The sequence below is a fragment of the Anabaena sphaerica FACHB-251 genome, from assembly GCF_014696825.1.
Lineage (GTDB): Bacteria > Cyanobacteriota > Cyanobacteriia > Cyanobacteriales > Nostocaceae > RDYJ01.
This window is the reverse complement of the sequence record NZ_JACJQU010000002.1, coordinates 749,730-807,400: the sequence shown is the minus strand read 5'-3', so window position 1 is coordinate 807,400 and position 57,671 is coordinate 749,730. Positions and strand designations below refer to the sequence as shown.

The window sequence follows — 57,671 nt, the reverse complement described above, 5'->3', positions numbered from 1 at the left end:
TTTTCACTCCTCCATTTGTTCAGTTGTCAGTTGTTAGTTGTCAATGATCACAAAACTATGACTAGTGACTCAACCAATTTTTTTCTATTAATAATTCAGCAATTTGCACTGCATTTAAGGCTGCACCTTTGCGGATTTGATCACCACAAAGCCATAATTCTAAGCCACAAGGATGAGAAATATCTTGCCGAATTCTCCCGACTAAAACTTCATCCCGACCACTAGCTTCTATGGGCATGGGAAAATAATTTGCTTGCCAATCTTCCACCAATTTAACACCAGGAGAATGACTTAAAATTGCTCTCGCCTCATCTGGATCAAAAGGTGTTTCAAACTCCAGGTTAATGGCTTCTGAATGGGCGCGAAGTACGGGAACCCGTACACAAGTGGCAGTAATTCTAATTTCTTGACTACCAAATATTTTTCTGGTTTCGTTGACCATTTTTAGTTCTTCCTCACAATATCCCACATCGGTCATTGGGGAATTATGGGGAAATAAGTTAAATGCCAACGGATAAGGTAGTACCTCAGCTACAGGTGACTGTCCCTGTAATATAGCACTGGTTTGGGTTTTGACTTCCTCCATTGCTTTAGCACCAGCGCCACTAGCGGATTGGTAAGTTGCAGCTACAATTCGTTTTACTGCTTTTACTTGATGCAGCGGCCATACCGCCAAAGTCATTAAAATTGTTGTGCAGTTGGGATTGGCAATAATGCCTTTATGACTAGCTGCGGCTTGGGGATTCACTTCTGGTACTACCAAGGGAACTTCTTGGTTCATTCTGAAGGCACTGGAGTTATCAATTACAACTGCGCCTTTTTCGACAGCTACACCAGCCCACCTTTTGGATGTCCCACCACCAGCACTAGCCAACACGATATCAACATTTTCAAAGGAGCGATCGCTGACTGCCTCAATTAAGAGATTTTCTCCTTTAAATTTGAGCGTCTTTCCCGCACTCCGTTGTGATGCTAACAATTTTAAATCAGCAATGGGAAAATTCCGGCTTTCTAGTAATTCCAGCAACTCCGTACCTACAGCACCAGTCGCACCCAAAATAGCTACACGATAAGATTTAGACAAACTCTACTCCTCCTTTAAGAGGTTACTAAGGTTATTAACATTTTTTTGTACAACTCAAAATATCTATAACGGTAATATTTAGCAAACAAAGCATTTTGAATACTGAATGAGCTTTTCTATAAATTTAGTAGATATCTATAATATCTAAAACATCTATATTTTAATTATATTTTTATTTCACTTGACAATAATTACTGTTTAACCTGTATTACCTTGAATTATACACTACTATACAACAAACTTTGAACCAAGGGAAAAATGAATAGATTTGCCATAATTCAGTATTTTTACTTTCTAGATCCACTAACTGTTACGTTAGTTTGCTGATCAAAAGAATATACTATGATTTAGATAGTTCCAAATCATAATGACAACGTGAGCTATGTGGACAGGAAAGATTAATTAGCCTGTTCAACAAGGTTACAGACTTAATTGTACAACCTTGGCAATAGAGCTACCATCTAGAGCTACTATGTTGAAAGGATATCATAGTGTAAGCAATCTGAGTAGTATTTTGCATCCAACTGCCTCATTCTGAGCAACAAACCCCAACAGCAGAGAATTAAGCAGGTTTTGGAGGATTAAATGTATAATACTCAATCCTGATAAATCGCCTCTAGAGATGCTATCAGTAAAGATATTGCAGTAAAGTTGATAGATGCTATCCAATGACTCCTCCGTCGTCACGCTACGCTATCACCAGAAACCCGTTCAGTATGTGGTCATGTTCAAGATAAGCCATTTTCAGCATGGCAGTTCCTCGAATTGGGGAAACCCTAAGACCGGACTGCCTCTAGAATCTATAATTGTGGCGATTGTAGGATCAATAACGTCATTGTAATGCTGCTATTAATTTAAAAAAAGCACCTGTAGACAGAGTACGCATGGCAAGTGCGGAATTTACGCCTGTGGACAATAACCCGCCGTCGGACTTGGCAGAAACAGGAAGGAAGCAAACAACAAAATGCTCCGCGTTCCCAGTCTCTGACCGGGAATGTGATATAGCGATTTGTAATAACCCAATCCCAAACGTGAGACATCAAGTTAATAAGGCGAGAGATCCGCTGCTTGTGTGTACTCTCAAGATGAAACCACCAAAAAACAGAGACAAAGCATGAAAGTTACCCAGGAAAAACTTCAAAAAAGCCAAATTGGACTAGAAATAGAGATAACAGCAGAAATTACCAAACAAAAATACGAACAGGTCATTAAAAAGTTAAGTGGTACTGTAAATATTCCTGGGTTTCGCAAAGGCAAAGTACCCCGGCAGATATTATTACAGCGCCTTGGAGCCGGTCGGATCAAAGCAGCAGCCCTGGAAGAACTAATTCCCGATGGTATTGAGGAAGCCGTCAAGCAAGAAGCCATTACCGCCATTGGTCAACCGCGATTACTCTCTTCTTTTGATGATTTAATTAATAATTATGAACCAGGGCAACCCTTGAAGATTGCTGCTGCTGTCGATGTGGAACCAGAAATCAATCTCAAGCAGTATACGGGTTTTCAAGTCAAAGCCGAGGAAATCAAATACGATCCCACAAAGGTGGATACGGTGTTAGACAAGGAACGGCAACAAATGGCCACCTTGATTCCCGTAGAAGGACGAGCAGCCCAAATTGGAGATATTGCCGTAGTTGATTTTAAAGGTGTGCTGACCAAAGCTGAAGGTGAAGACGAATCTACCGAACCTACACCAATTCCCGGTGGAGAAGCAACTGATTTTCAAGTCGAGTTACAGGAAGATAAGTTTATCCCTGGTTTTGTCTCCGGTATGGTAGGGATGAACCCTGGAGAAACCAGAGAAATTTCGGCTCAATTTCCAGATCCTTATGCCAGCCCAGAATTAGCAGGTAAACCGGCACTGTTCACGGTGACACTCAAAGAAATCAAGGAAAAAGAACTACCGGAATTGAATGACGACTTTGCCCAAGAAGTAAGTGAATTTGAGACTTTGGAAGAATTACGGGCTTCTCTAGAAGAACGTTATCAAAAAGAAGCTCAAGAGCAAACCAAAGCTAATCAGCAAGAAGCTTTGTTAGCGGAACTGCTCAAACACGTAGAAATTGACTTGCCAGCAACTTTGATTGACAAAGAAGTTGATGCCATGCTGACACAAACAGCAATGAAACTGTCAGAGCAAGGACTAGACGTGAAAAAGCTGTTTACCCAAGATATTATTCCCCAATTGCGCGAGCGATCGCAGCCAGAGGCAATTGAACGCCTCAAACGTTCTCTAGCTATAGAAGAAATCGGTAAACGGGAATCTATCCAAGCTACAACTGAAGAAGTAGCAGCCAAAGTCAAAGAACTGTTAGAACAGTACGCTGATGAGGATATAGATCCAGTTCGACTGCAATCGGTGGTGGAAGCACAACTGGTAAATGAAAAAATCATAGATTGGCTTTTAGCCAACTCATCTGTGGAACTCTTACCCGCAGGTTCTTTAAGCACCCCAGAGGAAACCGATTCAGAAGCTCAAAGCACTGAAGATACTGCGGAAGCAGCAACTACCAGTCCTGAGTAAAGGTAATTGACAGGTGACAGGTGACAGGTGACAGGTGACAGGGAACAGGGAACTCTTAACAGTGAAAATTAGAAAACTTCTGCCTCTTGCCTTTTGCCTCTTGCCTCTTGCCTTCTGCGGGAACAACTTAATATAAGGCATAATGGTTAAAACATAGCTCAAATACAAATTCAACTCTTGCAAAAAGCCGTCATCACGGCTGTAAACTCTGTCCCACTTATTGTTAAATATTCTTGTATGCTTGTATCGCAGTCGGGAAATTACCCAATCAGTAGCTTAAGTCCCATCGGCATTAGCTGTAACTACGGCAGCCCTAATAACATCGTCCCGATGGTGGTAGAACAATCCGGTATGGGAGAAAGGGCTTTTGACATCTACTCCCGCCTACTGCGAGAGCGGATTATTTTTTTGGGAACGCCAATAGATGATGTTGTAGCCAATTCAATTGTGGCTCAATTGCTATTTCTAGACGCTGAAGACTCAGAAAAGGATATTCAACTTTACATAAATTCTCCTGGCGGCTCTGTTTACGCAGGAATGGCAATCTATGATACAATCCAACAAATACGTCCCGATGTTGTTACCATCTGTTTTGGTCTAGCTGCCAGCATGGGTGCATTTTTGTTAACAGCGGGAACTGCGGGAAAACGTATGTCTCTACCTGACTCCCGGATTATGATTCACCAACCCCTTGGTGGCGCTCAAGGACAAGCGATTGATATTGAAATTCAAGCGCGAGAAATTCTTTACATCAAGGGTAACTTGAATCAGTTAATGGCCAAGCATACTGGTCAACCTTTAGAAAAGATCGAAGCCGATACGGAACGCGATTTTTTCATGTCAGCAGAAGAGGCGAAAAACTACGGTTTGATCGATCAGGTTATTTCTAGACAAAACCTCCCCACAGCAGGGGAAAACGTCACCATTCTGAAATAAGAGGCTTGGTATGTCTAAGTACGACTCCCATTTAAAATGTTCGTTTTGTGGCAAGTCTCAGGAGCAGGTGCGTAAATTAATCGCAGGTCCGGGAGTCTACATCTGCGATGAATGCGTTGACTTGTGCAATGAAATCCTAGATGAAGAGTTACTTGATACAAATACTGCTGCATCCCCACCAGCACCACGGTCAGAACAACCTCAAAAACGCCGTACCAATTCTGCCAATCTCTCATTTAACCAAATACCCAAACCTAGAGAGATTAAAAAATATTTAGACGAACACGTAATTGGTCAAGATGAAGCAAAGAAAGTCTTGTCAGTTGCTGTTTACAATCACTACAAGCGGTTGTCCATTGCTCAGTCTAAAGGTAATGGCAAAGGTGGGGCAGATGATGCCGTAGAACTACAAAAGTCCAATATTTTATTAATGGGGCCAACAGGTTGCGGTAAAACCCTATTAGCGCAAACTCTGGCAAAAATCCTGGATGTACCCTTTGCTGTCGCTGATGCCACAACTCTGACAGAAGCTGGGTATGTAGGGGAAGATGTAGAAAATATCTTGCTGCGACTTTTGCAAGTGGCAGATTTGGATGTGGAAGAAGCACAGCGGGGAATTATCTACATCGATGAAATTGACAAAATTGCCCGCAAGAGTGAAAACACCTCGATAACGAGAGATGTTTCCGGGGAAGGGGTACAGCAAGCCCTGCTGAAAATGTTAGAAGGAACAATTGCTAATGTACCACCTCAAGGCGGACGCAAGCACCCTTATCAAGACTGTATCCAGATTGACACCAGTAACATCCTATTTATCTGTGGTGGCGCTTTTGTCGGTTTGGAAAAAGTCGTAGATCAGCGAGTGGGTAAAAAGTCAATTGGTTTTGTGCAATCGGGAGAAGGGCAATCTAAAGAAAAACGGGCTGCTGATACACTCCGTCATCTCCAACCGGATGATTTGGTGAAATTTGGCATGATTCCCGAATTTATAGGGCGGATGCCAATGGTAGCCGTGGTAGATCCCCTGGATGAAGAAGCACTGATGGCAATTCTCACCCAACCACGTAGCGCCTTGGTGAAGCAGTATCAAAAACTGCTGAAGATGGATAATGTCCAGTTAGATTTTAAACCAGAAGCCTTAAAAGCGATCGCTCAAGAAGCCTACCGCCGCAAAACTGGGGCGCGGGCTTTACGGGGTATTGTGGAAGAATTGATGCTGGATGTAATGTATGAGTTGCCATCCCGTAAAGATGTAACTCGCTGCACAGTGACGCGGGAAATGGTAGAGAAACGTTCTACTGCGGAACTGTTGGTACATCCCTCTTCGCTACCCAAACCAGAATCAGCATAATTTAGGAGGCAGGAGGCGGGAGGCAGAAGGCAGGAGGCAGAAGGCAGAATATATTTTTCTGGATATCACACCTATTCCCTGTTCCCTGTTCCCTGTTCCCTGTTATGAATTTTTAGTTGTGAAAAATGCCTTATATCAGGGTTCGCGGAGTTGAGCATTATTACGAGTGGATGAAACAACCATCAGATGTGGTTAAGCCGGTGATGGTTTTCATTCATGGTTGGGCTGGTTCGTCTAGATATTGGCGCAGTACAGCCGAGGCTTTATTACCAGAATTTGACTGTTTGCTCTATGATATGCGCGGTTTTGGGCGTTCCCGTGGTAAACCCACTATTACCCAAGCTGCGGAGTCTGTAGTTGAGTCGCAGTCAACCGAGGAAAAAACTGAGGCTATTGCTGAGTTAAGTTATGAATTAGAAGAATACGCTGAAGATTTGGCAGCTTTGTTAGATGGGTTGCAGCTTCAACGTGTCTATATTAATGCTCATTCAATGGGCGCTTCCGTTGCTACTTTATTTTTTAACCGCTACCCCGAACGAGTGGAAAAGGGGATTTTAACTTGTAGCGGTATTTTTGAATATGACGAAAAAGCCTTTGCTGCTTTTTATAAATTTGGTGGACTAGTAGTTAAATTCCGTCCCAAGTGGTTAGGGAAAATACCCTTAGCTGACAGAATGTTTATGGCGAGATTTTTGCATAGTCCCATCCCCAAATCTGAGAGACAAGCGTTTTTACAAGATTTTATTGATGCTGATTATGATGCAGCAATAGGAACAATTTTTACTTCTGTGAGTAAGGCACAAGCGGAATTGATGCCCCATGAGTTTGCTAAGTTGACTGTACCCACGCTGTTGGTAGCGGGAGAATATGACATCATTATTCCGGCAGAAATGGGACGGCACGCAGCATCATTAAATGACAAAGTTGAGTTTGCTTTGATTCCTAATACTGCCCATTTTCCCATGTTGGAAGACCCAGAAACTTATTTAGCAAGAGTAAAAGAGTTTTTGAATAATTGATAATTGATAGTGTGTTATTTTATATGTACAAGAAAAAACAGGATTTACTGTTAAATTTCCTGCACAATGTCCTTACAGTTTTGAGCAAGTTTTAGATATTAATTATTTACCTGATTAATTATTCCGTAAGATGGGCATTGCCCACCCTACCTGAGTCAAATTAAACCGAGTTCGCGTTTGAGTAAATTAATTGATAGAGAACCAATGTAGTTTTCACAGCGAATCAGTTTAGGTGGACGAATCAGGTCGTCTACAACTATTTGCATTGTTGCTTGTGCTGTTGAATAACTGACCAGATCTGTACAAAATATAATTTCTGAACGCTTAACTATGGCGTTTAGTTTATAAGCATCCTTGGGTTGAGAAGTCATGACCAATAGTTCATCCCCTCGTAAACCGTGAAGGATAACTTCTGTGGCTCGGAGAATACCAGGGCTAAGACTGACTATGCCGATACAACTAGATTTAGGAAGGCTTTTAACCACATTGAGTTCCTTGCCATAGTCATGAATATCAAGGGGAATAACGCGCACGGCTTTGGGTGCAGCGATCGCTTCCACTTCTCCGATAAAATAGCGACTAGTGACTAATGTGGCCGAGGTAGTTTGGTCTAGTACCGCTACTAATTCTTCCATTGCTACTAGTTGGACGGGAATTTCCAGGGATTCTTCCAATTCATCAACCATTAATTCCCCAGCCCCCATATCTTGAGATGGTACTACTACCAGCACCCTGGCACTACAACGCAAGCGCCAGTCAACTTCTGCTAGAAATAGCTCCCGCGCTTGATTGAGAGAACAACCTTGACCTAGCAAATCATCCAGGGTTTTTTGAACTACCTTGTATGCTTCGGGATATTGTTTGAGAATTGGCGACTGTAACCTACTACCACCTTCATGACCTTGAGGGCGGACGTAAATTCCTGAACCTGCCAGACTTTCGACAAATCCTTCTTCTTCCAACTGACGGTAAACTTTGCTAACAGTATTGCGATGTAAACCAGTTTGCATTGCTAAAGCCCGTGTGCTGGGCAATTTGTATCCGGGTGTATACTGCCCGGAAGCGATCGCAAAGCGAATTTGATTAAATAGTTGGCTGGATGCGGGAATTTCGCTATCTGGCTGAATACGGAATTGAATCATTACCAATTCTCCTGATTATTGGTAGCTGCACTTAACTGTTTGTGTCTGCTGCCTGTTAAATATATTATTTATTTCTTTTATTTCTTGAATTGCTCTGGGGGGAAATTGTCAATGAACTCGCTTTTGTTAATCGTTAATTTGGTTGAAAATAGTCTGAAGACACTGGCATAGTTATATCAAACAATCAGATAATTTGGGTGAAAATTATTATGACAGAGCGAGAAATAGACACTACAAAAGTTAATATTTCCCAAGATGATTGTCAAATAGATGCTTATCTGGCAAAACCAACAGCACCCGGTACTTACCCCGGAATTGTCGTTTTACAGGAGATCTTTGGGGTTAACGTCCATATTCGAGATGTGACAGAAAGGATTGCTAAACTGGGGTATGTGGCGATCGCTCCTGCACTTTTTCAACGTCAAGCCCCTGGCTTTGAAACCGGTTACACCCCCGAAGATATTGAAATCGGTAGGAAATACGCCTGGTCACAAACCACAGCCTCAGAATTGTTGAGCGATATTCAAGCAACCATAAACTACCTGAAAACCCTGCCCGAAGTCAAAAAAGATGGCTTTGGCTGTATCGGCTTCTGTTTTGGTGGTCATGTAGCCTACTTAGCCGCTACCCTCTCCGATATTCAAGCCACTGCGTGCTTTTATGGTGCTGGGATTACCACCCGCACTCCCGGAGGTGGAAACCCTACTATTACTGGCACCAGCGAGATTTCAGGTACTATTTACGCCTTCTTTGGGATGGATGATGCCAGCATTCCCCAAGAACAGGTTAACGAGATTGAAGCAGAATTCAAAAAATATCACATTTCCTATCGTGTGTTTCGCTACGATGGATCTGATCACGGATTTTTCTGTGACCGTCGTGCCAGCTATAATCCTAAAGCTGCGGCTGATGCTTGGCAGCAAGTACAACAACTTTTTAGCCAACTGCTCTGACCATCTCACCAGTCCTTAGTCGGTAGTTGGTAGAAAACCACTGACAACTGACAACTAACAAATAACAATTTATCTTCAAAAGTCATGAATTCCGAATCAAAACTTTCTCAAACAGCCAACTCGTCTTTTTCAATGGACGATTTTGCCAAAGCACTGGAAAAACACGACTACCAATTTCAAAAGGGACAAGTCGTACATGGTAAGGTGTTTCAACTTGACCATGATGGCGCTTATGTTGATATTGGTGGCAAGTCGTCTGCTTTTCTTCCCCGCGATGAGGCTTCATTGAGAGCAGTAACTGATTTATCGGCAGTGCTACCGATGAATGAGGAACTAGAGTTTTTGATTATCCGGGATCAGGATGCGGAAGGTCAAGTTACCCTTTCTCGCAAGCAGTTGGAAATTCAGCACAATTGGGAGAGACTGCTAGAAATGCAGGAAAATTCCCAGACTGTACAAGTGCGGGTAATGGGTGTGAACAAAGGTGGTGTCACTGTGGATGTTCTCTCTTTACGGGGATTTATTCCGCGATCGCACCTGACCGAGCGTGATAACCTAGAAGCACTCAAAGGTCAAAATCTCACCGCTGGCTTTTTAGAAGTTAATCGCAACACTAGCAAACTCATCCTTTCCCAACGTTTAGCCTCTCGTTCCAGTAACTTCAGTTTATTAGAAGTCGGTCAGTTGGTAGAAGGAAAAGTCACAGGTATCAAGCCTTTTGGTGTTTTTGTCGATTTAGATGGTGTTAGCGCCCTACTACACATCAAGCAAGTCAGCCAAAAATTTATTGACTCTTTAGAAAAAGTCTTTCAAATTGGTCAGCAAATTAAAGCTGTGATTATTGACCTAGATGAAGGTAAGGGCCGGGTAGCTATTTCTACCAGAGTTTTGGAAAACTACCCCGGTGAGGTGGTGGAAAATATGGCAGAAGTAATGAGTTCAGCCGAAGCGCGTGCTAACCGTGCGGCAAATAAAGCGGCAGAATAGGTGACTGGGGACTGGGGACTGGGGACTGGGGACAGGTGACAGGTGAAATAGGTAATGAGGAAAATAAAATTACTTCTTCATCCTCCTGACTCCTGTACGGGCGTATCCCTAACGGGACTGGAAGCATTAGCATTCGGAAAATAGCCTTGGACAAAAATTTATAATTAATCGCCCGAATGCTTCGCCCCTACTTTTACCTGTTGATAGCTGTGGCGGAGTTGTTGTAATGTTTCTTGGGAAAAGGCAAAATTAATTAATCCAATTAATTGCCACCAACTTTGTAAAACAGACTCTGAGGCAGTTTCAGCAAACTGACAAGTAAAAAATTCTGCCCACCAATGAGGAGCGTGCTTTTTGTGAGCATAATCATGGGACTTTCGCCAGCGTTTACGCCATTTGATACAGTCTTGGGCTGTGGGTGAACCCACCCCGATAATCGGCGTAAAATCCGCATAACTGACAAATTTACTCAAACCTTTGCCGTGGACATAAACTATATAGCGCCAGCATTCTATGGTATAAATATCTTCAAAACTGATGCGAAACATCACACAAACTGCATCTTCACTAACAAATCGTGCCTGTGGGTGGAGAGTTGACGATTTGTGAACAATTTTTGATGAGCGAATGGGTGTTGTTTTTGGCTTGAGAGATGATACCATAAAAATATCTGTAACTAGAGTAGATTTTTGCTTCGTTAGTTAACGCAGGTGAAAGTAAATTCTGGTTAACAAAGTGTTTTAATGCGATCGCTTTATTTGCTTTAATCTATTAAACGATATAATTCAATCATTTGTCAATAGTCAATGGGGCTGATTAAGCTAAGAATTAGAGAATTTGCTGATGAGAAGGGTTGGACGCTGAAAGATGTCTCTGACCGTTCTGGTGTTGCCTATAGTTCTGTGCGAGCCTATGCAAGAGCGCCAGGACTAGCTATGGTAGACTTTACATCTATATTGAAGATGGCTCGCGCTTTGGATGTAATGATTGAAGACTTGGTGGAAGTAGTAGAAGAGTAAATTTCGCGTCAAGTAGAGACGTTATATATAATGTCTCTGTGGGTTTATGCAGAAAAAATAATTTTTCGTCATCATAATAGTTAGTTAAGCGAGTTGAGATTTGGCTAACTATGGATAATTCACCTGAAAATAAATCTAACTCCAACGCAGGGGGTGGTTTACCTGTAATTCAGTATTGGGTAGAAAAAACTCTCTCACCACAGGGGTTAAAATTATGGCAAACTCTCAATCATAAAAGCGCGTGTTTATCCTGTGCTTGGGGTACAGGTGGACAAAAAGGGGGGTTTGTAAATGAAGCGGGGGAATATTTACAACGCTGTGCTAAAAGTGTAGAGGCGATCGCAGCCGAATTGCAACCAGGAATTAAACAAGAGTTTTTCCAACAATATAATATTAGTGAATTACAAAAACTGACATCTCAAGAATGCGACAATTTAGGTAGATTAACATATCCTCTCATTCTCAGATCCGGCTCATCCCATTATCAACGCATTAGCTGGGAAGAAGTTTATCAAATCGCTACATCAGCCTTTAGTTTAGCACCAGAACGCATTGCTAGTTATAGTTCTGGACGTTCATCAAACGAAGCTGCTTATTTATTGCAATTATTAGTGCGATCGCTTGGTAGTAATAATTTAGCAGATTGTTCAGATTTATGTCACGCACCCTCAACCGTCGGCTTAAAAAAAGTTTTCGGTTCAGGCACATCAATGGTAAGTTTAGAGAACCTAAAACACAGTGATTGTGTAGTTTTAATCGGTTCCAACGCACCAGCAAACCATCCGCGATTGATGAACGAATTGATCAAATTGCGGTCAAGAGGCGGTAAAGTAATTATTATTAACCCGCAAATTGAAATAGGCTTAGTTAAATTTGCCTCTCCTGCATTTCCCATCAAATCTTTACTCACAGGTGGTTCAGATATATCGTCTTTATATCTGCAACCAATTCCTGGTAGTGATGTGGCATTATTTGTAGGGTTACAAAAATCCCTAGTTGAACAAAATTTAGTCAAAACAGAGTATCTGCAATCCTACACCAAAGATTGGCAACAAATTATAGATTATGCTAATAATACATCCTGGGATAATATCACTAAAACTTGCGGTTTATCTCCAGAAGAAATCACAGCTACAGCTTATATAATAGGTAAATCAGAGCGTGTAGTTTTTGCTTGGGCTATGGGTATAACCCAACAAGCAAACGGAGTTGACAACATAATTAGTATAGCAAATACCGCCTTAATTACAGGTAACGCTGGTAAAATTGGTGCAGGAACAATGCCCATTCGCGGACATTCAAATGTCCAAGGATTTGGATCAATGGGTGTGACTGTATACTTGCGAGAAGAAATCAAACAAGCACTATCCAAACTATTAGGAAAAACCCTCAGTGAAACACCTGGTTATCATACACGTGATTTAATAGAAGCAGCAGAACAAGGTAAAGTAGATACCCTATTTTGTTTAGGGGGAAATTTGTATGCAGCTAACCCAGATTTACAGCAAGCAAAACAAGCATTATCGCAAATAGAAACTATATTTTATGTATCTACTAAACCGAACTTAGGACATTTTCACGGATTAGGAAAAACGCAAACTTTAATATTACCAGTCTTTAATAGATTTGAAAATCCTCATAAAACCACAACTGAATCAGGTAATAATTTTGTGAGGTTAAATGATGAAGGTAAAAGTCATTTACAACCACAGAATTCTGATTTGATTTCCGAAATAGAATTAATCACAGAAATTGCCCATCGTGTACATGGAGAAAATTCGATAAATTGGCGAAAACTGCAAGATACAGTTTATGTCAGAGAATTAATTGCTAAAACCATTCCTGGTTATGAGAAAATAGGAGAAATTGATAAAACTAAAGAAGAATTTATTATTGAAGGGCGGATTTTAGAAGAACCGAAATTTCCCACATTTGATGGTAAAGCGCAGATGTTTGTTACACCTTTACCGCAATTAGTATTACCTGATAAATCAGATTTTGAGTTTGCAGAAAATCAGCCGGGAATTGTAGTTATATTGGGAACAGGACGCAGTTATGGGCAACATAATACAGTAGTTTATCGCAGTGAAGATAAATATCGAAATATGCCCCATCGTCATTGTATTTTAATGAATAGTTTGGATATTAAAAAAGCAGGATTTAAAGAACATCAACGAGTTACAGTGAAAGGTGACGCGGGAGAATTAGAGAATATTGAAGTTATTTGTGGTGCAATTCGTGAAGGTGTAGCTTTTATGTTTTATCCTGAAGCAAATGTGTTATTTAAAGCAGAGATTGACCCTAAAAGTGGGACACCTGCATATAAAAGAGTTCCGGTTTTTGTTTATCAATAAAATCTCGTTTCCAGTTTTCAGACTTTTTATTTCTCACGCAGAGGCGCAGAGAACGCAGAGAAATGAGGGTTTGGAAATGAGGGTTTAAGATATATGTTTAGATTTTTATTAAATTTCATCTGCTGTTAATTGATTTAAATAATCATCCATAATGGCTGGTAATTCTTTCGCTGAATAGGTATAAGTGAGAGATAGAAATTTAATTGCTGTGTTGATAATTTGCTTTCTATCTACTATGTTTGATAGTTGAGAACGAGTATATTTACCGTTCATTATTTCTACACTAGCATCAGCTATAGCATCTTCTATGACTGACTCTTCTATTAAATTTTCCCATTCATCTTGATTGATATAATAGGATTTTTTGTTTTCTTTGAGATTAATTTCTTGAATTTCTCTAATGGAGTTACGAATAGAAGCTATCCAAGAATTTGTTAGTCTCTTTTCTATGTGATTCTTAATTAAATGAATGAGTAAGATTTTTAAAAATGATTTGATTTGTCTGATGTTAGCTTTTTTACTCATTCCTTCTAATTCATCTACAATGGCTAAAGCTTCTGTGTAATTTCCTTGTAAAATGCTATTTCTGAGGTCTATTAATTCTTGGGTCATTTTTAGTAGCCTCTAATATAATTCACAAATTGATCATAACACATATCTCTCGTTCTCTCGTTCCCAGTCTACAGACTGGGAATGTTATTAGCAGTCTCTGACTCTAGTTGAAAATAAAAGGTAGAACCTTTAAAACTCATTCCCATACAGAAGTATGGGAACAAGGAAAACGAGGAAAAAGAGTTCCGGTTTTTGTGTATGGGAAAAAATTATAGATTCCTGAATTTTTAGAGACTATTATCAATTTCCTGAATATGTTTGAAAATAATACTGTCCAATTCATAATCTTCTTCTCGTCTTAAAGCAAGCATAAAAAATTGCCGCGCTTTCTCATTTTGTTTATAAAATAACAATCCTTTACTAATTGCGTATAAAATATTCTTATTATTTTTAACCATACGATCAACTGTAGGAATTTTTTCAAGATATGGTAGAATATTATCAAGTTTGTCTTGTAAAGCAAAAAGTATTAATACGTAATAGGCATGAATATATGAGTCAATAGAATGAATATTTTGATCATAAATTGCCTTTATTTCTCTGTAGTTTTCTATTGCTTTTTCTCTGTTACTAATTTATTCAAAATGTTGGGAACATTGATATAAAAATTCAATACGGTAACTAGGGTCAGTAGGAATTATTTTTTCAAGTTGATTACAAACAGAGATGAAATTTTCTCTTTCTGAATAAAAGTCCACTAAAGATACATAAAATTTATAATCGGTAAAAGATTCATAAAATTCATAATGGGTAGAAGATGCAGATCCCAGATTTTCCAAAGATTTTTGATATGCTTTTATTACTTCTTCTTCCTTATTTATTGTTTTGAAAATATTTCCAATATTTATATAAAATTCATGCTTACTGTCAGGATAAATTTCTAATAAAGGATTTAACAGCACATTCCCCTAGTTTTCCTATCAAGTTGTTTTTAAAATTTTTTTCAGGATCAGAATCTTGATATTTGGCAATTATATTCCAGCAAAATCTTAGGCTATCTTGTAATTCTTTACCAGATATGGTAATTAATTCGCTATTCAAATCTAGGACTTACGCAAGATTGAACTCAAAACCTGATTCTTGCGTAGGGGTAATTCATGAATTACCCCTACTTCCGTTCTGTTTTGCGTAAGTCCTGAAATCTTCTCTCTTACAATTTAATAAATCTGATTTATTCTGTTTTCTCCGAATAAAATCTTTCTGTTGGTCTTGGAGTATTTCGAGAGCAGTTATATTATCCATAGTTCAACCTCCATATATTAATTAATTTGTCCAAGAAATAAAATAAAAATAGTCGGTTTTAACCGACTTGAGCTATTAGACAGGGAATTTATTCCCTGACTTCTAAAATATTAATCACCATCCCCAATATCCCGCTTAGGTGGCCGCTTATAAGTAAAAGTAAAACTCTCCCCACTAGCAATCACCTTTCGCATCTCATCATACATGGGATAATTACCAACCCCACTTAAATTTGCCCAACCCCGCGCCCTAGTTAAAGCCACAAACAACTGGTTGCGGAAATTGACATCACTTTCATTCCGTGCAACATTATCAAAACCCACCACATACACCATATCAGCTTCGTGTCCCTTAGCGCGAGTGATGCGAGAAACCGTCACACCACCATCACACCAAAATTTATCCGGGTCATTATGTGGGTATTGGGGAACTAAATCATTTAATTTTAAAGCAGTGGGAATAAAAACATCAATGTCGTATTCCATTAAGAAACTTGCAACATAAGTTTCTAACTCCATTGCTTCATAAGGTGAACCTAAAACCAAAACCAAAATATCACGACTGGGGTTAAGTCCATCATGGACAATATTGTGCATAATATTCTCAGACAAAGCCGTCATTTCTGCTTCACGAGAAGAATAAGTTTCAAATTCTAAAACAGGTTTTCCCCACAGTTCAGGAATAGGGTTTGGTGAAAATTCTGGTTTTCGATGAATAGTTATCGGTTTACCAACTCGGCGAAAATCTCCTTTCACCTCATAACCAATTCTATTCCAATCTTCTTTATTAGTAATTCCTGTTAACATCCCTTCTGGACGTAATAAACCCATCCCCATAGCATGAGCAGAAGTAAGAATTTGTCCCGGAGTGCGGTAACAACGACGCATGACTTCAGAACGTTTTATCCCTCCCGGATATTGGGGTTGTTTATTCAAAAGATTACTTAATTTTTCACCGAATACTTCTTTAGCTTTGGGTACTACCAAACTATCTAAACTTTGCGCTTCATCATAAGCCCAGATTAAACGCCTTTCTTCTGGTTTATCTTCATTTACAGGTCGTAAAGATTGATAAGCTAACCAATAAATCGCTTGTTTATCTTCATATTTTAAATCATCTTCAGTTACTAAATCTTGACCTTCATCTATAAGAATAGCATCGAACATCGGCTCAATTGTGATTTCTTCCAACAGCCGTTTACTTAAATCTATTAAACCCCGGTTTGGCTGTCTTTCATTGGTATTCTGCACAGTTCCTGGTCTTTTACCATGATATTCGCAAATTGTCCGGTATAAACCTGGTTGTTCTTTTGCACCCCAAGCATGAAATACTTGTAATTTAAAGTTAGTTTTGGGATCATAGTGCATTTCACCACAACTAAAACGCCGTATCCATTGATCCAATAAACCAATCATTAAATCATATAAAGAACGAGTAAAAAATACTAAAGCAATATCCCAATCTGGATGTTTAAGGTGCATATGTGCGGCTTTTTGGCAAAGCAACACCGTTTTTCCTGAACCTGCAATACCGCGAATACGTTGGGGACCTGGAGGAATTTCTTTACCAATATGTTCTTGTTGTAAATCTATTTCATAGAGTTTTTCTCGTAAACTATCAATGATGCTAGAACGGCTTTTTCCTGTGGTAGCAACTTTATCGCGGGGAGGTTTACGCAGTACAGGAGTACCGCCAATAACTGATAGTAACAATTCCCAATCTTTATCTTCTATATTTTCACCGGGAATGACAAGATTAGCTTGTTGAATACGTTCTAATAAGCCAACTTTTCCTAATTGATCTTGAAATATAATAGGCGGTAACTCTGGTAATTGATCATAACCTTTTTCTTGCCATTCTTCGGAAGTTATTTCCGGTAATGCAACAATCGCTTTACCATTAACTTTTCGCCACAGTGCAGGTTCTCTATCACTATAAGATATTAAAGCTCGCAGTTGATGTTCAGCTTGTTGATAGGGATTGATTTCTGTAGTATCACTATTTTGTAATTGCCATTGTTGACCATTAATATTAGCAATTTGGTCAATTTTAAGGGATTTAACTGCAATGACAATTACACCAAATTCTCTATCAATTATTAAAATATCCGGTTCTTTTCTAATTTCTCCCACTTTCGAGAAAATAGGATAACGCCAATATCCAATGCAGTTTCTATCTGCAAAGCCACTACGGACAGCATCCCAAACTTTCTGCTCTCCGTCTTGATTTTTTATAGCTTCGGTTGTGATAAACTTACTACCCTGTTCTTCGATGCCTACAGCCATTACCTTCGCCTGTATAAAATAGTTGATGCTGTCAAACTATCATTAGCTATGGGCTGTGAGATAGTGAGATTATACTGATATATGATTATGTGATATTTCCGGGTATTTGCGTAAATTTTCCCTAAAAACTAGGTAATTTCCTGGAATTTGCTGGCTTATGTATGATCTATATCTAGCAGAGTCGCGGAGGACTGGAGAGAGAATGAAGGTGAAAGATAATTCACAATTTCATAAAGTACATCTTGCTCGGTATGATATTTAATCTGCAAACAATTACCCATTAGATCACTATGACTTCAAACTACCGCATTACCCTACTTCCTGGCGATGGTATCGGACCTGAAATTATGGCGGTAGCGGTGGACGTGCTAAAAGTCGTCGGTAAACGCTTTGATATTCAATTTGACTTTGAAACCGCCCTTATCGGTGGTGCAGCTATTGACGCAACTGGTGAACCTCTACCATCAGAAACCTTAGATACTTGTCGCAACAGTGATGCTGTGTTACTTGCTGCTATTGGTGGCTATAAATGGGATTCCTTACCATCTGATAAGCGTCCTGAAGCGGGTTTATTAGGATTAAGAGCCGGTTTAGAGCTATTTGCTAATTTACGACCTGCAAAAATTATCCCCCAATTAATAGACGCTTCCACCTTGAAACGGGAAGTGGTGGAAGGAGTGGATATTATGGTAGTGCGCGAACTCACAGGGGGGATTTATTTCGGTAAACCAAAAGGTATTTTCGCTACAGAAACAGGTGAAAAACGTGGTGTAAATACGATGGTTTACAGCGAATCGGAAATTGAGAGGATTGGACGAGTTGCTTTTGAAACAGCGCAAAAACGCGGCGGAAAACTCTGTTCTGTAGATAAAGCCAATGTATTAGATGTATCTCAACTGTGGCGCGAAAAAATCACTAATCTGGCTTCAGAATATCCAAATGTTGAACTATCTCATTTATATGTAGATAATGCAGCCATGCAGTTAGTCCGCGCTCCCAAGCAGTTTGATACTATTGTTACTGGTAACTTATTTGGTGATATTCTCTCGGATGCGGCAGCGATGCTAACTGGTAGTATTGGGATGTTACCTTCTGCCAGTTTGGGTGCTTCTGGGCCTGGTGTTTATGAACCTGTTCATGGTTCCGCCCCAGATATTGCAGGACTTGATAAAGCCAACCCCTTAGCACAGGTTTTGAGTGCAGCGATGATGTTACGCTATGGCTTAAATCAACCAGCAGCAGCGGACTTGATTGAAAATGCAGTGTTACAAGTTTTACAACAAGGCGATCGCACAGGAGATATTATGTCCCCAGGAATGAATCTTTTAGGTTGTCGTGCTATGGGTGACGCTTTAATGCAAATTCTGGAAGCAAAATAGTTTGAATGTACTGGAATGAAAATTTTAGCAATGAAAACTTTAGCGTTTTTTGCTAAAAGTTTCAGATAAACTAGAAGCAAATCTATCAATAACATAAAAACTAATAGTGTACGCTTCACTACAAGGACAGGGAAATTTTACTGCCCCACCAAATCAAACGCCTTTGGTAGATCCCGCCGTGATCAAAGCCGCTGGGCAAATTTACTATACCTACTGTGAGGTACATCCTGAGATTGTGGGGCAACCTTCAGGAGTAGCAATTAGTCGCTTAACTCATCGGGGTAAGGTGATTTTTACTCAGCAACCAATTCTGCTACCACAGGAATGTTTTATACCTTTGAATCAAATTGAATCGTATATGTATTAGGGAATAGGGAACGGGGAACAGGGAATAGGGAACAGGGAACAGGGAGCAGGGAGCAGGGAGCAGGGAGCAGAGGGAGGTTAATAACCCAATGACTAATGACTAATAACTAATGACTAACGACTAACGACTAATGACAATATGGACATTTTTATCTTCGTCCCTGCTAGTATAATTGTCTTCTCTTTGGGTGCAGCTATTGGCAGCTTTATCAATGTAGTAGTTTATCGCCTACCTGCGGGATTATCATTACTTTGGCCGCCTTCTCGTTGCCCTCATTGCTTAAACAGATTAAAAGCTTATGATAATGTGCCGGTTTTCGGGTGGTTGTGGTTAAAAGGACGCTGTCGTTTTTGCCACAGTAAAATTTCTCTTCGTTATCCCGTGGTAGAGGGAATAACGGGGATTATATTTTTAATAGTATTTTGGGTATTTCAATTCTCCATTTTAACAATCGGCTATTGGGCTTTTTGTAGTTGGTTATTAGCCTTATCTCTCATAGACTGGGATACAATGACCTTACCTGGTCCACTCACTAAGTCGGGTTTAGTATTGGGCTTAGTATTTCAAATGAGTTTGGGTTTTTTAACAGAAAGCGGCTGGGTAGGTTTGGTAAAGCACCTCATTTTCGGTATAGCTGGTGCAGTCGCTGGTTTATGGCTATTTGATAGCATCTCAATTTTGGGTTCTCTGGCCTTTGGTAAAGCTGTCATGGGTGCAGGTGACGCGAAATTAGCAGCGATGATGGGCGCTTGGTTAGGTTGGAAATATTTGCTGATAGCCAGTTTTATGGCCTGCTTTTTGGGAGTATTAATAGGTGGAGGCGCAATTGTTCTGTCACGTCATAAAATGGGACAAAAGATGCCTTTTGGTCCTTTCTTAGCGTTGGGAGCCGTAATTGCTGTTTTTAGCGGTGAAGCTATGTTGTCGTACTATCTGCGACTAGTGCTACCAGTATCTTGAAATAATAAAGCGGTTGTCAGTTATCAGCAGGAGTCAGGAGTCAGGAATAAAACAGGCGAATGTGTATAAGTTTCAATTTAGATTCTGTACCGTATGGCTAACGCTCACGGAAGCCTCATTGATCTGCAATCTGCTGTATGAGCAGGAAAAGGGAAAAGGCAATAAATAATACATTTTTCTCATCTATGATCCTACACCCTAAACTCTATTCCCTGTTCCCTATTCTCATCAAATACCAACTTGAAAATCTAATTTCTTGAATATTCAATTTAAATGTCTTTTATTCTCATCCTCACCAACCTACATCATCCATGACTGTAACCACGATTACTTCATTTGAACTTCATATTTTGGTAAGATTAACCTGTGACTTGTATCACCCCCATGCAAAACTTATAGCAGTTGGCACATACAACTAATGCCATAAATGCTAACTGTTTACAACTGAGTAATAAGCATGATGAATTGGGAGAAAAAGTCATTTTCATGGGGGTTTGGTATTTTAAAACCTTTGCCAATACCCAATATATTGATATAATGAAGTCCCCTGACACAGCTGGAAAAAGTTGTATTGGCATCAGCATTTTTATTAAGCTATCAACCAAAAAATACAAGATCAAGTCCGAAATTGGTTATAAGCATAATTTGATGATGTAGTCAACAATCGAAAACATCATTCTCATATCAACAATTCTCAATACCCGCTAAATAAGTGGGTAAGGTCAATCCAAAATTTAACATCCCAAATTGATTGACCTGTTTTGAACCTCATACCTACTTAAATAAGATAAAAATGGCAAACAACGAAGAATCACGCGGTTTAAAGTCTCTATTTGATTGGTTTGCAAATCGTCGTAAATCAGGATCTACCAGTTTAGAACGCCAAGAACGGGAAATTGCGGACGGGTTGTGGCACAAATGCCCTAAATGTGGTGTTTTAACTTATGCCAAAGACCTGAAAGCAAATCAAATGGTTTGTGTGGAATGCGGCCATCATAATCGGGTAGATAGTGATGAGCGTATCCGTCAGTTGATAGATGCAAATACCTGGAAACCCTTAGATGAACATTTGCGACCTACAGATCCTTTAGGATTCCGCGATCGCAAACTCTACAGCGATCGCTTGCGGGAAACCCAGGAAAAAATAGGTTTAATAGACGCAGTAAAAACCGGCTTAGGTCAAATTAACGGTTTACCCATCGCTTTAGGAGTCATGGACTTCCGCTTTATGGGTGGTAGCATGGGTTCTGTGGTTGGCGAAAAACTCACCCGCTTAATAGAACAAGCTACACAACGCCGTTATCCTGTGGTTATCATCTGCACTTCTGGTGGTGCGAGAATGCAAGAAGGAATGCTTTCCTTAATGCAAATGGCAAAAATCTCCGCCGCCTTACAACGCCATCAAGATGCCCGTTTATTGTACATTCCCGTTTTAACAAATCCCACCACAGGAGGCGTTACCGCCAGTTTTGCCATGTTGGGCGACCTGATCATCGCGGAACCAAAAGCCACCATTGGTTTTGCCGGTAGACGAGTTATTGAACAAACCCTGCGGGAAAAACTACCCGAAGATTTTCAAACCGCTGAAGATTTGCTCAAGCATGGTTTTGTGGATGATATCGTCCCCCGTACCCAGCTAAAGAACACCTTAGCACAGCTAATAGCTTTACACCAGCCGATGCCAACTACACCCAATATGGTTTTGTGGGAAACCATGAGTTTAAGTTCTACTGGTGTCGAGTAGGCAGGAGGCAGGGGAGCAGGGGAGCAGGGGAGCAGAGGAGTAATATTTATGTTTCTTTTGCCTTTTTCCATCTGTCACTTCTTCCCTGTTCTTTGACAAAAATCAGCGGGATAAGTGCTGCCAGTCGGCAAATACTAGAAAGGGCAAATAAACCTAATAAACCGCCAAAGTGGGGAGATTGGGCGATAAAACCACCAATGGTTGTCCCTAACGCACCAGTTACACCGGCAATAGCAGCAGCGATCGCAAAATAGATTGATTGATTTCTGACTGGGGTAATGCCAATTTGCATATTGTTGTTACATAAATCCACTGCTGCCCCAGTACCACCGATAAAAATATGTAATAGTGGTAGCCATAGCCAAATATCTAAGCTATTATTACCAATTCCAAACCACAGCAAAGGCGTAACCGCAACAATCATCCCTGCAAATATCAAAATTGGGCGGTTTCCCACCTTATCGGCTAACTTACCCCACAGCACAACCATCAGCAAATTTGCTCCCGCTTGCAGACTGCTGTAAACTGTCACCCAACCCACATCTACATTTAAATTTTCTAGCAGATAGAGATTAACAAAAGGGGCGCAGAGATTAAAAGCCAGCATCCATAAACTGAAATACAGTATAAATATCCAAAAATTAGAGTTTTTCCAGATATTCTCATGCCATTGCTTTTCGGGAATTGATACCGTATCATTTTTGCTGTTTGGAGAATCAACTATATAAGTGTTTTGTAATTGGGGATTAACATCAATTTTGAAATACTGACATCCTAAACTAATCAACCCAAACAAAATACCTACAAACAAAACCACCCCATAACCTTGGAGAATTCCCCCATACCAATGAGAAACAGCTAACCCAGCTAGAGGAACACACAACAAATTAGTCAAACTGGTAGCACTATTGCGTATACCAAAATACCTCCCACGCAACCGACGGGGAACAATGATTGCTAACCAACTCATCCATGATGCACTTCCCAGTCCACCTGAAAGATGACTAAAAAAAACGATTAACAGAGTTAATATCACCAACTGTTGAGAATTGATAACTCCCCAACCAGCGCCAACAATACCTATTACTAAAATCAGCCACAATAGCCGAGAAATCCCATAAACAAGCGCGGAGTACTGAAAACGGCTAGTAGTGCGTTCGGAAATATAAGCACCCAAGGGCTGAATTAAATTTACTAGCATGGGAATCGAGGAGAGCATCCCAAAAACCACCGGACTAGCATCCAATTCTACCAAAAAGTTACTAAGTAAAATCCCCCCAGTAGTAATAGAAAAAATTGTCGCGAAAATAGCATCTAAAGTAGATGCTTGTAAACTGGTACGAATAGCATTTTTGGGAAAATGGGGGCTACATTTAGATTCAGAAGATATGACTGTTGTCAATGAATCAATGTGAGGAATTTCCAGATTTAAAGATGCAACTGTTTCAACTTGAACAGAGTCCATAAGTTATGGTCTACAGATGACGCAACATAGCATAAATTGAGTAAATAACAACTATTTGTTATTTTATCTATTATTTCTCAACAAAAATTTAGATTTCTGAAATATCAGTCCTGAGTTACAGCAGCTATAAGAGAGAAAAGAAAGGATTTTATCTATCTGTGAGCAAACACAAGTGGTTATATTTTTGGGGATTAGTAATAGCAATTATTTTGATTATTTGCTACAGGTCACTACCACCGAATACATCATTAGTCACCATTAAACTCAGTGGTTGGGGCGGTTCTCCTGTAGAACAAAAACTTCTCAAACAGGTATTACAAGACTTTGAAGCAAAACATCCAACTATTAAAGTTAAATATGAGGTAATTTCTGACCAATACATGGATGTCATTAAAACCCGCTTAATTGGAGAAGCAGCCCCCGATGTATTTTATCTAGATGCGTTAGAAGCTCCTTTTTTGATGAGTCAAAATGTGTTAGAACCTCTGGATATTTACATTAAACCACAATTTGATTTAGCCGATTTTGAAGAAAATTTACTTAACAGCTTTAAATACAAAAATCATATTTACGGTTTTCCTAAAGACTATTCCACACTAGCTTTATTTTATAACAAAAAAGCATTCACTAAGGCAGGTATAACTAATCCGCCAACTACTTGGGATGAACTACGCCTTTTTTCTCAAAAGTTAACAGGGAAACTCAACAAATACGGCTTTGGCGAAAGCCCAGAATTGGCGCGTCAGTCTTACAAAATCAAAGCTTTTGATGGAGAATTAATTGATAAAAATGATTATGCTGCTTTTGCAAGTGAAGCAAGTTTACAGGGATTAAATTTGGTAATAGATCAATATCGACAAGACAAAACCTCAGCCCTTAAATCTGATGTCGGTGCTAGTTCTGGTAGTGATATGTTTGGTCAAGGTAAAGTATCAATGGTGATAGAAGGTAACTGGGCTATTCCTTATCTTCAAGAAACTTTCCCGCAGATAGATTTTGCAACAGCAGAAGTTCCAAAAATTAATAATAAAAAAGGCACGATGGTTTATACTGTCGCCTATGTGATGAATAAACAAACAAAACATAAAAAAGCAGCTTGGGAGTTAATTTCTTACCTCACCAGTAAAGAAGGAATGGAAAAATGGACAGGAAAGGGTTTCGCTTTACCAACTCGTAAATCTGTAGCTGAGAAATTAGGTTACGATCAAGATGATTTAAGGTCTGCTTTAGTAGCAGGAGTTGATTATGCTACACCTTGGCAAGTAGGGGAGTATCCAGCCGCAATTGTGAATAATTTTGATAATCAATTTTTAAGTGCTTTGTTGGGGGAACAGCCGTTAAATCAGGCGATGTTAAGGGCGCAGAATAACGCAAATCAGCAGATCAAGATGATGGAGTAATACTCAATGATGGAAAATTTCATAAAACAAGCGTGTTAATAAATACTCATTTAGAAAACTTAATATAATGATTTGGTAGAGGAGGATCGCGTTATAATTTGCAATAAACTCCAATAGTATAGTACACTTATACTAAATTGATAAAAAATTACTATTTTTACTGAGAGGCATTATGAAAGCAGAGCTTCTCAAAAGGTTTTTTAGGGCGATCGCTAGTTCAGACCAAGAAGCGATTGATAAACTCACATACGTAGTTATAGAGGAAGAACGCAGTAGGGGACATACACTCCTAGCTGACCAATTAGAGAATATTACTAAAAAGAGCCAAAAAGAAAGGTCTACCAAGCTTGATAAACCAGTTTCTTCTCTACAAGACGCTACGCGAACAGCACCAGAAAACTTACAAGCTTTAACTGAATTACCAACCAGTAAGCGGTTTAATCTTCCCTTGGTGACAATCATACCAAGGGATAAATTGCGGCATCACATGATATTGCCGGAAAATATTGAGAAACGTTTCTGCCGAATTGAGCGTGAGTATGCAGCAAGAGATAGACTGGCTCATCATGGTCTGCGTTACAGGCAAAAAATTCTTCTGTATGGACCTCCAGGCTGTGGAAAGACGCTAGGAGCAGAGCGTTTAGCTTGGAATACAGGTTTACCACTTTTGAAAGTTCGGTTTGATGCAATGGTTTCGTCTTTTTTAGGCGAAACTGCAAGTAATTTGAGACTTGTATTTGAGGATGCTTCAAAAAGTCCATGTTTGTTGTTTCTTGATGAATGTGACTCGATTGCTAAAACACGAGAAGATTCTCAAGAAGTAGGAGAAATAAAGCGAGTAGTAAATACATTTTTGCAAATTTTGGATGAGTTTCAACCTTCTTCTGGGCTGATGGTAGCGGCTACGAATTTGAATAAATCTTTGGATACTGCCCTTTGGAGAAGATTTGATGACTTGATTGCAGTACCCAAACCCGGAGAACAAGAGCTAGAATTTATACTAAAGGAAACACTATCTGCTATTGAAGTGGGATCTATCAACTGGCCAAGAATTATTGAGCAGATGAAAGATTTTTCTGCGGCTCAAGCTGTGAGAGTTGCACAAGATGCGGCTAAACGAGCAATCCTTGAGCGAGAGGGGTTAGTGATTCAGGAACACTTAGAAGAAGCGATCGCAGAAATTAAGGTTTCCTAGTTTTTTGAGCATTAAATTTTTGGTGTTTGGAGAAAAAAATGGTTGAAGGTTATCAGGGTTTTCCGCACATCAAGCTTAGAGTACCAATAGAAGGACGTGCTGTATCGCCACCCGGAGGAGGAAAAAAGAATCCCTTAACAGTTGCTAATTTAGGCAATAATCGGCAGGGGCATGGAAATAAACTCCAGGCTTCGGTAGAATCTTTAATATTTTCTTGGCAAGAAACTCAAGAAGAACGAGACAAAAAAGGAAAACCACGACTACCTGAGAATGCTAAACCAATCATTTTACAGATTGACCCTATTGCCTTTGATTCAGAAGATTTAAGAAAATATGGTATTGAAGTCATAGCTGAATTAGAAAATGGTTATATTATAGGAGCTTCTGCCAATGACCCAGAATTTAGTGAATTACAAAAAAAGATAGAAAAATTTATTAAGGCAGAAAGAGGTGTTAATAAAGTTTCTGAAATATGGGAAATTTTGGATGGAACAAGAAGACCAGAATATATCCTATCACCAGAACTACTTAATGAATGGGAAAATATTACTGATAATAACCTTTTTATCGTAGATGTGGGAATTGCCTGTATAGGCAGTAGATCTCAATTTTCTGATTATCCAGAACAAAAGCAAAGTGACACAGATGAAAAATATACTAGACGAGTTAGGGAATGGATAAATAAACGTGATTTAACATACCAGGAATGGGATCTTATAAAGTTAAAAAGAGAAGATGATTTTACGGATTTTGTTCAAGAATATCAGGGAGAAATTTTCGATATTATTGATGGACGTATTCCTGATTCTGCTCAACTACCAGATAGCTTTTCTTGCAAAATTCAAATTTCTGGCAAGGGATTAAAAGATTTAGTCTTAAATTTTCCGTATATTTTTGATGTCAGTTTACCTGATGATATAGCTGAATTTTTAGGAACAGAAGCTTCAGCAGATGTTGATAACATTGATTTTCAACTAGAACCACCAGAATTAAATGCTCCTAAAGTATGCGTTATAGATAGTGGTATTCAAGAAAGTCATTCTCTTTTGAAGGCAGCAATTGATTTACAAAGCTCAAGGTCTTGGGTTCCAGAAGAAACCGATATATCTGCTGACTATTATGGCAATGGTGGACATGGAACTAGAGTAGCTGGTGCGATTCTTTACCCCAGGACTATACCTCGTAGTGGCAAAGAAAAATCCGTTTGCTGGATTCAAAATGCAAGAGTGCTGGATGCTAATTGTGAACTACCTAAACAGCTATTTCCCCCTATTTTTTTAGGTAAAATCTTAGAATTCTACCACAAGCAAACAAAAACAAGAATTTTTAATCATTGTATTTCTGGGTCTGTTCCTTGCCAAACCCAGTCTATGAGTTCTTGGGCAGCAACAATTGATAATCTAACATGGACAAAGGATATTCTGTTTATTGTTGCAGCGGGTAATTTACCTTCTGAAGGTAGAAAAATAGGCTCTACAAGATTATCTGTGAAAGAACATCTAGCAGCCAATCGACCATATCCAGATTATCTATTAGAAAACTCATGTAGAATTGCTAACCCTGCACAAAGCTTTCAAGCTTTAACAGTTGGTTCAATTGCACTAAGTTATTACCATCAATTTCCCTATTCTTCTATCTCACAGAAAGATAAACCCTCAGCTTTTTCATGCTCTGGATTGGGAATTTGGAAAACGATTAAACCCGAAGTAGTTGAATATGGTGGGGATTTTGTCATAGACGAAGGTACACCACCTAACATTACATATCCTCACAATGTTTGTCCTGAATTAGTAAGGTCAACATTAAATGGTGGTCCAGCGTTTGCTGCTGACAATGTTGGCACATCATTTGCAGTACCAAAAGTAAGTCATATTGCTGCGCGTCTCGCTGCTGAGTTACCTAATGAGAGTTGCCTTCTTTACCGTGCATTAATAGTGCAATCAGCAAGATGGCCAGAATGGACAAGTGCAGATGATGTGACTAAATTACACGTCCTGCGTCAAATTGGTTATGGTCTTCCCGATGTTGATCGCGCTTTGGGTAATGCTCCTCATCGCATCACTTTGATGACAACGGGAGAACGCCGAATAGTAGCTAAACAAGCTCATGTTTACCAAGTAAAACTGCCAGAAACATTACGTTCTCCAGGAGAGAATTTTAAGATTCTTGTAGAAGTTACTTTATCGTACAAAGCACAACCACGCAGAACCCGCAGAAATCGCAGAAAATATCTTTCAACTTGGCTCGATTGGGAATGCAGTAAAAAAGGAGAAGATCCAGAACGTTTTTTAGGTAGAGTTTTAAAAGAGAGTGAGGCTCCAGAAGATTCTGAAAAAGGAGAGGAACCTTTTAAATGGACGCTGGGTAAACAAAATAATCACGGAATAATTAAAGATGTATCCAGAAGTGCCGGAACTCTTCAGAAAGATTGGGCTATCGTTAATTCATTTGAACTCACAGAAGCATTTTCTATTGCAGTTGTCGGACATGAGGGTTGGAATAATGACCCAGAAGCTAGTGTTCCGTACTCTTTAGTTGTTAGCTTTGAAGCAGTACAAGCTGATATTCCTATTTATACGCCAATGGTTGAGGCTCAAATTGAAACAGAAGTCCAGGCAGAAATAGAAATTCAATCTTTGTAGATAGCTGAAGCGATCGCACTCTCAATGTCTCAACCTCAATACAGCAGGAGGTTAAGCTATGTTTCCACTCAACAGACAACGCAGAAACCAACGCTGGAAAATTACAGAAAACCTAACAGGGTATCTTTTCATGATGCCCACAATTCTCGTTTTAGGCGCTTTTGTAATTTTACCAATTCTCTACGCTGTATTTCTTTCCCTCCACAAAGTCCAACTTTTAGGCGGTATTGAATATAAGTTTATTGGTTTTCGCAATTTCTCCCGTTTACTAGAAGATGAACAGGTTTGGATTGCGTTAAGAAACACAGCAGAATATGTTGCTATTGTTGTACCTAGTCAAACTATTTTGGCTTTAATTTTAGCCGTAACTTTAAATTCTGGTATTCGTGGTAAAAGCTGGTGGCGTATTCTTTATTTTTTACCGACAGTCACATCTTCTGCTGTGCTAACACTCATTTTTATGTGGATTTATAACACCGATGGATTACTAAATGATTTTCTCGCCTTTATCGGATTACCTAAGTATAACTGGTTAGGAGATCCAGCAGTTGCACTCAAAGGCATCATGATTATGAATATTTGGTCAACTGCGCCTTTTTATATGGTGATTTATTTAGCAGCTTTACAAGATATCCCCCAAACACTTTATGAAGCAGCAGAATTAGATGGTGCAAATTGGTGGGAAAGATTTCTTTTCATTACTCTTCCCTGGCTGCAACCTGTAACGTTTTTTGTAGTTACAGTAGGGATAATTGGCACTTTTCAACTCTTTGACCAATCTTACATTTTCTCTGGTGGGACTGGTGGCCCTAACAACGCTACATTGACAGTGGTATTGCTGATTTATCAAGCTGTATTTAGAAATTTACAATTAGGATATGCAGCAGCGATCGCATTTTTACTCGCAGCGGTCATTATTATCCTCACTGTGATTCAACGGAAGGTCTTTGGAGGTGACAGGATTTGACTCATATCTCTCGCTTTCCCTATCTCAAAGTCCTCTTATACCTCTTTTTGACGATTTATGCCATAATTACCCTGATTCCTTTCCTGTGGGCGCTTTCAGCATCATTTAAGCCGCTCTCAGAAATTATCAACGGTGAGCCAAATTTCATCCCCCAAAATTTTACTCTCGATAACTACAAACAAATCTTTTTCCAAGAACCGCTATTTTTCCGTTGGTTATTCAACAGTATCGCGATCGCTCTCACCACCACGCTTTTAAACCTACTTCTCAATTCAATGGCTGGTTATGCCTTAGCTAGACTGCGCTTTGTGGGTAAACGTTTTTGGTTTTTCCTGATTTTAGCTGTACTGGCAGTACCCGCACAAATTACCTTAATTCCCACATTTTTGATTTTAAAAGCCATTGGTTGGCTAAATTCCTATCAAGGGATGATTGTACCCAGCATGGTAAACGCCACCTTTATCTTTATGATGCGGCAGTTTTTCGTCAATTTTCCCAAAGAATTAGAAGAAGCAGCCCAATTAGATGGTTTTAACACCTGGGAGATTTTCCGAGATGTTGTTTTACCCCTAGCTAAACCAGCACTAGCAGCACAGGCAGTTTTTGTATTTATGGGTAGTTGGAATAATTTTATACTACCTTTGGTTATCTTATTTGACCCGGAGATGTTTACCCTACCTCTAGGTTTGAACAGTTTTAAAGGTCAATATATCAGCTATTGGAATTACATCATGGCTGCTTCTATGGTCTTCACTCTCCCAGCTTTGGGAATTTACGCTTTTTTCAACCGCTATTTTATTCAAGGTGTAACTTTTACAGGTGGAAAAGGTTAACTTTTCAATTTGTAAAATATTTATAAAGTTTTGTATCAAAATTTCAAATGTCTCAATTCTCATAGCTAGTGCTGATCCCATTGCCAGTTATGGACAAACTCAGAGTCAGCAGCTGTGAAGAGCAGCTAATGGTAAACTGATTCATGCTGATGTTAATGATAGCGAGAATATTTTACTTACAGTAATCCTGATAGCTTTTAGCCGCAGGATCAGGGGCGTTGTAGTTCTCCCAGTCGGCGTTATACCCGGCAAACTTTTAGCATCAGATAAATATCTATGCTTTTTGGAACTATTGGTGTCTTAGCTGTGTTGAGCATTACAAACTTGAAGGGGAAATATGTTTAGAAGACTGATTGGCGTTGTTGTTGCTACTGTTTTGCTGACGTTTCAGCTATTCATTGGTAGTGCAACAGCGGTGGAACTGAGTGAAACTGTCAGAACCGTACCATTGAATGACAAGGGTGATACTGTTGTCATTAGCCTGTCACAACTGGCAAAAGGTAAAAGATTATTTAATGACACCTGCGCTCAATGTCATGCTGGGGGTGTAACCAAAACTAACCAAAACGTGGGACTGGAACCAGAAGCTTTGGCTTTAGCTACACCCAAACGTGACAACATTGAAGGGTTGGTAGACTACATGAAAAATCCCACAACTTATGACGGTGAAGTGGAGATTTCTGAATTACATCCCAGCATTAAGAGCGCGGATATCTTTACAGAAATGAGAAACCTGACAGATGATGACTTGAGTGCGATCGCAGGTCACATTCTCGTTCAACCAAAAATTGTTGGTATTAGATGGGGTGGTGGTAAGATTCATTACTAAACATCTGCTAATAAGCCTTCTTACTCAGTGAAGTAGGGGCAATCTTGCCCTTACTGTGGAAAAATCTCAGTTCCTAGTCCTGAATCCTTACGTGCATTTGCTTGAATTGTCATCTTTGGTTGCTTATGCTTACTGCTTCTACTTGAATTTGCTCTCTGGAAGCAGGATTGGGAACTTTGTATTTTAGTCCGTACTTTGCTATTGATAACCGCCAATTCTTAAAAAAAAAATTTCATCTATGACAGATTGTCATATTTGGTGTTAATTGTATTTAAAATAAGAACAGGAAAATAAAACTATATCTCAGGAGAGAGCCATGAAATTAATTGCCACCAGTTGGAGACGCTTGACCTTAGCTGTGTTGACTGTTCTTTTAGTTGTTAGCAGCTTTGCTATTTTTACTCCCACAGCATCTGCTGAAACATATCAGGTCAAGTTGGGTAGTGACAAAGGACTTTTGGTATTTGAGCCTAAACAGTTGACTATTAAAGCAGGTGACACAGTTGAATGGCTTAACAACAAAGTTCCTCCCCATAACGTTGTGTTTGATGCTGCTAAAAACCCTGCCAAGGATGCTGCTTTGGCCACATCTTTGTCTCACACTAAATTACTGTTGAATCCTGGACAGAAGGTAACAACAACCTTTCCCGCAGATGCACCTGCTGGTGATTACGTTTTCTACTGTCAACCTCACCGTGGTGCTGGTATGGTTGGTAAAATCACTGTTGCAGGCTAATAATCTTGCTAATTTCACACCAAATGATTTTTCTTGCTCATTAGGTGGCGCAAACTACTGATCAGGTGCGGTAACAAGTTTGATCTCTGGGTAAAAATAGAGGGTTAAACTAGTTACCGCTAATTTTTATCCAGGTTGCTAAAATTCCGTATTATAGCAGGAGTCAGGGGTCAGGAGTAAAACCCTTTTGTAGTGGGAGTTTTATGATCAATTGATGTCCTAACCACCCTGTCCATGGCTATATAATATACAAGAGATCCGATAGCTGGAAATGTTATTAAATATCTCAGATTGCTATCTGCCATCAATATACTTGCGTATATTTACTGCTTACTAGCCAATATTTTTCAGTTGTGGTGTGCTTGTTGCGAGGAAAATCTCTTGAGAATACTTTTATTAAAAATATTGTTGGCGATCGCCCTGTTCCTGTTGTTTAACTTCAAATTCATTGACCAAGCCTTAGCCGCAGAAATATCTACCGGCAGCGTAATTTTTAATGCTAACTGCGCTTCTTGCCATATAGGAGGCGCTAATATCCTCGTTGAACATAAAACTTTACAAAAATCAGCACTATCAAAATATTTAGAAAATTATGATACTGACCCTATCCAAACTATTATCAACCAAGTTCAGAAGGGTAAAAGTGCTATGCCCGCCTTCAAAAATAAATTAAGCGAGCAGGAAATTCTGGAGGTGGCCGCTTATGTTTTCCAGAAATCTGAAACAGGCTGGTAATATCATGGTAACTGAATAAAAATAACTATCCAAATCTACTCATATCTACTCAAACTGAAATGTAAGGTTTTCAAGTTCCCACGCCATAAAATTTTACACTTTTTGAAAGTCAAAATGCCTCAAACCTTTTACCTGTAAAGTTTTGCAATTTATTCAGCAAGCCCTATTTGCAACTCTTAACAGGGAACAGATCAGCAATATAGAGATTTTGATCTGTTCCCAAAATGCTAAATTAATTTTGCTCAGGTACTTATCATAAAATAGGCTGAAAACCCCAAAATCAACTCTTAAAAACCCCAGAAATTTTTAGGGGTTGATGTCTTTTAAGCCGGGGATGAAAGCTAATTGAGGCGTTTACGCAAGTCAACTCGTGGAAAGAGAAAACCTAAAGAGCGATCTTTAGAGTCCCCACCTTTTACGAAGTAAGGTGGGGAGAATGTCAAAATTTGATGATGTTATTTTTCTTGATTTGAGTCTTGTCTTTCTTCTTTGACTTGACGTAACTGTTTTATTAGCTTTTGAGCAGATTCAGTTGAGAAAGTAGGTTTATCCTCACTGACTAGAGGTGTCGCAGAAGAGTTGGGAATAATCACAGCTTGATTATTCGGCTGATTTTTTCTTTCTTGTGGCTCAGATACTTTTTGAGCATTTGGATTTTGTGAAGGTTTTAGCTCTTGAGTTTTTTGGGGAATATTATTATCGCTATTATTTTTAAACCTGAGTTGGAAAGGATAAGAGCTAATTCGTTTCTCAGCTTTAGGTGGATTGGCGTTAAAAAATTCCCTGGTTTTGGATTGCAGTTCAGGAGCTACTGACCTATCTTGGAACTTGATATCCACGACCTTACCGTCAGGATCTACAACTAATCGACCCAAAACAGTACCTTCCATATCTCGTTTATTTGTAGAGATAGTTTCACGAATGACTGCTTGTTCCTTGACGTTGGGGTATTCTTCCCGAATTGTTTTTCTCAGGGTGTTATAAGAGTTCAGGTTGGCCAGTAACTGTTCGCTTTTCTTACCTTGAGAGTCAGCCTGGCTGAAAGTTGGAACTTCCCCTTGTGGCTGTGCTGAAGTTTCTGGTGATGGTAGTACAATCGGTGCTGCTGATAATAATTGACCTTTACCTTGTACAGATAGTTCAGCAGGGAGATCAGATGGAGAATTTGCCGCAATTTGAACTGGGCTATCTCCTAACTGAATTTTTTGTGGTTCAGTAACTCCTTGTGGTGCTGTCGTAGAGCCAATGTCAATAGCATCGGGAGATGGGTTAATTAGCGGTTCAGCAGGTAATTTATTATCTGCTTGAACTTGTGGCAACCTGTTTATATTCAGTGGTTGGGTTTCTCTAATTTTGGCATCTATATCATCAACAAAAGGAGAAGCTGTGGGAGAGAATGTACTTCTGAGACGGTAATTAGAAACTTGGGTTCTAAAATCGTTTTTAGTATATCTTTGGGTAGGCTGCCTTCTAGGCAAGTAAGGAGAATTATAGTTCGCCGATGATGTAGGGATGGGTGGCAATACCTGCTGGCTAGGTAAAGCTGGTTCTAAAGGTGGGATGATTGCTGGTTCGTTGCCAAAGTTCGGTAGAGGAATTTGTGGTTGTAGCGGTAGTAGGGGTTGTTGTAAAGCAACTTGGGATGTATCGGCAGTTTGTGGCAATCTGTTTTGGTCAGCCGAACTCAATTCCATTAATCCTACTGCTTTTGTGGAATCAGTTTGCGGGGATTTACTGGAATCAACAGGCATTAATGGCACAATCAAAGCAATAGCACCGTGGATGCCAAGAGAGGCTATAGCTGCTATCCCAGTTGGTTGGCTTAATATTTCTGGTACATTTTTCAGCAGGGAGACGTAAGACATAGCTGTTATCGTTCACTCGGCTCGGTTGCAGTTAACTAGTCCAATCAGGCAGAAGGCTGTAAAACTCATAGAATCTACTTTTTTATCTATTAGACATCTTGTGAAAATCAAATATGCGTTTTGTAGAAAAGTTACATGGAACCTCTCCACAATATTTGTCGGAGATGTCTATGGCTAGATAAGGCCATTTCTGCCTTACTGTACTAAGGATTTTATATCTTAAATTATATTGCCATTATAGAGAATGGTGTCTCTAACTAACAAATAATAACTTCCTAATATTGGCATTTAAAACAGGAATATTTAAATTATCTTCAGCGTTGATTTTTTGCAAACACTCTTCCCAACTCTTATTCCTCTGTGTCCTCTGCGGTATGCCTCCGGCTCCCGGAAGGCATACGATATTCCGTGACTCTCAGTAAATTGCAGGATTGGGGTAGGGTATAGATCTGGCAATAGGTATTATATACAGCAGTAGTCAGAAGTCAGGAGTCAGGAGTAAAACTGTCTTTGTGTATAGGTTTCAATTTAGATTCTGTACCGTATGGCTACGCCACGCAAGCTATCGGCTGACGCTCACGGCGAAGCCTCCTTGATCTGGCAATAAGTATATATTCTTAAAAAATGTTAAGATTTTAATATAAAGACACAATTGATCAACTAAAGAGGGTTCGTCCATGCAAACTACCCAGTTGGATTGGATTTGGCGACGAGTAGCGACGCTATTAGCCGTCGTAATTTTTACCCTGTACCTCATTTACGCTTCGACGGGGGTTTTACTGTCTTTTTACTACGAACCAACAGCCGGAGGTGCTTATCATTCATTGGAGATGATCAATACTCAAGTAGCTTATGGTTGGTTATTTTACAGAGCGCATGAGATTGCTGGTAATGCCATGATTGCGATCGCACTCATTGATATCGTTGTCATGTTTCTCGGTCGGCAATTTCGTCAGAGTTGGCTGACAGCTTGGATTAGCGGCATTTTATTTACCCTGTGTGCTATTGGTTTAGATTGGACAGCTATGCTCCTGGGCTGGAATCAAGAAGGATACTGGCGATTTCAAATTGAGTTAGGAACCATCGAAGCCATCCCTGTCATTGGTGGACAACTGCGAGATATATTAACGGGTGGTGGAGCTATTAATACATTAACAGTACAACACCTGTATGCTATCAACAGCTACGTGATTGCTTTTACTACCCTGATTTTGGCAATAGTGCATTTATCTGCTTTGCTATGGCAAGAGAAAGAAATGTATCAAGAAAATATTGACTTTCAATTGCCAGATGCTTCAGTAGCAGAAAGTTGAGAAAATTTAGCAGTAGGTACTTCTTCTACTTCTGGTAAAGTTTCTAAAGCCAAGACTGTAGATTGACTAGCACCAGATAAACGTTTTAAAAGATTTGGTCTGGAATCGTACAACAGGTAGATAATGCGATCGCCTACTTCCCAATCTTGATTCACTGACATTACCTGTAGGCGTTCTTCTCTTTCTAGCAAGAGGGGTACTAACACACCAGTCCGAATCTTTTCCTGTATATGCTCCTGCTGAACAGCAAATTCTGCCTCATTTAAAGTCGTTGTCCCCAACTTCACCCGGCCGTCATTTAAATATTCATTCCAGGTTTTAATGGGTAAGTCAGAGACAAAAGCTTGATTAACTCTACTATTGCTACTATTGACTGAGGTAGAAGCTTGAGGATCACGGGGAAATACTGCTAAAACACGGGGTGGGTTAAATTCCTCCGCTGCCCGTTGTGCTAACACAAAATTGACTTCGCCATTATTAGTCATAGCCAAAAAAGTACCCATAGAAGCAATTCCTGCCTCCTCCAAAACCTCTGCATCCAGCGCACTACTAGCAATCACCCGCAGATTTTGAGCTTCAGCTTGAGCAAAATACTGGGAGTCAGTGTCAATCATGACCACGCTTTCCCCCCGTTCTTGAAAAAAGCGGGAAATCAATAAACTCAAGGGATTACAACCCACTATCACCGCTCCAGTGGCATCTTTAGAAGTGATTCGTAACCACTTAACTAGCCAGCCTGCTGTTAACCCTTGACAAAAAACAGTCATGATAATGGTCAGAAACACCAGAGCTTTAATAGCATCGCCACCATTAACGCCCCTTTGTGTTAGGGAAATTGCAAATAAAGAAGCCACAGAGGCAGAAACTATTCCTCTAGGTGCTACCCAACTTAAAAAAAGTTTTTGTCGCCAATTAAGATTACTGTTCCAAGTACACAACAGAATGTTAATCGGGCGAACCACGAACATCAATACCAAAACAGTAAATAAACTACCCCAACCCAAGGCCAACACACTGGCTATGGATAAATCAGCTGCTAGGAGGATAAACAGTACAGAAACACTCAGAATTGTCAGCTGATTCTTAAAGCTTCGCAACAGACGTTCTTCAGGAACTGATGAGTTAGCAAATACTGCACCGGCAACGACTGTAGTCATAATTCCTGACTCGCTGCGAATAGTTTGCGCTAGGGTAAACAAACCCCACAGCACCGCTAAAACCACCAGGTTTTTCAGTTCAAAAGAGAGAAAATTGGCGCGTTTGAAAATCCAACTCATCAGATAACCGCCAACACCCCCAATCATTGATCCCACACCCAAACGCAATATTAAACCCATGATGGCGTTAACCGGGTCAGCATCGCCATTCAAAATCGTATCCAAGACAACATAAGCCAGAATAGCTCCCACTGGGTCGATTAAAACACCTTCGCCTTCCAACAGGGTTGCTACTTGTCTATCTACGTTAATTTGTTTGAGCAGTGGTCCAACCACTGTTGGTCCGGTGACAACGACTATGGAAGCATAGAGAAAAGCTATACTCCAGGGAAATTCTCCCAGCCAGTGAGCCGCCATACTGCCCCCTAGCAGCGTTATTAAGGTTCCCAGGGTGACAAGCAATTGTAAACTGAGTGAAACTCTGCCCATCTCCCGTAGATCCAATTTCAGCCCGCCTTCAAACAAGATAATTGCCGTTGCTAGGGAGACAATTACTTCTAATCCTGTTCCTAGCAGATGGGGATGCAGTAGTCCAATCCCATCAGCACCCAAGATGATGCCTAACAAGAGTAATAAGACGATGCTGGGCAGCTTGAAGTATGCCGCCATCACCTGGGCGCTGATGCCTGCCAGGACTGTGAACACCATCTGTAGGGTAATTTGAAAAGATGCTTCCATGTTGTAGATTTTGAGCGATTGATTTCAAAATCCTCTGTAAAGAATCATAAATACTAACTCTACAGCGTACAACCGCACACCCATCTTTGAAAAAATAAGAGATTTTGTTATGCTTAGTTATCTATAGTACATCTTTTTTAGCTATTTGGCGACCGGAAGAGGGTGTAGGGTTGGGAGTTTTTGAATTTTGAATTGATTTCTCTTCATCTGTGATCACCTTGTAATCTGCTGAATTTAGAAGATTTGGATGCCGTGAAAAATTTTTTAGAAAAAGGTGTTGACATCTTCTGAAAAATCAGGTAGATTATTAAAAGTCTGAAGTCCGATGCCCCCATCGTCTAGAGGCCTAGGACACCTCCCTTTCACGGAGGTAACGGGGATTCGAATTCCCCTGGGGGTATTAAAAAAACTAGAAAGGTAGAAGAGAATGGAAAACAACTTCTTTTCTACCTATTCAATTTAGCTATGCTGATTTGATAACCAGCAGCTTACACGATGCTTAACTCATTTGCCCGTTGGCGAATTGCCAGAAGGTTTAGTTGCAGGTCTTTGCTGAGGCGGTTCTCAATGATTGCTATTGGCATTGTGAGCTTAGGCCAAACTTGGATTGTGTAGCAGAGAATTGTTCCTTGGTTTGCACCAAGAGAATAAGGCTCTAAGCACCAACTACCAGCAAATCCTTTAAAATCTCCTTCTACCATTTGAAAGTTGATGAGTTTGGGGAAGATTTCTTCGAGATCCAGAACTACACGCGCACAAAATTTGAAATTTAACAATCGCTGAGAGCCTATCTGTTCAAGACGTATGCCTCCATTGGGATGGTCTAACAGACAGCTTTTGGCTAGATTAGGAATGAATTGAGGCAAGGCTTCATAGTCTGTGAGAATCTTCCAGACTTTTTCGATGGGGTGGGGAATTTGGACTTTGGCGGTAATTTGCCGCTGTCTATCGGATAATTTCTCCACTTGGATGCTAACTGAATCAACATCCAAATTAGCTTCTAGAGCATTGTCATCAATGGGGGTGGGGGAATCAAGTCCCGTTGAGTTGTTTTCTGTAGTCACTGTTGAGAATGTGGATGATTTGCTGAGGAAAACTGAGGTAGGGTGAGGGTAAAACAAATTTCGCTTAAATGAGAGTTCTCAATGGGGGTACTCTCAACAGCGATCGCTCCATGCAAATGCTGTACCAGAGACTTGACTAAAGCCAATCCTAAGCCAGTACCAGGAGTCCAACGTCCTTTACCACGTCGGAACTTATCAAAGATATAGGCTGCTTCCTCTTGCGAGATGCCACGTCCTGTATTAGTCACTTTAATCATAACTTGATCCACTTCTTGTTCGACTCTGTGAGTCGCCTGTAAATGGACGATAGTATCACGCTCCGAGTATTTACTGACATTGTTTAACAGTTCTTGCAAAATGCGGTCAAAACTCTCGATTTCAGTTTGGAGTTTTAATGGTTCTTTAGGTAAATCTACGGCTACAGATAATGCCTGATCTAAGAAGGGCTTTTCTACAGTAGCTACCAAGTCATTAATTTTAGTATTTAAGTTTATAGTTTCAAATTGCGGTGCTTCCTGGTGGGATTCTAGTTTCTGGAGCGTGAGGAGGTCATTAATCAAGTTAATTTCCTTGGTGCATTCTGACTCTAGAATATCTAGGTATCGGGCTTGACGTTCTGGTGAAATTCCTGGTAAACGTAAATTACGAATTGACATCCGCATATTTGTCAGAGGATAACGCAAGCGATCGCTGATGTTGCTGACAAATTCATCTTTAAGTTCATTGAGTTCTTGCAACTGCTCAACATACTGCTTTGTTCTTTCGTACAATTTTGCTTGTACTTCCAAACTGCGCTTGAGTTGCTCTGTTCTTTCATCTACTAAATTTTGTACTTGTCGCAGTGTTTGTGATTGAATTATGGCATTACTCAATTGAGCGCAGACCATTTCCACAATATTTAACTCTGTGGGTTGCCAACTGCGAGCAACTTGTTGTTGTAAAACCACAAATCCTAAAACATTGCCTTGATTTTCTAATGGCATTAATAATGTGGCAGGAAACTCTTCAATGGCAAACAATGGATTTGGTTTCCAATTCTCTTTTTGCTCTGGACAATTATCAATCATGATCGGTTTCCCCGATTCTACAAATACACGTTGGCATAATCCACACTCTGACAACCAAAAAGACTGATCTAATTTATCTAACCTGGTTTCAGCAGGGTTTTGAGTTTTAGTCCATTCTCCAACTACAGTGGCTTTGGCTTTAGGAATTTGCTTTTTTTGACGATTCCTAAACATTGGATCTGTATATTTTAATAAAATCAGTAATCCTCGATCTGCTTCTAAAGATTCGGCCGTCGATGAAATAACTAACTGGAGCATTTGATTTAACTCCAAGTTACTAAGACTTAAAGTAGTTAATCGCTTAATTAAAATTTGATGCTGGTTGCCTTTGTGCAGATCATGCTTTTGATTAGCGAGTATCTGTGTTTGGGCTACTTGAGCTAAAGCGATCGCACAAGATGGCGCTATTGCTTGCAGTAAATTTTTTTCTGATTCATTCCATTGATATGCGTGGAATTTTATCAGGCAAATTACCCCGTTATTTTTACCACTAAATCGCGTGGGAATTGCTAAAACCGATTGCATCGGTATTGCCCAAGATTGACAACTAATTGCTAGCGTTTTTTGAATTGTGGAAATATCTTCAATAGTTAATTGTTCAGTAGCGCATTGTATAGATGGTGAACTCATCAACAATTGCTGCCTTGATAATATTTCGCTAGATTGTGACACGTCCAAAAATTGTTCACTACACCAATTAGCCGCAGATACTTCACCAGATTCATCACTGATAGTTGTCACTAAACAGCAGCAATCTGCTTTCAATGCTACTCCTAGCAAGTGAGAAATTTCTTGCAATATCAAGGATGTAGCTTGACTATTGGCAACTATATGATTAATTTTATGCACCAACGTATGGGCTGTTTTTTCCTGTTGCTGCATCAGCTTGGCTCTATATGGTTGTAGTTGATCTACATCATTATTTATATATTGTGGCAGTGATAATAAACGTTTTTTCATTATTTTTACGTTTTTGATCTTTAATTATCTTGCTTCTCCCTGATAAATTACAAGTAATTTATGAAGAATGTGCTAAAATTTTTTTACCCTTTCAGGTATACAAATATTAATTACCTCTATTTGGATTTATGAACTAATTTGAGTTATCTAGGTTATGATAATTTTATCAATCTCAATGCCTGCTTTACAGGATTTTCAAGGTTTGGAGATTGAGTAAGTCTATTATCATCAATCTAGGATATCTTGTTTGTAACTCTACATAAACCGTAATTTCTCTGTAATTACATAAAAAATATCATAAATAGCTTACGCATTAACACTGAATATGGTAGTGACAAGGTATAGTGGGTTTTTACTTAGGTCTATGAATTTACATTAAACTTAACGTTAAATACAGCAGGAGTCAGGAGTCAGGAGTAAAACTGACTTTGTGTATAAGTTTCAATTTAGATTCTGTACCTCATTGATCTGCAATCTGCTGTAACCTCAGAGATGAGGGACTACGGATACTTCGACTACGCTCAGTACAAGTTTTTAACCTGAGCGAAGCCGAAGGTTTGACCTCTGGAACGGGGGATAAAGCTTGTCGCCCAGATGTAAGTCGCAGTAATAGAGGACGCAACAAATCTACTACTGCGCTTTTTGTTGGACAGGAAGCCTACACTGTACTCGAAGAGTCAGTGTAGGTAGTTCACCACTACTATCATGACCACTGGAAACCTAAGCAATAATACACTAGAGAGCCAAACTCTCGACACTTAGAGGAACCATGTCGCCATTCCTCGTCAGTCCTAATAACATTGGCTGTTGAGCTTCAATTAATTTACCTGTGAGGACACAGCGTTCATCTTGCTGGGCTGTTGCCGCTATACTAGCTCGAATGTCAGCGCGTGAAAATCGAGGTTTCCACTCACCTGATTTTTGCTGCACATAATTCCAGAGAACATCTCGAATCAGAGCTTGATATCCCTGATTGCCAGCTATCTCTTTAAGTTTATCCTTCAGTTCGCGTTCCAAACGGATGCTGGTAACTTCCATATCGGTGGTTGAGGTGCGTGTGATGGTATGCATGATTTTTTCTCCTTATAGATATAGACAGGATAGTAATACAAGTGTAGTATGTTTAAAGGAATGTTCAATAGGTGAAATTTTCTGTGAAATCCATTTACCCCATTTCAACTCTCTCCCATCCCACCAACAGCCAAGCCAGTTGGGAATTTGCTGCTGTGGGAGTGAAGTATTTATTTATGGCCGATGGTAGCCAGCATCAAAGGCAAAACACAGAGGGTAATAATGATTTTAGATATATCAGTTTTGATTGGCTGAATGGTAAACCACATTTAGATACAAATAGCGGGAGGTACAAAGAAAATGCTGTACCAAAATAAGACCAGAAAAGTATCAGGTCAATTTTAACCCCCGCTTCTGATTTAGGTGAAGCGGGGGTTTTTTATATCAGTGAACAGGTAGGTAACTGGGGACTGGGGAGATGGGGAGAAAATTCTTTACCTATTCCCTGATAGCTGTTAATAAGGAGTCAGGCTGTGATGATCGCCATGCAAGTGTTAGAGCAATCCGTGGTGGTGTTTTCTCAAAATTACTTGCCACTGTGTCGGGTAAATATCAAGCGAGCCATTGTGTTGTTGGTAACTAATAAAGCCGAGCCACTAGACTTTTCCGCAGAACCGGGATGGTTAGTTCACTCGCCTAGCTTGGTATTATCTGTGCCAAAACACATCCGCTTGAAAATTGCAGCGGCTGAAAGGATGTGGAAAGTTCCCCCAGTGAATCGGCGGGAAGTGCTGCGGCGAGACCATCACAGTTGTCAATATTGTGGGACAAACAAACATCTGACCTTGGATCATGTGATTCCTCGATCTAAAGGGGGACTTCATACCTGGGATAACGTAGTCACAGCCTGCTCTAGATGTAACTCTCGTAAAGGCGATAAAAGTCTGGCTGAAGTTGGGATGCAGCTACGTACCAAACCAAAAGCGCCAGTTCACCCTGCTGTTTCTTTTGCAGAAAAATTTTGGGTGGATTTGCAAGCAGACCTGGAATAACAGGAGAGCATAAGGAATGCTGAAATTAACTTACACTGAAGGAAGCTTTTATTTAGAGTGTCTCACGCTGTCACTAGAAGAATGGGTGGCGCAGAGAGTGATTTTGGCACTGCGGGTTGGTCAAACTTTACATTTTGAACCTAGCACGGCTTCCTTTTTGCTTCCTGTTGATTTACCGGGAGTAGAAAGGCTGAAGGCTGAAGCGCGACGAAATGATGGTGAAATCATAGCCCTGTCCAAGAGCGATGCTGAATATCTGGAAGTCACCCTGCGGGGTTCCTGGTTATCAGATGGTTCTGAGGATGCTGTGGGTGTGTTTGTGACGACGATGAGCGATCGCACCGAGTTCTTTTTACACAAACTTTGGCAAGAAGCTCAGGTTTGTGCTTCTGTTGTGAGTGAGTGAAGAAGGCAGAAGGCAGAAGGCAGGAGGCAGGAGGAAAAAGAGATTCCAGACTTCTGCCTCTTTTATTTTTCCATTTCTAATAATTCGGGAATTGTGACAAATCTATAACCTTGTTGTTTTAGTCCAGTGATGATTTCTGGTAAGGCTTGGACGGTTCGTTGACGATTCCCGCCACCATCGTGCATTAAAACAATTGCGCCGGGTTTAGCATCTCTGAGAATATTTTTAACAAATACTTGATATTTTGCACGAGGATCGGTGTCTGCTGAGGTCACTGACCACATGACAACAGAGTTTTTTTGACTTTTAGCATAAGCGGCTAATCCATTGTTTAAATAGCCTCCAGGTGGACGGAAAAAAGATGTTTTTACACCTGTTGTTTTATAGATTAATTCATTTGTTTTTTCAATTTCATTTTTAGCTGTGGCTGCATCCATGCGTTTATATAAATGATTCCATGTATGATTACCAATAGCGTGACCTTCGGCTACTACTCGTTTGGCTATTTCGGGATAATTTTTTAAGGAACTTCCTACCCAAAAGAATGTGGCTTTTACATCATTTTGTTTGAGGATATCTAACATTTCTACCGTGGTTTTTGGCCAGGGACCATCATCAATGGTTAAAGCAATGACTTTTTCGTTGTTTTTGGGTTCGACTTTATAAACTGTCTTCCCTTGAAATTTAGCTGGGACGGTAAAATTAAAGTTTTCGATTTTAGCAGGTGGTTGTGATTTTGGATTAGTTTGATTTTCTGGAATGGAAACACCCACGGCTTCGCTGTTAGTTTTTAATTGGGGTGTATTTTGGTTGTTGGTACAAGCGGTGAGAGATAATGCTATGCTGGTGACAGCAATTATTTTTATTGTTTTGTTGTGGTTGTTTGTGGAATTGGAATTGTGAGACATAATGTTTTATCGATGATAAATAGATTTCACAGGATGGGAATTTGAGTTTTTACAGTATTAACAGAAAAATTTGATTTGGGGTAGGGGTTTTATTGGTATCAAATTAAGCCAAAAATGTCTTATCTGTTTGTTTCCAGACCCGCCCGGAAATCAATTTCCGGTCTAATATTTAAAGTGCGTTAAAACGCAATCTTTATAACTAAAAATCAAAATTTATTCGTGAAATAGAATCCTTCAAGCCAAAATAGTCGGTTTTACCCGACTTAAGCTATAGACTCTTAATTTATTCCCTAGCTTCTGGGACTTTACTTTACCTCTACTAATTTTAGTCTTCATCCTCCTCAATCATTTCGCATAATTCATCCTTAGTTTGTTTAGCAAAATTCAGGCTAGTCATAGTTGCCAAAGCGCCACCACCTGCGGTTAAACTAGCTTCTGATACTTTGTTGAAATAGATTAAACCTACGCCAAATAATGTCATCATAGCTGAAGCTGCGGAAACACACAAAGCGACATTAAAAGTTAGCTTTGCTTGACGGAGTAATTCTTCCTTAATTTGTTGGTTCATGGTTTTTACTGCCTTTTATTTTTGAATTTCTCTCTCGTTTCTATATCTTTATCTTGTCACCAATTTGAGGGAATGAAGTTGAGCCAAGGTATAGAGATAGGTATATTAGAAGTAGATATAAGTGAAGTATATGCAAAGTGTATTCAAGGTATATTAAAAGTATAGATATTTGATTTTATCTAATTAACCAATCTCAATTATGGCATTTCTAGAGTACAATTTATTCTGCAACCACCGAAACAATCTTTGAGTCCACTTTAGTGGACTTTCGCTCTGAGACTGGGAATTGATTCCCAGGCTGTTTATGATGCTAATCGAAAAATGACGGTTAAAAAACATTAACAAAGTGAGATTTTCCAAAAATCAGTTATAATTTTTACTAAAATCTAAACAACATCCATGACTTGGCAAGAATTTCTTAACCAACAAGCAGATATTCAACATTTATCTGTTGAAGAGAAAACAACTTTATTAACTGCACTACCTGACCCAGATGCACAAATTAATCAAATACAACTCAGTGTAAAATTAAGCATTACCGAAGCTATTGTTAAAAGTCGTCTACAAAAGATTTATAAAAAGTTTGAAAATGTCTGTCCTGAACTTAGAGAAAAAGAAGGAGCAGGTAAATTTGAAAAATTACGAACTTATTTAAAACAGAAATATCATCAACCTCAATCAGAAGCAACATTAAAAAATCCTATTCCAGATAAATCTATATCATCAGAATTTCAATCACTAATCACCGAAAAAATACAATCCTTCTGCGGTCGCAAATTCGTATTTTAAGCCTTGGCAAAATTCATCAACACCAATACCAAAGGCTATTTTATAGTTATCAGTGATGCGGGAATAGGTAAAAGTACCATCGCGGCTAAATACGTCTTTGAACATAAAGCAATTTGTTATTTCAACGTCTTGGTAGATGGTCGTAACCATCCTGAGTTATTTCTAGACAGCATTTGCAAACAACTAATTAACCGCTATCAATTAGCAAATGTTGAAAAAGCAGATTTTATGTTTGTCGTCCTTGTGAAAATCAAAGAACTAGAAGAAGACATAGTGCTTTTTGGATAGGTTTGTATGGTTCTAGTTAGATAGGGCTTGCTGAATAAAGATAAAACCGTTTATTAATAAGGGTTTCGCGGATTTTTATCACAAGAAAGTGCAAGGTTTTGGTTTATGGTGTCTCAAAACAGGTGCAATTTTCCTTGTCGGATATGGGAAATTGAAGATATCTAGATAGCTGAAACTGTTCCCTGTTCCCTGTTCCCTGTTCCCTCCCCTCACAGACAAATTTTTCAGCAAACCCTAGATAGTTTCTATGAATGAGTGTCAAGAATTGGTCTTGGAGATGATGGCTTTAGTATGGCTACGCCACGCAAGCTATCGCAATAAGATGCCATTTTATCAGCAGGGTATGAGGGCTGTGATACTTATCCAGCAACCTCTTTAGCTTCTTTGTCGCCCCCTCAAGTCCAGGGCTGTTTCATTCCCTAAAACAGGTAAAATAGCAAGTGTTGAGGGGGTAAAATTATGGGTGCTTCTCTGATGGAACATCTGCGGCAAGTGGAAGACTTCAGAACGACTGATGGTCGAAGACATCCACTCTGGCTGGTATTGCTGTTTGTAATAATGGGAACAATGAGTGGATATGTCGGGTATCGAGCATGGGGGGATGAGAGTTAAACGCCATCGTCAAGTATTGATCAAAAAGTTTGAAATCCAAAAACATGGTGTTCCCTCATACTCAACGATCAGACGGGTAGTCAGCACAAGAATTCGCTCGTGGTATTCGCGGTCATTGGTGTATCGAAAATCGCCTTCACTGGGTTAAAGACGTAGTTTTCAAAGAGGATGATTCAAAAATACGTCTGGGTCATGCCCCTGCAAATCTCTCTGTCTTGAGAGCGATTGCTCTCAACATACTCCGGTGAAATGGTCATGCTTCCATTACGATCGCTCAAAGATTTCTCTCCCATGATATTGACAAACTCCTTCTCCTTATGGAATGAAACAGCCCTGCCTGATCAAGGGGGATTGGGGGGATCATCTATAATCCTGACTTTGAATACTACGCAACTTTGCCGCATCACGCATACCATAATCAGCACGAGTGAAGCGATTCAATTGCATTTCAAAAAACTCACGATTTGCCTGTAAATGCTTAGGATTTGGGTCATCTAACGGATATAAAAGGGCCGTTCTTAAAGCTTGAATTACCGCAGATGTAACATTATACATTGACCGTTGGAAAGTCACACCCAACTGAATCAAAATATCATCTTCACCTCGACAATATTGTTTGTAATAATCAACAAGATATTGCGGCAGAAAATGCAACATATCCTGCATTAATAATGTAGGAGGAATACCAGCAGTTCCTACAGGAAAGACATCAGCATAAAGAATGCCATAATGAAAATCTTTTTGGTCATCTGGTACTTGTTTTGCTTGGGCATTATATGATTTTGTTCCCCTAAATGGTGCAGTGCGGTAAAACACAGCTTCTACATAAGGTAAAGCGGCTTCATATAACCAAGTAAAGCCTTTTGACTTGGGGATGATTTCATAACATTCACCATCAACATAAAGATGATGATAGATGGGACGACCCGCAATGGCAAAGATTCCATTGACTAAGAAATTCATGGCATCGGGAACACCTTTAAAACCACCTTCATCGTAAATATCCGACATTTCAAAAAATACTGGTGCCATCACTTCCCAAAAAAGTCCTAAGTTGGAATAATAGGACATCATTCGGCACTGTTCCAAAAACATATCTGGAAACAGTTTATAAAGTCCCAACATCAAAGGATTTTTCTTGAAGTAAGCTTTAATTGCTTTATCGGCATTTGCCCTATATTCTTCTGAATCTAAATAGGCATCAAATTGATTAACAGGGGCATACATTTTCCGATGCCATAACATGGCTTGCATACAAGCTTCGGCAAATTCCATGTTAATTCTGTCATGCAATAAATGATGCAATATTTTTGGCATTTTGCGAGTTTCGCCTTTTTCCATAAATGCCAAAAGTTCAGGATGAGCAGTAGCTACACCGCGCCAAATTCTTAAGTCAGCATCATCACCTGCATAATGATTATGTAAGTCTAAATATTCTTGGGGTAAGAAGTATTTCAAAGCAGGAAGAGGATTTAAAAATACTCTTTCCGCAATATAAAGTAAATCTCGCCAATAAAAATCCATCGGTACAGCGTAAGCTTTATAAATACCTATGATTTGCATTAAGTTTTCCGGTGTATCTGGCAGCATTGAACCACCAGCTTCTAGACGATGAATTATTTCGGCAAATTCGTGGTTTGAGGGTGGTAGTTTAGTGGTTGGTTTATCTGAAATTTGTACCATTTTGATTAAGTTAAGAAGTAGGAATGTTTTGTAAATTTTGCTGTAAATCTTGGCGAATTTTTAAAGCGTGAAAAATGCTTAAAACATCATGTGTCCACACTGGTAAAATTAGAGTCATTGCTATTTCTTCAACTGTGTGGATGAAGCCCGCAACACAAGTTAGCCATAAGGCAGTTCCGGCATAGTTAAAACCAAACAAAGAAACGATAGCGATAAATAAGGTAATGCCCCAAAATTTGGCTGAGTAGGTGTGATAACTGGCAGGTTTGCCATATTTAATTAAGTTGACTATCCACCAAATTAATTGGGCAAAAACAACGGTGAGTAAGGGGAGACGATAGGAAATTAAAACTTCTGGATGTACTAGCCAAGCACTGATAAATACACAGCTAAATAAACAAACATCTGCCCAACTATCGGCTTGTCTTAATTCTGCTGTGCTGACTCCTAACCGTCTGGCAATTATGCCATCAAAAATATCGCCAACAAAGGCAGTGATAAAACCAATTAAAAACCAAATTGTGGTAGTTCCATCCAGGGCATCCCACAGGAGGAAGGGGGCAACTGCAAACCGATAAATAACTAACAGTGTGGGTATGTATTTAGCGTTCATTCTTCCTCCTAAATGGGTAATTAAATAAGTAGTTTCTTGTTTTCTCGTTTCTCGTTCCCATACTCTGTATGGGAATGAGTTTTAAAAGGCTCTACCTTTTAGTTAGTTACAGTAGAGGCAGAGCCTCTTGAGAGCATTCCCAGTCCGAGACTGGGAACGAGGTAACGAGGTAAACTTCTTCTTTAATTACTTCAATGCCACTTGCGAATTTACGGTTTTTTCAGGAGTAGGAATAGCGGCTACCATTGCTGTAGTTGTGGTTTCACTCCAACGCACTAACCAGGTGGGTTGTACTCCTAAGAAAAGAATGAGAGAGGCTAATATTAATGCGGGTATTTTCTCAGACCAAATAACTCTAGGATAATAGGCTAAGTCGTTATTAAGTCTGCCAAAACAAGTCCGGTTGAGGAGGATGACGAAGTAAACCGCTGTTAAACCGGAAGAGGCTACGCAAAATAATGTAGGTATGGGGAAGGTGGAAAAACTGCCTTGGAAAACGATAAATTCAGCGATAAACCCTGTCAAACCAGGAATACCTGCGCTGGCCATGCCCCCAAGAACGAGTAAGGCACTGATGATAGGTAAACCGCGTATGGGACTCATTAAGCCGTTGAGTTTGTCTAGTTCTCTTGTGCCAACTTTGGCTTCTACAACTCCCACGAGGTGGAACAAGATGGCCAAAATAATACCATGACTGAACATTTGCGCTACTGCACCTACTAAGGCTAGGTTGGTACTGGAGGCTGCGGCTAGGAGAATATAGCCCATGTGTCCGATAGAACTATATGCTACCATGCGCTTGATGTCTTTTTGGGCGATCGCTATTACTGCCCCATAAATTGCACTGATAGCACCCCAAATTGCTAAAGTTGGTGCCACTACGTTCCAAGCTTGGGGAAATAAACCAAACCCAAACCGCAACAGTCCATAAGTTCCTAACTTTGCTAAAATTCCACCTAGTAAAATGGCGATGGGTGCAGAAGCTTCAACGTAGGCATCGGGTAGCCAAGTATGGAATGGAATTAGGGGAATTTTGATGCCAAAACCTAAAATTATTCCTGCTAATAATAACAATTGCATTCCTGCGGAAATATTCTGGGTAGAAACTGCATCTAGGGCAAAACTATGAGAACCGCTTAACCATACCATTCCCAAAAATGTCGCCAGAATTAACGCCCCAGAAACTGCTGTATAAATCAGAAATTTCATGCCGGCATAGGCTCGTTTTTCTCCTCCCCAAATGGAAATTAATAAGTAAAAGGGAATTAATTCCAATTCGTAGAATAGGAAGAATAGCAGTAAATTCTCCGCCAAAAAAGCACCAGCAACGCCACCACTGATTAATAAAATCATTGAGTAGAAAAGTCTAGGGCGTTCTGTATCTTGACTACTGCTGTAAATTGCTATCCACGTTAATAAGCTGTTTAATACCAACATTAGTATTGATAGCCCATCAACTCCTAATTGATAACTTAAACCCAAGGTTTCATTCCAAGGTAAATACTCTTGAAACTGCATCCCTGGAGTGTTTATATCAAATTTCAGCAGGATGAAAACATTCCACAGCAGAACTAAAAATGACAGAGTTAAAGATACAAGTCTAATTCTCGTTTTAGAAATAACTGTATCTGGTAAAAACCCGATAATCGCAGCGCCAATAATTGGCAACCAAATTAAAACACTTAACATAATTGGTGATTGGTGATTGGTAATTGTTTTATGAAAATTTCCTTTTACCCATTTATAAAAGTGAATTAACTAACTAAGCTAACTTTACCAGGATCTAAATCGTAATAGCCTCCCACTATTTTAAGTTGATTAGCGTCCAGTAATGCCTGTACTGAATCGTCAGGATTCATGATATTTTGTGCAGATGCTACTTCAGGTATCAATAAGGTAGAAGCTAAACCAAAAGACAAAATCATAGAGATTTAAAAAACTAAATCTATGAACTGCACACCCCAGAAAGGCCATGTCACCCAAGCACCTAAAAGACCGACTCCTAATAAAACTGTAAAGGCGTAAAATTGGGTTTGTCCATTGGTGCTGTATTTCAAACCTTCACCACCTAACAGGGAGAATAGACCCACAAAGTTAACTATCCCGTCAATTACAAATCTGTCAACCATATCAGCTAATTTTGCAAGTTGGGCTACTCCAAAAATAATGGTGATTTTGTAGAGGTTAGGGGTGTAAAAATCATAAGCAAGTAAGTCTTGTAAACCTTGCCAGGGTAAGCGCACTGGTTTAGGAATGTTACTTAAATAAATGACTGCGCTAATACTGCAACCGAAGATACTCGACCAAATTAATAACAGTGCCACATCTTTATTTAAGATTGCCCAATTGGGTAATAAAGATAAACTTTGCAACACCAAAGGCAGATGTAAAACGAAGCCGAATAAAATCATCATTGGTAAAACCATCAACCAAATAGCTTCGGGGGAACGTTCGCTCATTTGTTTGGGTTTACCACCAAAGATGAGACAGAATTCTCTGGTTAAACTAAAGGCGGTTAAAGCGTTGACGGCAATAATAATTCCTACTAACCAAGGGTGTGTTCCCCATAACCCATCAGCTAATTCTACTAATGCCCAAAAACTACCTAAAGGTGGGAACCCAATTAAACCCAATGTACCCACAATAAATGCGAAACCGGAAAAGGGACGACGTGACCACAAACCACCGAGTTGGGTAACATCTTGGGTGACGCTGTTCCAAACAATGCCCCCGGTACTCATGACTAAAAGTGCAGCAGAGATAGCATGAGTGAGGACTAATAATAATGCTGCGTCATCTTGTTGTGTGCCTACGGCGATAAACACCAAGCCCATGTAAGCACTGACAGAATAAGATAAACAGCGTTTGATGTCAATTTGCGCGATCGCTATTAATGAACCACCAATAGCTGTCACTGCACCAATGGCCACCATAGCTGAAGAAGCCACGGGGGACAAACTAAACACAGGTTGTAATTTAATCAGCACCCATGCACCACTGGCCACTACCACCGAGTTCCGCAAAATGGTACTGGGAACAGGTCCTTCCATCGCTTCATCTAGCCACAAATGCAAAGGAAACTGAGCGCATTTACCCATTGGACCGGCAATTAACGCTAAACAAACTAAGGTAATAATTGTAGGGTCTACTTTTGCAGTTTGCGCCCATATTGCTAAGTCTTGATAATCCCAAGTCCCGGCTAAAGTCCACAGTCCTAAAACTCCCATCAGCAAGAATAAGTCACCCACCCGTTTGGTTAAAAAGGCATCTCGCGCACCAGTGACAACCAAGGGTTGACTAAACCATAAACCTACCAAAAGGTAAGTTCCTAAAGTCAGAACTTCCAAAACTACATAACTGAAGAACAGGTTATTACATAAAGCTAAGGCACATAAACCAGCTTCAAATAAACCTAATAAAGAATAGAAGCGTCCCCACCCCCAGTCCATTTCCATGTAACCCACAGCATAAACTTGGGACAGGAAATTTAAGCCTGTGATGACAATTAATGCCCCCACACTAATTGAAGAGAGTTCTAAATTAATAGTCAGGTTCAAGCCTGCGGTGGATAGCCAAGGAATAAATACCTCTTTGGCAGGATGATTCCAAGTGGCTGAAAAGGCAAAGACCGAATGCACAAAGGCCAAAAATGTCATGATTAAATTGACATAACCCGCCGGTCTAGGTCCGGTTTTCCTGATTATTCCAGGCGACCAAGGTAAAGCTAAAACACCACCTATTAAAGCATAGCAAGGGACCAGCCAAATGGTCTCTAGCAGTGACTGAGACATGAATTTACCTCTATATTTGCAGCGAATATTATTGTTTGAGCATCAACAAGGGTTGATCCCTGAAAATGTCAGCCAGGAAAAATAACGCAAATTAATCTTTGGTTAATATTGTTAGATATAGCTTACCTTTATCTGTCCCAAAAGGGAATTACTAGCCTAGATAAATACACGATATATTATCTAATAAATTCTTATAATTCTATGGATTGGTTTATAAAATACAACCTATCGGGTAAAATCTATGCTTATTAAGCATAGATAATTCAGTATAATTGGATTTATATCAGGTTTTGATGCTGTTGTTGCTGGATATCAGCCTACTAGGTTTCATGAATTATCTAATGTATAGATAAAACTATTGTTTCATCATAGATTTATCAAATGATAAATTTATTTTATTGTCACATTAGATTTTGGTATATTCCAGAAAACCAAAAAATTGAATGTTTACCAAGTTGCAATAATTCTTAAAATATTTATTGCTCCAAAGATGTTATGTCAAAAAAATCATAACATTTTGGAGGATAATTTTATGATTTTTTTTTTACAACTTGTTGGCAGTTTTTTATTTGCATACAGGAGAATCATGAGCAAAATTAATGGATTTGTTGGCCGACGTAATTTCTTAAAATTGGTGGGTGTAGGTGGTGCTGGTATTGGCGCAACTGCTATTGGTAGCAAACTTTTGTCGGGAGAACCAGCAGTTGCCCAAAAACCCACTACCACAGAAGCAAGACCCCAACCAGTTAACCCTCAAGCAGCATTAGATAGGTTAATGGAAGGTAATAAAAGATTTATTGACGGTAAACGTCTTAATCCTAATCAATCTAAATTAAGGTTACAAGAAACTGCTGTAGCACAATATCCTTTTGCGGCAATTCTTGGTTGTGCAGATTCAAGAGTACCAGCGGAAATAGTTTTTGATCAAGGATTAGGAGATTTATTTGTAGTCAGGGTTGCGGGTAACGTTGCCAGTCAGACAGCTATAGGTAGTTTAGAATTTGCTACAGCAGTGTTAGGCGCACAATTAATTATTGTGGTTGGTCATGCTAGATGTGGTGCGGTTGTAGCAGCGGTCAAAGGTGATCCTTTACCGGGAAGAATAGGTGTATTTGTGGAAGAAATTAAACCGGCGGTAGAAAGGGTGAGAAATAAAACTGGTAGTCTGGAAGAAAATGCCATTATTGCTAATGTCCAATATCAAGCGGAAAAATTGGCGGAAAGTTCCACAATTTTAAGAGGTTTGATTAAAGAAGGTAAACTAAAAATCGTTGGTGGTCGTTATGATTTAGCGAGTGGTAAAGTCACATTGTTGACTTAATGCCAATCAATCCATTGATACTCTCCGTGGCTGTCTTCCCGGAAAGTGTCAAATTGCTGTTTTTTGCAATAGTAAATTCATTGGAACTACAGCAATTTTCAAGTACATGAACCACATTCAATAGCTTAACTGAGTAGTATTGCAATGAAAGTGACTGATGAGTTTATTTGGCTAATGGGGGCAGGTTTCATATCGCGGTAGTCAAGGATCTGCACGACAATCAGGTAAGCTATAGCTAAAAGTATAGAAACTGCACCTGTAATAATAGCGACTATTTTTGAGCGATTCATAAGAATTTCCTACAAGTTAAAACTACAAGTTAAAGTCCGTATTTTTCTTCAATTTACTGCCCATTAATTCTGTAGCTTGTTGGGCTGAAAGGGGTTTATAGAAAAGATATCCTTGCACATCATCACAATTAATTGACTTCAAGAAATTTAGTTCTTCAGACCTTTCTACTCCTTCAGCAATCAGTCTTAAACCCAAACTCCGTCCCAAGTCAACTATAGCCTTGATGATATGACCTACTTTCTCATCTATCGCCAATTCTTGGATAAAAGACCTATCAATTTTCAGATTGTGGAATGGTAACACCTGGAGGCGGGAAAGAGAAGAATAGCCTGTACCAAAGTCATCGATGGAGAGGAGTAAACCCATTTGCTCCAGCTTTCTCAGCACAGTTGTGGTGAAATCGAGATTCTCTATAGCTGTTGTTTCTGTAATTTCTAACTCTAAATATTGCGATTCCAGTCCTGTTGCTTCTAAAATCGCAGATACTGTTTCTACTAGCTTAGGTTGGCGGAACTGCTTGGGAGAAAGATTCACCGCAATAGTCATGGGAGGGAAGCCAGCTTGTTGCCAAGCTTTATTTTGAGTACAAGCTTCCCGTAATACCCATTCACCTATGGGAATAATTAAGCCGCTACCTTCAGCTAAGGGAATGAAGATGTTAGGGGCAACTATTCCCATTTCCGGGTGATGCCAGCGCAACAGAGCTTCCATGCCTGTAATGTCTCCTGTGATAATGTTGACTCGTGGCTGGTAATACAGGAGAAATTCTTGTCTTTCTAAGGCATGGCGCAGACTCTTCTCTAAATTCCAGAGTTCGGGAGTTTTCGCACTCAGGGACACTGTATAAAACTGGTAATTATTTCTACCCTTGTCTTTGGCGTAATATAAAGCAACATCCGCGTGCTGAATTAGGGTTTCCGCATTAGGACTATGTTCATTGAATAGGGCAATACCAAGGCTGGCACTCACATACAGTTCGTGTCCGTGAAGATGAAAGGGATTTTCTAAGGTTTGTAAAATTCTAGGAGCTACTTGAGCAGCTTCTTCATTACTAGTAATCTGGGGCAGCAGGATGGTAAATTCATCACCTCCCCAACGAGCAATGGTATCTCCTGTTCTGAGGGAGTCCCTCAGTCTTTGAGCTACGCTTTGTAATAATTCATCTCCTATTGTATGTCCCAGAGTATCATTAATCATCTTGAAACGGTCTAGATCCAGGAACATTACAGCCAAACTGCTTTGCTCCTCAACTACTTTTTCTATTGCTTGATCCAGTAGATAGCCAAAGTGCAAACGATTGGGCAAGCCGGTGAGTAAGTCATGGAGGGCTTGATAGCGAATTCTTTCTTCTACCTGCTGACGCTGACGAGCGCCACTGATAATGGCGGACATAGTCAACAGGCTAGATTTTTCATGGGTTGACCAATGACGCTCTGAGGTGCAGTCTGCTAAACCCAGGTAGCCCCAAAAATCTTCTTCTAACCGCAATGGGACAAGCAGCAGAGACTTAATACAGTCTCGATTGAGGAGTTCTTTTTCTGTAGTGGGAAATTCTTGGGTGAGTCCGCTGATTGAAGTTCCCATAGAGAGAAGATTGTACCAACGTTCCAGCCCAGAAGTTTTATAAGTCTGATTGTGCCAATCTTGCTGGGATGGTTTGATCCCAGATTTTGTCCATTCAAACTTTAGGCTCATTGCCATTTCCCCTGTCACTTGATGGGGATGGTTATGGAACAGGTACACGCGATCGCCCTTGGCCGCTGCCCCGAAAGTAGCCAGTGCTTTTTCTATTGCTATGTCATAATCCATTTCTGCCAGTAAATAATTGGCAGCTTCTGCAACAGCCCCAAGCAAGCGATCGCGCTGCCGCAATTCTGCCTCAGCTTGCTTCTGTTCAGTAATTTCTCTAACAATAAAAGTTCTAATTAAATCACTTTCTGGTAAATAATGGACGGATTGTTCAAAAATCTCTCCCCTCACTTCTACCTCTCGCACAAAGGATTTACCCGGTTGATTTTCAACTGCATTTAGCAACTGTGCCAAAATAGGGTGTTCCTTGCCAATTTCTCTCAATTTGGGAAACTTATCCGCTGCTGCTGGATTAAAATAAGTAATATTTCCCTCTAAATCCATTTCGATGATTGGATTGGGGATGAGTTCTGGAAAAGAGGCGAGGCGAGTCAAAAGAGTGTCACTAGCGCCTTCAATGTTGGTATCAGCAATAATTAGAGTGTCAAAAGGATTAGCGGGATTTCCTTGTTCTGAGAGAAAAATAGACAAGTCGGCCGCTGTGCAAGATTCTCCGAATGCTTCCTCTGACAGGTTGGAAATAGCATAGTATTTAGCTTGAGCTTGGGGATTGCCAAAAGCAATTATGTCCCCATGCTGGAGGTTATGAGAAAAACATTTAGTGCCATTAATAAATAAGCCGTTCGTACTTCTTTTGCCCTTGAAGTTACCATCAACGATGCGAAAGCCATATTTTTCAGTATTAGGAATAGTTACACGCAACAAAATCGCGTGTTGTCTGGATACAGACTTAGCACGCAGAACAATAGCGTTTCTGGTATCTCGTCCTAGAGAGTAAGTCGCCTCTAACAGGGGGATAGTTCTCTGTCCTTCAGGATCTTGGACAACCAATAGGTGACGTATTTTGTCCCGCTCATTTGCTGCCATACCTTTTCCTGAGATTCTCATATCTGTGATGATCTTTACTGCAAAAATATGGCTCCTCTGGGTCTTGATTTTTAGATTCTGTGATCTCGGAAGGATGCTCCATAAATTTTTGATGCCGATGTATAAAAGGTTAACTTGTATAATCTTCTGAAGATTGCGCTTCTGGAATCAGTGGTTCTTTGGTTAAGTTTCTTCTTTTGTGTAAATTCCTAATATTTCCTAATATATCGTTTTAACTCAATTAGCCATAGTTCTACCTATACCCACTATCCCTGCGGGACGGCAAAAATGACTGTATTGTAAATAAAAATATAATCTAATTTTTGCAAATTTATTTACTTTGAGTCACAACATATTACATTTTGGTCAGGAAATATTGCACTTATCTCTTATTTACGACCAGCTGTAAGTAGAACGACTTGAAAAAATCAAAGTATGTAACAAAAGGTAAAGTAGCTCAAAAACCTCTTCCTTCTTGCCTTTTGCTTTTTGCCTTTGCCTTGTCATAACGACAATTTTTAACGCCAACTTACTTAAGATAGTTCTCTGAACTACCCCACGGATAAATCCGGGTTCCAACTCACTACGCAAGAACGACCAGAGGAGTACTGCTACCCGTAGGTATGGTAGCGCCCTTCAGAAACCATCTAAAAGCACCAGGGGATTGAATGTTAAAATAGCATAGTGGTGAAAGTCTTTCTTCCAGCAGTGGGGTGTTGTCAGGTGCAGGCTACCAAA

The 57,671-nt window shown here is 39.8% G+C and carries 50 protein-coding genes, 1 tRNA gene and 2 pseudogenes (1 of these 53 only partly in view); 31 read left to right on the top strand and 22 right to left on the bottom strand.

Annotation, left to right across the window (positions count from 1 at the left end; genetic code table 11):
* Positions 1-61 precede the first annotated feature (61 nt).
* Positions 62-1,084: an aspartate-semialdehyde dehydrogenase gene (locus H6G06_RS07205; RefSeq protein WP_190558454.1), complete on the bottom strand. Its 1,023-nt coding sequence runs from the start codon at positions 1,082-1,084 to the stop codon at positions 62-64.
* A 1,114-nt stretch (positions 1,085-2,198) separates the two neighbouring features.
* Here H6G06_RS07205 and tig point away from each other — a divergent pair.
* The 4 genes from tig to H6G06_RS07185 all read left to right on the top strand — a co-directional run bounded on the left by tig (position 2,199) and on the right by H6G06_RS07185 (position 6,914).
* Positions 2,199-3,608 (top strand): trigger factor, encoded by a 1,410-nt coding sequence (gene tig / locus H6G06_RS07200; protein WP_190558452.1) that lies wholly within the window; start codon positions 2,199-2,201, stop codon positions 3,606-3,608.
* A 237-nt stretch (positions 3,609-3,845) separates the two neighbouring features.
* Positions 3,846-4,544 carry an ATP-dependent Clp endopeptidase proteolytic subunit ClpP gene (gene clpP, locus H6G06_RS07195; RefSeq protein WP_190558450.1) on the top strand — a complete coding sequence of 233 codons (699 nt, stop codon included), beginning with the start codon at positions 3,846-3,848 and terminating at the stop codon, positions 4,542-4,544.
* A 10-nt stretch (positions 4,545-4,554) separates the two neighbouring features.
* Positions 4,555-5,895 (top strand): ATP-dependent protease ATP-binding subunit ClpX, encoded by a 1,341-nt coding sequence (gene clpX, locus H6G06_RS07190; RefSeq protein WP_190558448.1) that lies wholly within the window; start codon positions 4,555-4,557, stop codon positions 5,893-5,895.
* A 125-nt stretch (positions 5,896-6,020) separates the two neighbouring features.
* Positions 6,021-6,914, top strand: a complete 894-nt coding sequence (locus H6G06_RS07185) for an alpha/beta fold hydrolase (protein ID WP_190558446.1) — start codon at positions 6,021-6,023, stop codon at positions 6,912-6,914.
* A 155-nt stretch (positions 6,915-7,069) separates the two neighbouring features.
* Here H6G06_RS07185 and H6G06_RS07180 read toward each other — a convergent pair whose 3' ends face one another.
* Positions 7,070-8,056: a GntR family transcriptional regulator gene (locus tag H6G06_RS07180; protein ID WP_190558444.1), complete on the bottom strand. Its 987-nt coding sequence runs from the start codon at positions 8,054-8,056 to the stop codon at positions 7,070-7,072.
* 209 nt (positions 8,057-8,265) lie between these two features.
* On the opposite strand from H6G06_RS07180, the gene H6G06_RS07175 reads away from it, so the two are divergent.
* Entirely contained in the window at positions 8,266-9,009 is a 744-nt protein-coding gene (locus tag H6G06_RS07175; RefSeq protein WP_190558442.1) for a dienelactone hydrolase family protein, read from the top strand.
* A gap of 84 nt (positions 9,010-9,093) precedes the next feature.
* Positions 9,094-9,996, top strand: a complete 903-nt coding sequence (locus H6G06_RS07170) for a S1 RNA-binding domain-containing protein (protein ID WP_190558440.1) — start codon at positions 9,094-9,096, stop codon at positions 9,994-9,996.
* Between the two features lie 164 nt (positions 9,997-10,160).
* On the opposite strand, the gene H6G06_RS07165 is transcribed toward H6G06_RS07170, so the two are convergent.
* Positions 10,161-10,658, bottom strand: a complete 498-nt coding sequence (locus H6G06_RS07165; protein ID WP_190558438.1) for a hypothetical protein — start codon at positions 10,656-10,658, stop codon at positions 10,161-10,163.
* Between the two features lie 144 nt (positions 10,659-10,802).
* Here H6G06_RS07165 and H6G06_RS07160 point away from each other — a divergent pair, with 144 nt between their 5' ends.
* Complete coding sequence (locus H6G06_RS07160) at positions 10,803-11,015, top strand: helix-turn-helix domain-containing protein (RefSeq protein WP_190558436.1); 213 nt, start codon at positions 10,803-10,805, stop codon at positions 11,013-11,015.
* Between the two features lie 110 nt (positions 11,016-11,125).
* The gene (locus tag H6G06_RS07155) at positions 11,126-13,369 is read left to right on the top strand and encodes an FdhF/YdeP family oxidoreductase (protein ID WP_190558433.1); all 2,244 of its coding nucleotides are present in this window, start codon (positions 11,126-11,128) and stop codon (positions 13,367-13,369) included.
* Positions 13,370-13,477: 108 nt separating this feature from the next.
* On the opposite strand, the gene H6G06_RS07150 is transcribed toward H6G06_RS07155, so the two are convergent.
* The 3 genes from H6G06_RS07150 to H6G06_RS07140 all read right to left on the bottom strand — a co-directional run bounded on the left by H6G06_RS07150 (position 13,478) and on the right by H6G06_RS07140 (position 17,508).
* Positions 13,478-13,981: a DUF29 family protein gene (locus H6G06_RS07150; RefSeq protein WP_190558431.1), complete on the bottom strand. Its 504-nt coding sequence runs from the start codon at positions 13,979-13,981 to the stop codon at positions 13,478-13,480.
* A 575-nt stretch (positions 13,982-14,556) separates the two neighbouring features.
* The gene (locus H6G06_RS07145) at positions 14,557-14,883 is read right to left on the bottom strand and encodes a hypothetical protein (RefSeq protein ID WP_190558429.1); all 327 of its coding nucleotides are present in this window, start codon (positions 14,881-14,883) and stop codon (positions 14,557-14,559) included.
* 450 nt (positions 14,884-15,333) lie between these two features.
* A complete protein-coding gene (locus H6G06_RS07140) occupies positions 15,334-17,508 on the bottom strand; it encodes a DEAD/DEAH box helicase (protein WP_190558427.1) in 2,175 nt (724 codons plus the stop codon).
* Positions 17,509-17,798: 290 nt separating this feature from the next.
* On the opposite strand from H6G06_RS07140, the gene leuB reads away from it, so the two are divergent.
* The 5 genes from leuB (at position 17,799) to accD (ending at position 21,958) form a co-directional block, all read left to right on the top strand.
* The gene (gene leuB, locus H6G06_RS07135; protein WP_190558425.1) at positions 17,799-18,887 is read left to right on the top strand and encodes a 3-isopropylmalate dehydrogenase; all 1,089 of its coding nucleotides are present in this window, start codon (positions 17,799-17,801) and stop codon (positions 18,885-18,887) included.
* 106 nt (positions 18,888-18,993) lie between these two features.
* Positions 18,994-19,254 carry a hypothetical protein gene (locus tag H6G06_RS07130; protein WP_190558423.1) on the top strand — a complete coding sequence of 87 codons (261 nt, stop codon included), beginning with the start codon at positions 18,994-18,996 and terminating at the stop codon, positions 19,252-19,254.
* Positions 19,255-19,392: 138 nt separating this feature from the next.
* Positions 19,393-20,214 carry a prepilin peptidase gene (locus tag H6G06_RS07125; RefSeq protein WP_190558420.1) on the top strand — a complete coding sequence of 274 codons (822 nt, stop codon included), beginning with the start codon at positions 19,393-19,395 and terminating at the stop codon, positions 20,212-20,214.
* 402 nt (positions 20,215-20,616) lie between these two features.
* Positions 20,617-20,871 (top strand): hypothetical protein, encoded by a 255-nt coding sequence (locus H6G06_RS07120; RefSeq protein ID WP_190558419.1) that lies wholly within the window; start codon positions 20,617-20,619, stop codon positions 20,869-20,871.
* Between the two features lie 136 nt (positions 20,872-21,007).
* Positions 21,008-21,958 (top strand): acetyl-CoA carboxylase, carboxyltransferase subunit beta, encoded by a 951-nt coding sequence (gene accD, locus H6G06_RS07115; RefSeq protein WP_190558417.1) that lies wholly within the window; start codon positions 21,008-21,010, stop codon positions 21,956-21,958.
* 46 nt (positions 21,959-22,004) lie between these two features.
* Here accD and H6G06_RS07110 read toward each other — a convergent pair whose 3' ends face one another.
* A complete protein-coding gene (locus H6G06_RS07110; RefSeq protein ID WP_190558415.1) occupies positions 22,005-23,423 on the bottom strand; it encodes an MFS transporter in 1,419 nt (472 codons plus the stop codon).
* Positions 23,424-23,581: 158 nt separating this feature from the next.
* Between H6G06_RS07110 and H6G06_RS07105 the strand changes: the two genes are divergently transcribed.
* The 8 genes from H6G06_RS07105 to petJ all read left to right on the top strand — a co-directional run bounded on the left by H6G06_RS07105 (position 23,582) and on the right by petJ (position 32,760).
* Complete coding sequence (locus H6G06_RS07105) at positions 23,582-24,823, top strand: extracellular solute-binding protein (RefSeq protein ID WP_190558413.1); 1,242 nt, start codon at positions 23,582-23,584, stop codon at positions 24,821-24,823.
* Between the two features lie 172 nt (positions 24,824-24,995).
* The gene (locus tag H6G06_RS07100) at positions 24,996-26,018 is read left to right on the top strand and encodes an ATP-binding protein (RefSeq protein WP_190558411.1); all 1,023 of its coding nucleotides are present in this window, start codon (positions 24,996-24,998) and stop codon (positions 26,016-26,018) included.
* A 38-nt stretch (positions 26,019-26,056) separates the two neighbouring features.
* Positions 26,057-28,660: a S8 family peptidase gene (locus H6G06_RS07095; RefSeq protein ID WP_190558409.1), complete on the top strand. Its 2,604-nt coding sequence runs from the start codon at positions 26,057-26,059 to the stop codon at positions 28,658-28,660.
* A 58-nt stretch (positions 28,661-28,718) separates the two neighbouring features.
* Positions 28,719-29,627 (top strand): carbohydrate ABC transporter permease, encoded by a 909-nt coding sequence (locus tag H6G06_RS07090; protein ID WP_190558407.1) that lies wholly within the window; start codon positions 28,719-28,721, stop codon positions 29,625-29,627.
* A complete protein-coding gene (locus H6G06_RS07085; protein ID WP_190558405.1) occupies positions 29,624-30,460 on the top strand; it encodes a carbohydrate ABC transporter permease in 837 nt (278 codons plus the stop codon). Before H6G06_RS07090 ends, H6G06_RS07085 begins: the two co-directional genes overlap by 4 nt.
* Before the next feature lie 337 nt (positions 30,461-30,797).
* On the top strand, positions 30,798-31,289 hold the full coding sequence (gene psbV, locus H6G06_RS07080; protein WP_190558404.1) for a photosystem II cytochrome c-550: 492 nt from the start codon (positions 30,798-30,800) through the stop codon (positions 31,287-31,289).
* A 316-nt stretch (positions 31,290-31,605) separates the two neighbouring features.
* On the top strand, positions 31,606-32,025 hold the full coding sequence (gene petE / locus H6G06_RS07075; RefSeq protein WP_190558402.1) for a plastocyanin: 420 nt from the start codon (positions 31,606-31,608) through the stop codon (positions 32,023-32,025).
* A 381-nt stretch (positions 32,026-32,406) separates the two neighbouring features.
* Positions 32,407-32,760, top strand: coding sequence for a cytochrome c6 PetJ (gene petJ, locus H6G06_RS07070; RefSeq protein WP_190558401.1), 354 nt, complete (start codon positions 32,407-32,409; stop codon positions 32,758-32,760).
* Between the two features lie 455 nt (positions 32,761-33,215).
* Here the strand turns inward: petJ and H6G06_RS07065 are convergent, their stop codons facing one another.
* Complete coding sequence (locus tag H6G06_RS07065) at positions 33,216-34,625, bottom strand: hypothetical protein (protein WP_190558399.1); 1,410 nt, start codon at positions 34,623-34,625, stop codon at positions 33,216-33,218.
* 677 nt (positions 34,626-35,302) lie between these two features.
* On the opposite strand from H6G06_RS07065, the gene H6G06_RS07060 reads away from it, so the two are divergent.
* A complete protein-coding gene (locus tag H6G06_RS07060) occupies positions 35,303-35,938 on the top strand; it encodes a cytochrome b N-terminal domain-containing protein (RefSeq protein WP_190558397.1) in 636 nt (211 codons plus the stop codon).
* Here H6G06_RS07060 and H6G06_RS07055 read toward each other — a convergent pair.
* Positions 35,905-37,833 carry a cation:proton antiporter gene (locus H6G06_RS07055; RefSeq protein ID WP_190558395.1) on the bottom strand — a complete coding sequence of 643 codons (1,929 nt, stop codon included), beginning with the start codon at positions 37,831-37,833 and terminating at the stop codon, positions 35,905-35,907. The genes H6G06_RS07060 and H6G06_RS07055 overlap by 34 nt on opposite strands.
* Positions 37,834-38,160: 327 nt before the next feature.
* Here H6G06_RS07055 and H6G06_RS07050 point away from each other — a divergent pair.
* Positions 38,161-38,233: transfer RNA gene (locus H6G06_RS07050), tRNA-Glu, on the top strand.
* Positions 38,234-38,321: 88 nt separating this feature from the next.
* Here H6G06_RS07050 and H6G06_RS07045 read toward each other — a convergent pair.
* The 3 genes from H6G06_RS07045 to H6G06_RS07035 form a co-directional block, all read right to left on the bottom strand.
* Complete coding sequence (locus H6G06_RS07045) at positions 38,322-38,897, bottom strand: SRPBCC family protein (RefSeq protein WP_190558393.1); 576 nt, start codon at positions 38,895-38,897, stop codon at positions 38,322-38,324.
* Entirely contained in the window at positions 38,894-40,924 is a 2,031-nt protein-coding gene (locus H6G06_RS07040; protein ID WP_190558391.1) for a sensor histidine kinase, read from the bottom strand. The genes H6G06_RS07045 and H6G06_RS07040 overlap by 4 nt, the downstream gene beginning before the upstream one ends.
* A gap of 735 nt (positions 40,925-41,659) precedes the next feature.
* Positions 41,660-41,995, bottom strand: coding sequence for a ribbon-helix-helix domain-containing protein (locus H6G06_RS07035; RefSeq protein WP_190558389.1), 336 nt, complete (start codon positions 41,993-41,995; stop codon positions 41,660-41,662).
* An 83-nt stretch (positions 41,996-42,078) separates the two neighbouring features.
* Between H6G06_RS07035 and H6G06_RS07030 the strand changes: the two genes are divergently transcribed.
* From H6G06_RS07030 to H6G06_RS07020, 3 genes are all read left to right on the top strand, one after another.
* Positions 42,079-42,312, top strand: a complete 234-nt coding sequence (locus H6G06_RS07030) for a hypothetical protein (protein ID WP_338422920.1) — start codon at positions 42,079-42,081, stop codon at positions 42,310-42,312.
* Positions 42,313-42,468: 156 nt separating this feature from the next.
* Complete coding sequence (locus H6G06_RS07025; RefSeq protein ID WP_338422919.1) at positions 42,469-42,987, top strand: HNH endonuclease; 519 nt, start codon at positions 42,469-42,471, stop codon at positions 42,985-42,987.
* A 16-nt stretch (positions 42,988-43,003) separates the two neighbouring features.
* Positions 43,004-43,393, top strand: coding sequence for an alr0857 family protein (locus H6G06_RS07020; protein ID WP_190558385.1), 390 nt, complete (start codon positions 43,004-43,006; stop codon positions 43,391-43,393).
* 62 nt (positions 43,394-43,455) lie between these two features.
* Here H6G06_RS07020 and H6G06_RS07015 read toward each other — a convergent pair whose 3' ends face one another.
* Both H6G06_RS07015 and H6G06_RS07010 read right to left on the bottom strand, forming a co-directional pair.
* A complete protein-coding gene (locus tag H6G06_RS07015) occupies positions 43,456-44,301 on the bottom strand; it encodes a polysaccharide deacetylase family protein (protein ID WP_190558383.1) in 846 nt (281 codons plus the stop codon).
* A gap of 325 nt (positions 44,302-44,626) precedes the next feature.
* A complete protein-coding gene (locus H6G06_RS07010) occupies positions 44,627-44,869 on the bottom strand; it encodes a TRADD-N-associated membrane domain-containing protein (protein ID WP_190558381.1) in 243 nt (80 codons plus the stop codon).
* A gap of 399 nt (positions 44,870-45,268) precedes the next feature.
* Between H6G06_RS07010 and H6G06_RS07005 the strand changes: the two genes are divergently transcribed.
* The 4 genes and pseudogenes from H6G06_RS07005 to H6G06_RS06990 form a co-directional block, all read left to right on the top strand.
* Positions 45,269-45,658 carry a hypothetical protein gene (locus tag H6G06_RS07005; RefSeq protein ID WP_190558378.1) on the top strand — a complete coding sequence of 130 codons (390 nt, stop codon included), beginning with the start codon at positions 45,269-45,271 and terminating at the stop codon, positions 45,656-45,658.
* A gap of 3 nt (positions 45,659-45,661) precedes the next feature.
* Entirely contained in the window at positions 45,662-45,946 is a 285-nt protein-coding gene (locus tag H6G06_RS07000; RefSeq protein WP_199306594.1) for a hypothetical protein, read from the top strand.
* A gap of 459 nt (positions 45,947-46,405) precedes the next feature.
* Positions 46,406-46,558 (top strand): transposase family protein, encoded by a 153-nt coding sequence (locus H6G06_RS28100; RefSeq protein ID WP_190558376.1) that lies wholly within the window; start codon positions 46,406-46,408, stop codon positions 46,556-46,558.
* Positions 46,559-46,650: 92 nt separating this feature from the next.
* Positions 46,651-46,806: pseudogene (locus H6G06_RS06990) on the top strand (ISAs1 family transposase); the annotation flags it as partial.
* A gap of 112 nt (positions 46,807-46,918) precedes the next feature.
* Here the strand turns inward: H6G06_RS06990 and H6G06_RS06985 are convergent.
* From H6G06_RS06985 to H6G06_RS06965, 5 genes are all read right to left on the bottom strand, one after another.
* Positions 46,919-48,241 carry a CO2 hydration protein gene (locus tag H6G06_RS06985; protein ID WP_190558374.1) on the bottom strand — a complete coding sequence of 441 codons (1,323 nt, stop codon included), beginning with the start codon at positions 48,239-48,241 and terminating at the stop codon, positions 46,919-46,921.
* Between the two features lie 10 nt (positions 48,242-48,251).
* On the bottom strand, positions 48,252-48,854 hold the full coding sequence (locus tag H6G06_RS06980) for a CDP-alcohol phosphatidyltransferase family protein (protein ID WP_190558372.1): 603 nt from the start codon (positions 48,852-48,854) through the stop codon (positions 48,252-48,254).
* Positions 48,855-49,040: 186 nt separating this feature from the next.
* The gene (locus H6G06_RS06975; RefSeq protein WP_190558370.1) at positions 49,041-50,543 is read right to left on the bottom strand and encodes an NADH-quinone oxidoreductase subunit M; all 1,503 of its coding nucleotides are present in this window, start codon (positions 50,541-50,543) and stop codon (positions 49,041-49,043) included.
* Between the two features lie 65 nt (positions 50,544-50,608).
* Complete coding sequence (locus H6G06_RS06970) at positions 50,609-50,779, bottom strand: carbonic anhydrase (protein WP_190558368.1); 171 nt, start codon at positions 50,777-50,779, stop codon at positions 50,609-50,611.
* A gap of 6 nt (positions 50,780-50,785) precedes the next feature.
* Positions 50,786-52,645, bottom strand: a complete 1,860-nt coding sequence (locus tag H6G06_RS06965) for an NAD(P)H-quinone oxidoreductase subunit F (protein WP_190558366.1) — start codon at positions 52,643-52,645, stop codon at positions 50,786-50,788.
* Positions 52,646-53,231: 586 nt separating this feature from the next.
* Between H6G06_RS06965 and H6G06_RS06960 the strand changes: the two genes are divergently transcribed.
* Complete coding sequence (locus H6G06_RS06960) at positions 53,232-53,966, top strand: carbonic anhydrase (protein WP_190558559.1); 735 nt, start codon at positions 53,232-53,234, stop codon at positions 53,964-53,966.
* 125 nt (positions 53,967-54,091) lie between these two features.
* On the opposite strand, the gene H6G06_RS06955 is transcribed toward H6G06_RS06960, so the two are convergent.
* The 3 genes and pseudogenes from H6G06_RS06955 to H6G06_RS27270 form a co-directional block, all read right to left on the bottom strand.
* Positions 54,092-54,256, bottom strand: coding sequence for a hypothetical protein (locus H6G06_RS06955; protein ID WP_190558364.1), 165 nt, complete (start codon positions 54,254-54,256; stop codon positions 54,092-54,094).
* Between the two features lie 22 nt (positions 54,257-54,278).
* Positions 54,279-56,933, bottom strand: coding sequence for an EAL domain-containing protein (locus H6G06_RS06950; protein WP_190558362.1), 2,655 nt, complete (start codon positions 56,931-56,933; stop codon positions 54,279-54,281).
* Between the two features lie 639 nt (positions 56,934-57,572).
* Positions 57,573-57,671: pseudogene (locus tag H6G06_RS27270) on the bottom strand (fatty acid hydroxylase); its annotated part runs 6 nt beyond the window's last position; the annotation flags it as partial.

Excerpts from the sequence above, each read along its gene's own strand:
- tig (WP_190558452.1), top strand. The coding sequence starts at position 2,199 with ATGAAAGTTACCCAGGAAAAACTTCAAAAAAGCCAAATTGGACTAGAA.
- clpP (WP_190558450.1), top strand. The coding sequence starts at position 3,846 with ATGCTTGTATCGCAGTCGGGAAATTACCCAATCAGTAGCTTAAGTCCC.
- clpX (WP_190558448.1), top strand. The coding sequence starts at position 4,555 with ATGTCTAAGTACGACTCCCATTTAAAATGTTCGTTTTGTGGCAAGTCT.
- H6G06_RS07185 (WP_190558446.1), top strand. The coding sequence starts at position 6,021 with ATGCCTTATATCAGGGTTCGCGGAGTTGAGCATTATTACGAGTGGATG.
- H6G06_RS07180 (WP_190558444.1), bottom strand. The coding sequence starts at position 8,056 with ATGATTCAATTCCGTATTCAGCCAGATAGCGAAATTCCCGCATCCAGC.
- H6G06_RS07175 (WP_190558442.1), top strand. The coding sequence starts at position 8,266 with ATGACAGAGCGAGAAATAGACACTACAAAAGTTAATATTTCCCAAGAT.
- H6G06_RS07170 (WP_190558440.1), top strand. The coding sequence starts at position 9,094 with ATGAATTCCGAATCAAAACTTTCTCAAACAGCCAACTCGTCTTTTTCA.
- H6G06_RS07165 (WP_190558438.1), bottom strand. The coding sequence starts at position 10,658 with ATGGTATCATCTCTCAAGCCAAAAACAACACCCATTCGCTCATCAAAA.
- H6G06_RS07160 (WP_190558436.1), top strand. The coding sequence starts at position 10,803 with ATGGGGCTGATTAAGCTAAGAATTAGAGAATTTGCTGATGAGAAGGGT.
- H6G06_RS07155 (WP_190558433.1), top strand. The coding sequence starts at position 11,126 with ATGGATAATTCACCTGAAAATAAATCTAACTCCAACGCAGGGGGTGGT.
- H6G06_RS07150 (WP_190558431.1), bottom strand. The coding sequence starts at position 13,981 with ATGACCCAAGAATTAATAGACCTCAGAAATAGCATTTTACAAGGAAAT.
- H6G06_RS07140 (WP_190558427.1), bottom strand. The coding sequence starts at position 17,508 with ATGGCTGTAGGCATCGAAGAACAGGGTAGTAAGTTTATCACAACCGAA.
- leuB (WP_190558425.1), top strand. The coding sequence starts at position 17,799 with ATGACTTCAAACTACCGCATTACCCTACTTCCTGGCGATGGTATCGGA.
- H6G06_RS07125 (WP_190558420.1), top strand. The coding sequence starts at position 19,393 with ATGGACATTTTTATCTTCGTCCCTGCTAGTATAATTGTCTTCTCTTTG.
- accD (WP_190558417.1), top strand. The coding sequence starts at position 21,008 with ATGGCAAACAACGAAGAATCACGCGGTTTAAAGTCTCTATTTGATTGG.
- H6G06_RS07110 (WP_190558415.1), bottom strand. The coding sequence starts at position 23,423 with ATGGACTCTGTTCAAGTTGAAACAGTTGCATCTTTAAATCTGGAAATT.
- H6G06_RS07100 (WP_190558411.1), top strand. The coding sequence starts at position 24,996 with ATGAAAGCAGAGCTTCTCAAAAGGTTTTTTAGGGCGATCGCTAGTTCA.
- H6G06_RS07095 (WP_190558409.1), top strand. The coding sequence starts at position 26,057 with ATGGTTGAAGGTTATCAGGGTTTTCCGCACATCAAGCTTAGAGTACCA.
- H6G06_RS07090 (WP_190558407.1), top strand. The coding sequence starts at position 28,719 with ATGTTTCCACTCAACAGACAACGCAGAAACCAACGCTGGAAAATTACA.
- psbV (WP_190558404.1), top strand. The coding sequence starts at position 30,798 with ATGTTTAGAAGACTGATTGGCGTTGTTGTTGCTACTGTTTTGCTGACG.
- petE (WP_190558402.1), top strand. The coding sequence starts at position 31,606 with ATGAAATTAATTGCCACCAGTTGGAGACGCTTGACCTTAGCTGTGTTG.
- H6G06_RS07065 (WP_190558399.1), bottom strand. The coding sequence starts at position 34,625 with ATGTCTTACGTCTCCCTGCTGAAAAATGTACCAGAAATATTAAGCCAA.
- H6G06_RS07060 (WP_190558397.1), top strand. The coding sequence starts at position 35,303 with ATGCAAACTACCCAGTTGGATTGGATTTGGCGACGAGTAGCGACGCTA.
- H6G06_RS07055 (WP_190558395.1), bottom strand. The coding sequence starts at position 37,833 with ATGGAAGCATCTTTTCAAATTACCCTACAGATGGTGTTCACAGTCCTG.
- H6G06_RS07040 (WP_190558391.1), bottom strand. The coding sequence starts at position 40,924 with ATGAAAAAACGTTTATTATCACTGCCACAATATATAAATAATGATGTA.
- H6G06_RS07035 (WP_190558389.1), bottom strand. The coding sequence starts at position 41,995 with ATGCATACCATCACACGCACCTCAACCACCGATATGGAAGTTACCAGC.
- H6G06_RS07020 (WP_190558385.1), top strand. The coding sequence starts at position 43,004 with ATGCTGAAATTAACTTACACTGAAGGAAGCTTTTATTTAGAGTGTCTC.
- H6G06_RS07015 (WP_190558383.1), bottom strand. The coding sequence starts at position 44,301 with ATGTCTCACAATTCCAATTCCACAAACAACCACAACAAAACAATAAAA.
- H6G06_RS07010 (WP_190558381.1), bottom strand. The coding sequence starts at position 44,869 with ATGAACCAACAAATTAAGGAAGAATTACTCCGTCAAGCAAAGCTAACT.
- H6G06_RS07005 (WP_190558378.1), top strand. The coding sequence starts at position 45,269 with ATGACTTGGCAAGAATTTCTTAACCAACAAGCAGATATTCAACATTTA.
- H6G06_RS28100 (WP_190558376.1), top strand. The coding sequence starts at position 46,406 with ATGGGTGCTTCTCTGATGGAACATCTGCGGCAAGTGGAAGACTTCAGA.
- H6G06_RS06985 (WP_190558374.1), bottom strand. The coding sequence starts at position 48,241 with ATGGTACAAATTTCAGATAAACCAACCACTAAACTACCACCCTCAAAC.
- H6G06_RS06980 (WP_190558372.1), bottom strand. The coding sequence starts at position 48,854 with ATGAACGCTAAATACATACCCACACTGTTAGTTATTTATCGGTTTGCA.
- H6G06_RS06975 (WP_190558370.1), bottom strand. The coding sequence starts at position 50,543 with ATGTTAAGTGTTTTAATTTGGTTGCCAATTATTGGCGCTGCGATTATC.
- H6G06_RS06970 (WP_190558368.1), bottom strand. The coding sequence starts at position 50,779 with ATGATTTTGTCTTTTGGTTTAGCTTCTACCTTATTGATACCTGAAGTA.
- H6G06_RS06965 (WP_190558366.1), bottom strand. The coding sequence starts at position 52,645 with ATGTCTCAGTCACTGCTAGAGACCATTTGGCTGGTCCCTTGCTATGCT.
- H6G06_RS06960 (WP_190558559.1), top strand. The coding sequence starts at position 53,232 with ATGAGCAAAATTAATGGATTTGTTGGCCGACGTAATTTCTTAAAATTG.
- H6G06_RS06955 (WP_190558364.1), bottom strand. The coding sequence starts at position 54,256 with ATGAATCGCTCAAAAATAGTCGCTATTATTACAGGTGCAGTTTCTATA.
- H6G06_RS06950 (WP_190558362.1), bottom strand. The coding sequence starts at position 56,933 with ATGGCAGCAAATGAGCGGGACAAAATACGTCACCTATTGGTTGTCCAA.